Raw genomic sequence first — 57,671 nt, forward strand, 5'->3', positions numbered from 1 at the left:
ACGATAGCGCAATTAGTGACTAACAAAGGGATTGGTCTCAGTCGTTATCGAGCCCGTAATCTAATGAAAAAGCTTGGGTTATTAAGCTGTCAGCAGCCTAAGCATTCTTATAGAAAAGCGAAACAAGAGCATGTTGCAATACCCAATACGCTTAATCGACAGTTTGCAGTAACTCAACCAGATCAAGTGTGGTGTGGCGACGTGACGTATGTTTGGGTCGGTAATCGCTGGGCCTATCTAGCCGTTGTTTTAGACTTATTTTCCCGCAAACCTGTTGGATGGGCTTTGTCATTATCACCAGATAGTGAGCTGACCTGTAAAGCTTTGAAAATGGCATTTGAGTTAAGGGATAAGCCTGAGAATGTGATATATCACAGCGATCAAGGTTCGCATTACACAAGCTTGAAATTCAGACAATTAATATGGTGTCTTCAGATTGAGCAAAGTATGAGTCGCCGCGGGAATTGTTGGGATAACGCACCAATGGAGCGTTTCTTTAGAAGTTTGAAATCTGAGTGGATACCCGCCAGTGGTTATGGGAATTTTACAGAAGCAGATAAAGAGATCACAAATTACATCACTGGATATTACAGTGAGACCAGACCCCATCAATATAATGGAGGGTTAACGCCAAATGAGTCAGAACGTTTATATTGGAATGACTCTAAAACCGTGGCCAATTTTACTTGACCACTACAAAGGGAAGTACCGCTCTATCTAAATAAATCTATAGAAACAGATATAAATGAGTATTGGGATGCATGCTTTTATATGTCAGATCTTTCAGCGCGTACCAGTTCTGGTCGCTTAAGCCCTAAAGAGGCACAAAGTGTCGAGGAGTGTGAAGCCATAGAAAAAAGGTTGAGAAGCTCGATCAAGTGCAAATTTGAGTCCATTATGAAGTCGCCACTATAGAAATTTAATGAAAAGAAAGGACATATATGGCATCTCATGTGTTTATCAAGGCCAATGCCTTACTTTGTTTAAACTACATCTACATCTACATCTACATCTACATCTACATCTACATCTACATATTCGATAATTTACCTTGCAAAACGTGGCAGTCAAAAAAGATTGGGCAGGCAGCATTCTTTGAGATTAACTGTTAACACTATAAATTCAGAAGTTCACCTTCCCCTGCGAAGTTGCCGCGGGGCGTTGGAATAAATTACGTGAGTCTCGCCATGGATGGCGAGCTAGCTTTCGTAGGTACATGGACGTTGCCTTCGGAAGCGATAGCAATTTATCCATAAGACCAAGGCCAGTAATCAATGCATGTAACTTCGCTAGGGGCGTCATGGAGCATCCAAGGAGGATAGGACGAGCAGTCCTCCTTGGTCGGGTGTGGGGTGAAGCCCCACGACTTTGATTTTGATTTAAAAATTCAAACGAAGTTTGGAAATGGAGTATGCGTGAGCCATCAATTATAATCAATGGCTCCTTTGAGAGGTGTACTGGCCTAATCCATCATTTTGGTGTCACATTCCGATACGTTTGTCGCAGGTGTCAGCGTTTTGAGGAGTGCAAAACGTAACAGGTGTGTATATTGTTTCTTCATACTTTTGTTTTGTGACAATTTTATAAAGCGTCAAAATTGCCTGTCTTCCCATTTCATATGGATTTTGACCCACATTGACATGAGCAAGACCATCTTTCAGCATAGTTAACTGCTCTGGAGATGTATCGGTAATAATAATGACGATTTCTTTGTTATTAATTTTTTCTTGGTATGGAGCAATCATTTCACGATAGAGCGCATCATTATTTTGTGCCCAACCACCTACTGCGATAAAAGAGTCTGCCTTCACAGGCTTACCTTTCATCACTGACTCCATTTGTTTAACGGCTTGACTAAGTTGATCAAAATTAAACAAAGGTTCTCTAACTTCTGTCCAGCCTAAATCGCCATTAAGCAATTCACCAGGAGGAGCATCGTATTTTTTTCCTGATAAGGCGGAACGTACACCCATAAGTCTTAAATTCAGATTGGGAGAATCTGGCCGCCCAGAATGCATTATCAGAGTTCCCCCATTTGGCCGTAGTTTTTTTAACTGTTCACCCAATGATTTACCTAGTTCAAAATTGTCTGTGCCTATATAAGCGAAGCGTAAATTCTTAGGTTCTTCTTTGATAGAAGCATCAAAATCAGAGTCATAGGTAACAATTGGAATTCCGGCTTCTTTGGCTCTTTTTAGGCTATTTTCAACCAGATATTTAGACTGCGTAACCGCGACAGCGATACCATCGATACCTTCATCAATCAGTTGATTTATTACCTGATCTTGCAATCTAACATTGCTAATTTCAGGTCCTCGATATATACATTCTACGCCTTCTATTTGAGCCGCTGCATCTATACAGCCATTTTTGCTTTGATCAAAAAAAATACTATAAAATTTAGGCACAACAGCAAATTTCAGCTCTTTTCCATAGGCAGAGGATATTGGTAATTGACTTAATGCAATGAACAACAAAAATAATCTCACCACACTTCCTCCTAAAAATAATGAGACAGCGACTTAAAGCTTTACAACAGAATGTAGCAAAAGAATGGATTTAAAGACATGAGATGCAACGGTGTTATTGAACATTATTGATCTGAATCAGTAATTCACCATATTACGCTTAGAACGTAATAAAAAAATGGGACAGGCATGAGTTTGATGCCTTAATAATTTGCCGATAAGCACAAGGAGCTTTCGACTCTGCAGTGGGGCGGCAAGGGAGATCCTAGAGCGGGATTGCTGTTGATCCCCTCTTGGTCGATTCTCTAATAAAAATCAGGGGTGAAGCCCCACTACATTGATTTTGATTTAAAAATTCAAACGAAGTTTGGAAATGGGGTAAGCGTGAGCCATCAATTATAATCAATGGCTCTTTTGAGAGGTTACTCTTCTGGAACAGTAAATGCGGCTTCGGCTTTCTCTAACTCTTGCTCGGTTTTAAGCTGAAACGCTTGCTGCTTTTTAAGTTTGGCTTCTTCTTCAAGTGCCGCTTCTCTTTGTTTAAATTCGTGTCTCTCTGGTTTAGTCAGAAACTTAAACGCGAGCTTGTTGCCTAGCACGTAGGCGACGACGTCTTCGCCCTTTGTGCGGCGTTCATCGACGCGTTGTGAAAAACGGGCGTTATCGCGGGCTTTACGTTCTTCGGCATTTAACTTACTCATAATCTGTTCTCCTCATTTAGTTAATCACGGTAGTGTTCCACTACGCTCAGTTAAACAAATGAGTTGTGTTGCACATTCATAAAGCTGATTGGGCGGGATTCTACCATAAGCGCTCACGAAAGCTGTGGGATTAAAATCTACCATCCCATCACCTGCGTTAACTTTGCGCACATCAGAAAGATGCGTCAGGAGTCTCTTTTAAGATACACCACGAACACCTAAGCGACAGGAATACATCTATTCCTGCGAACTGGCCGTTAGACATGGACCTTGTCGGCAAGGGAGATCCAAGAGGGGATTACAGTTGAGCCCTCTTGGTCGACTCTTGATTTAACATCAGGGGGTGAAGCCCCACGACTTTGATGTCGATTTTGATTTGATATTCGGTTTAGAAATTCAAACGAAGTTTAAAACTAGACTTTCTTAACGGCGTAACGTAAATGCCGTAGCAGTATTGTTGCAAACAGTATTGTTGCAAACCATATCGTCGCAAACAGTACCGTTGCAAACTGGCCAAGGCTTGCGTAAAAGCCGAAACAACATTGGTATTCACCGCCAACTCTCAGTAAACTTTCGCTCCCATGTTTTGATCCGGTGCTGTGATGACCTTTCCTAAGCTTTCTTCTTCCCCTGAGTCGTTAACTTTTGCTGAGCTTGGCTTAAATTCGGCGTTACTTAAGGCTTTGCCTGCAAGTCTTAAACATCCGACTCGGGTGCAGCAACTCGCGATTCCGGCCATTCTTGCGGGACGGGATTTGTTAGCCTTAGCACAAACCGGTAGCGGGAAAACCTTAGCTTTTGGTTTGCCAGTTCTACAACAACTTTTGTTGCAACAGCAAACACAGTTGCAGGGTGCCAAGTCGGTGCAGGCCCTAAATGCTCTGGCGTTAGTGCTGGTGCCTACGCGGGAATTAGCGCTGCAAGTGACTGAAGCGTTGCAAGCGGTGGCAAGTCAGTTATCGGCTTCGTTGAACATTCAGCTTCTGTGTGGCGGCGTCCCCTTGGAAGACCAATTAGTAGAACTCACTGCCAAGCCGCAGGTGTTAGTGGCAACCCCTGGGCGTTTACTGGATTTATGCAAACAGCCCCACATCAGCCTAGATTCGATAAAACATCTTGTGCTGGATGAAGCTGACCGCCTGCTGGAAATGGGATTTTGGCCTGATGTGCAAAAGCTGATGGCATTTATGCCTAAGCTTAAGCAAACCTCGTTGTTTTCTGCCACCTTGCCCGAGGCGTTGGATACATTAGCGGACAAGCTGCTGGTGAATGAGCCGCTACGGGTCGAAGCCCACAAGGTGAATTCAGTGGCAGGTGAAATCGAAGAACAATTCTATTTAGTCAACAAGGGCAGTAAAGCGCAGGTATTGATTGCGCTGTTAAAACACTATCAATGGCCACAGGTGCTGGTGTTTATCAGCGCCCGTGATGATGCTGATGCCGTCGCTAAACGGCTCGCCAAAGCGGGGATGAAAGTCGCCGCGCTGCACGGTGAAAAAGATCAAGCCGTACGCAGCCAAACCTTGGCCGACTTTAAAGCCAATCGGATCCAAGTATTAGTGGCGACTGACTTGATGGCGCGCGGCATTCATGTTGATGCCTTGCCAGTCGTTATCAATTTGGACTTGCCTATGAGCGCGCCTGTGTATGTGCACCGCATTGGCCGCACCGCCCGCGCTGGCGAAAAAGGGCTGGCGATTTCCCTCGTATGCCACGGTGAAATGGCGACCTTAACGGCGATCCGCAGTTTGACCGCGCGGGAGTTACCGCTGGCATTATTGGCTGACTTTCCGGTCACGGATAAGCCGAGTGAAAATACCAGTGATGGCACCGCAGATAGCAAGGTTGAGCGTAAGCGACCACCACGTGATAAACAGGCGAATCGCCGTAGCATCAATAAGCACAGCGCTAAAGAGTTTAAAGGTAAGCGCTGAGCTTGAGGCTATTCATTATGAAGCTAGAGTAGAGTCATAGTGAAACTGGAGTGATGCAATCCTGAAACAAGAGTGAAGCCATCCTCAAGCAAAGAGTGAAGCTATCCATAGCGTTTAAGCTTGGCGTGCTGCTATCACTAAACCGATAACAGAATAAAGCGCATTGGCTGCTGTTAACGCTTTCGCTCTGGGTGTAACTTAGTGACTTATTGACATTAAGGGAGCTAAGTTATGGCATCGACATTGGCGTTAAGCAAAGCACTTCATAAAGTGGTGAATAACGGTTTAACGACTGAGCACTTTGTACTTAGGCCATTCCAGCGAGCGGATCTTGAGGCTTTTACCGCCTATCGAGCCGACACTAAGGTCGCCCAATATCAAAGCTGGACGGATTACCGCTATAGCGATGCAGTCGCGCTGTTCGACAATATGGATTACGCACAATTTGGTGCGGCGGATACGTGGTTTCAACTTGCGATTGTCACTGCCGCGTCGGGAGCAACACCGACCGCGCTCGTTGGCGATCTGGCGCTGCACTTTATTGATGAGCAGCAGGTGGAAATCGGCTTTACGATTGCGCCTGAGCATCAAGGTAAACATGTCGCTTTTGAGGCCGTCAGCGCATTGCTGGATTACCTCTTCATTGAATTACATAAGCATCGCGTTATTGCGATCACAGACGCACAAAATCTTGCCAGCTGTCGCTTACTCGAAAAACTCCACTTTAGGCGCGAAGCCCATTATGTGAAAAACATCTTCTTTAAGGGCGTGTGGGGCGATGAGTATCTCTACGCTTTGTTAAAAGAAGAGTATTAATAAACTAAGGCAAAAACAAAACCGCATAAAAGAATAACGGCACAAAGGTAGCTAATGCGTTTTTCATTTCGAGTAAATTGACTAAGCCTTGGATCATCTTGTGTAGAGAGAAAGCCATGTTGTAGTGACTCGTGAATGTAGGCACTTCTGGCTGTTCTGAGTCGGATTTTCATCGGATTCGCCGAAGCTTTATGCCATTCTTCTGGATAATACTTTTCAACGTGACGCTGGATTTTAGCAAAATTTTTAAATTGAACGACTAACAGAATAGTTATACATAGGTTCGCGATTACGATGAAATACATGATGGTAAAGAGTTTATTCAATAAAGACAGATAGCTAAATTAATCTAATGCAGGCTTAAAAATCTAGCTGTAACTTTTTAGATCGTTAAAGTCCGACTTTTGTATGAGCCATATATGAGCCATTGACCTGCGGGTTTTGTACTTGGTGTAGAGTATGAAGCCAAGCAGAATGCCCAATCCCATTTGGCTTCATTTACTCTTTGATTAACTCTTTTTCGAGAGCATCTTAAAACTGATAGCTCACGCCGACATTCATTGTCGTCCCTAAGCCTTTAGTGTTGTAGCCTTTAAAGGTAAAAGATTGCGAGCGGGCAGAGTAGTAATCTTCGTTGAACAGGTTTTCCACACCAAGGGATAAAGTCCAATCATTTATTTGGTAGCTACTGCTCAAATTGACAATGTTGTAATGCTCAACGGGGCCTTGGCTGCCAACATATGCACCATTAATTGGCTCGAATCGGTCGCGATCGCCGATATATAAATAGGCAAGGCTAATATTGCTGTTGTCTGTTGGTTGCCAGTCTAAGGTAGCGGTAAATTTAGGTGGTGAGATGATTTGCCCGTCTAAATACTCATCTTTTTCGGTATCTTTACCTTCGACAAAACTATAGCTCATGCCAGTGCTGAGATTGTCTAACCAAGCGTAACTGACTTGTGCTTCGTAACCCCAAATTTCTTGCGGGGCACGAATAGGAACATACGCACCTGATACTGCGTCGTATTTGCTGCTGGTGCCGAGTTCTGATTCGCTAAAAAAGACGGCTAGTTCATAGGAAAAGGCATCAACATAGCCTGAAATGCCTATCTCATAGTTATCAATAATGGCTGCCTGTGATTTGATTAAGGCGATGTCATTGACTGCCGCAGCGCGTAACAACAAACCAAGATCAGAAATATCTGCTCCTTGGGAATAACTGATAAACGGGCTAGCAAAGCTGCTGCCTGTATAACGTAACCCTAAGTTATAGGTGGTGGCGTTAAAGCCGAGGTCTCCACCTTTAACATCAATCGATTCGGTACATTGAGTCGCACTCGCACACAGTTTTAACGTGCTGTAATCTTTAACACTTAAATCCACACTATCCTGACGAACTCCCGCCTTAATAACCCAATCATCAAATATCACCCATTTAGTTTGCAGATAGAAAGCAAGATTGGTCATGTCCATTTCAGGCACCCAAATGCGCCCATCCTCAAGGGGCTGACTGCTGACATCCTGCAAAGCATCGACCCCATAAACAAAATTGGTGACTATGTTGTCCCAATCGACCTCGGTATTAAAGTTGGCGCGTAAGCCAATTTTTTCAGACAGAATAATCGATTGCCCACCGCTGTATCCTTCTGATGGATTAGCGAGTGAGGAAGAGAAGAAAAACATGTTATCAATTTTTTGGCCGTAGGCGTCTAACACCATTTGTGTGCTATCTAATAATGCATCGTCCACATACTTCAAGGTAACGTTATGGTTACCCTTAGGTCCCTGTGGTTCGCCGAGTTTAGGCTTGCCTGAGGTATCTTTAATGGCGTAGGTTTTAACGCCAGAATTGATACTGCCACTGACATCAACTAAGTCTGCATCCTGTTGTGCTTCGTAGTAGTTGTAGGTGAATTGCAATGACTTTGCATCAGTAAACTGGTATTGCAATTTGGTAAATAGGTTTTGTGTTTTCGTTTCGGATAATCCATAAACTAGGCCTGGTACGTCACCTTCAGCATCACGCTGTAGGCCCGTTTCTTCGGTCACAGCATTTAATACATAACTGAACTTTTCAAGTGAGCCATCCACTCCAGCATTAAAGCGATAGCCAGCGCTGTCTTCAAATTTGACTGTGCTGAATTTACTCGAGGCACCAAGATTCACTTGTGCTTTACTGTCGCCAGGTTTCTTGGTGATGTAGTTGATAATACCGCCTGCTGCACCATTACCGTAAATCGAGGTTGCACCTTTAATGACTTCGATACGCTCTATGGCGTTCGCATCTACTGAGCGCATATCAAGCGAGCCATTACGCAATGGTGTCGATTGCGGTACACCATCAATCAGTATGAGTGCCTTACGGCCACGTAACGTTTGCCCTGCATTACTTGAGGTTCCTGAAGATGGCGCTAAGCCAGGGACTCGCATTGCTAGAATATTCTGTAGCTCGGAACTGACCTTGAGATCTTGGTTGAGCGTGGCGTTATCAATTAAGGTGACAGAGGAGGGGACTTCATCAATACGCTCCACGACGCGACTTCCCGAGATAATCAGGCGCTCAATGTTTGCAGGTGGCGTGGTAGAGGTCTGTGGTGTGGTGGCAAAGGCCATACCTGACAATAGCACTGAACCAACTAAGGCATAACGTATTGAAGCAGCACAGGGGGTGAGCGCGAGTCGCATAGTAAATCCTATATAAGTGAGAGCGGAGTAAAACATAGCTTGAGTCCAACTAAAGGCTGACCTACCAAGCATGAGGCGCACGAATGATAATTATTATCGAGTAGTTTTGCAGGTTATTTACATTTGTTAATTTTTATGGGGATCAATCTTTTTCTTTCATGGTGATGGTAAAAATGATGTTGAGTCACTTTAATGGTATTGCATCGACTTACATTTGGCTTATCGGTTCTATCTCAGTAAAATCTTTCCATTAGTTGAGCCCGTTTGGCTCAAGGATCTTCAAGCCCGTCATGGGATTTAAGGAGTGCCACATGAAATCAATGTGTTTAGGCTTAGTGGGTTTGGCGGTCGTGCTCGGATTATCGGCCTGCGCGACCACGCAATCGCCAACGGGGCGAGGGCAGACTTTGCTCTTTTCAGCGGCGCAGATGCAGCAGATGGGTGATGCTTCTTTTGAAGAGATGAAAAAGCAGCAAAAGGTGAGTAGCGATAAAAAGCTGACGCAATACGTGAATTGTGTCGCCAATCGGGTGACGGCAGTGCTGCCGGATCAAACCCAGCGCTGGGATGTCGTCTTGTTTGACTCTGAACAAGTTAACGCCTTTGCACTGCCAGGTGGCCATATTGGTGTGTATAGCGGTTTACTTAAGGTCGCCAATGGTCCTGATCAGCTTGCCACTGTGCTTGGTCACGAAGTGGCGCACGTATTGGCGCAACATGGTAACGAGCAGGTTTCTCGCGGACAGTTAACGGGCGTCGGTATGCAAATAGCCGATGCGGCGTTGGGGGCGAGTGGTGTGTCGAATCGCGACTTATATATGTCGGCGTTAGGACTAGGCGCTCAGGTTGGGGTGATTCTGCCCTTTGGCCGCGCTCAAGAGAGCGAGGCCGATGTGATGGGCTTAGAGCTGATGGCGAGAGCCGGTTTCGATCCGGCGCAAAGTGTGACCTTATGGCAGAACATGTCGAAGGTGGGCGGCAGTCAGGGGCCAGAATTATTATCGACTCATCCATCGAACAGTAATCGCATCGCTCAGTTGCAACAACTGCAAGGGCAGATGCAGCCACTCTATGCCAGTGCGAAAACCCAGGTGAAAAACCAATGTGTGGCGCCGAAATAAGCTGCACGCTGCATAGCGAAGTGCCACTTAGCTGAGTGTTAGCGGTTGTTTTCTGGCCGATATGCGTCCTTAGCCTATTTACGCTTTTGGATAAATACGCAATAAGTGTGTAAAAAAGCCGCCTTAGTTAAATAAGCAGTCAGTTTATCAGCATAGGTCGCGGAACTATGGTAAACTGGCGCGCAAAATTCCACTGATAAATTGAGAGTCGTTAATTATGTCTGATAAATTCAGTACTGTTGAACAGCAAGCAAGCTACGGTGTAGGCCGTCAAATGGGTGAGCAACTGGCCGCCAATTCTTTTGATGGTGTGGATATTCCAGCCGTTCAAGCGGGTTTAGCCGATGCGTTTGCCGGTTTAGAAAGTGCTGTGTCTATGCAAGATCTGCAAGTTGCGTTCACTGAAATTAGCGGTCGTATTCAAGCTGCTCAAGAGCAAGCTGCTGCAGCTGCGTCTTCTGAAGGCGATGCCTTCTTAGCTGAAAATGCTAAGCGTGATGGCGTGACTGTGACTGACTCTGGTCTGCAGTTCGAAGTTTTAGTCCAAGGTGACGGTGCTACTCCAACTTACGAAGATACAGTGCGTACTCACTACCATGGTTCTTTCATCAATGGTGATGTGTTCGATAGCTCTGTAGTTCGTGGCCAACCAGCTGAGTTCCCAGTATCTGGCGTTATCGCTGGCTGGACTGAAGCATTGCAACTGATGCCAGTAGGCACTAAGTTGAAATTATTTGTTCCACATCACCTAGCTTACGGTGAGCGTGGCGCGGGGGCATCGATTCCTCCTTATTCAACTTTGGTATTCGAAGTTGAATTATTAGATATCATCTAATATTGATAAAACGCCTAAGCCTGTCTTAGGCGTTTTCTTATGGAAGACAAAGAAAGATTGAGGAGATTGAAATGAGTGGACAAGTGAGAGTGGCAATCGTCGGTGCCGGTGGTCGTATGGGACGCACTCTTATTGAAGCGGCTTACAATCACGACCATATATTGCTGGGTGCCGCTATTGAGCGCGCTGGCTCTAGTTTAGTGGGCGTGGATGCGGGTGAGCTAGCTGGTGTGGGTAAATTAAAGGTCATGATCATGGATTCGCTGGATTACGCGACCGATGATTTTGATGTCTTGATTGATTTCACTGCGCCAGACGCCAGTATTGTCCATTTAGATTGGTGTGTGCGCCATAAGAAAGCCATGGTGATCGGCACAACCGGTTTCAATCATGCTCAAAAAGAACAGATCAATGCCTTTGCCGAGCAAACGCCGGTAGTGATGGCGCCGAATATGTCTGTGGGTGTCAACCTGATGTGGAAATTGCTCGAGCTGGCTGCCGAAGTCATGGGTGATTACACTGATATCGAAATTATCGAAGGTCACCACAGACACAAAAAAGATGCGCCGTCGGGTACAGCCCTGAAAATGGGTGAAGTGATTGCTAAGACCTTAGGTCGCGATCTTGAGAAATGTGCCGTGTATGGCCGCGAGGGGATCACGGGTGAACGTGATCGTGAAACCATAGGTTTTGCGACTATTCGTGCTGGTGACTTAGTCGGTGAACATACGGCGATGTTTGCCGATATCGGTGAGCGTTTAGAGATCACCCATAAAGCCTCGAGTCGTATGACCTTTGCTAACGGCGCTATGCGCGCCGCCCACTGGCTAGTGGAGCAAAAGCCGGGCTTGTATGATATGCAGCAGGTTTTAGGTTTGCATTAATATTAAAAACGCCGATATGGCGTTTTTTTTTGCACCCAGATACCAATGGGTGGACGGTTTCGCGTTTTTCCTGTAAACTCGCTGGAATTTGTCAAAATTTCGTAAATTAGCGGAAATTGGTATCTTAACATAACATAAAAACATTATATTTCAGTGGCTTGGCTCTTTATGGAGGTCGCGTTGACAAAGTCTGCCTTACTCGTACTCGAAGATGGAACTGTATTCTCTGGCACAGCAATTGGTGCCGATGGTCTCTCTGTTGGTGAAGTTGTTTTTAACACTTCCATGACAGGTTACCAAGAAATTTTAACTGATCCATCCTACTCACGCCAGATTGTAACATTAACCTACCCACACATAGGCAACACTGGTACCAATGATGAAGATGTTGAATCCGATGGGGTTCACGCTTGTGGTCTTATCATTCGTGATCTTCCGCTCATCGCAAGTAGTTTCCGCAATCAACAAAGCTTAAGTGATTATCTCAAAGCGAACAATGTCGTTGGCATAGCAGATATCGATACCCGCAAGTTAACTCGTATTCTCCGTGAAAAAGGTGCACAAGCCGGTTGTATTATGGCAGGTGCAGACTTAGACGAAGCAAAAGCGCTCGCCGCTGCCAAAGCCTTCCCCGGTTTAAAAGGCATGGATCTCGCTAAAGAAGTCACAACTAAAGCTGCCTATCCATGGCGCAAAGGTAGCTGGCGTTTAGTGGGCGGTTTACCTGCAGATACGCCAGCAAATGAGCTTAAATACAAAGTAGTAGCCTACGACTACGGCGTTAAGCAAAACATTCTGCGTATGTTAGTGGACCGCGGTTGCGACGTCACCGTTGTGCCAGCTAAAACCTCTGCCGCCGACGTGCTGGCGATGAATCCCGATGGTGTGTTCCTTTCGAACGGCCCTGGCGATCCAGAGCCATGCGATTACGCAATTGAAGCAATTCAACAGATCCTGAAAACCGACACACCGATTTTCGGTATCTGTTTAGGTCATCAGTTGTTAGCTCTGGCCTCAGGTGCAAAAACCTTAAAGATGAAGTTTGGTCACCACGGTGCAAACCACCCAGTGAGCAACATCGAGAAAGGTAACGTGATGATCACCAGTCAAAACCACGGTTTTGCTGCCGATGAAACCACGCTACCCGCCAACATTAAGGTGACGCATAAGTCGCTGTTTGATGGTTCACTACAAGGTATCCATCTTACGGACAAACCTGCGTTCAGCTTCCAAGGTCACCCTGAAGCGAGCCCGGGCCCGAACGATGCCGCACCTCTGTTCGATCACTTTATCGAGCTTATTGAACACTATCGTCTTGTAACGAAAAGTCAGAACGCCAAGTAGTACGCTAGCTAGGAGAAGAGAGAAGCAATGCCAAAACGTACAGATATAAAGAGTATTCTTATCCTAGGCGCCGGCCCAATCGTGATTGGTCAGGCATGTGAATTTGACTATTCTGGCGCACAGGCGTGTAAAGCGCTGCGTGAAGAAGGCTACCGTGTCATTCTGGTGAACTCTAACCCTGCCACCATTATGACTGACCCAGAAATGGCCGATGCTACTTATATCGAGCCGATTCACTGGGAAGTGGTCCGTAACATTATTGCTAAAGAACGCCCAGACGCGATTCTGCCAACCATGGGCGGCCAAACCGCACTGAACTGCGCATTAGAACTCGAAGCTAAAGGCGTACTGAAAGAATTTAACGTCGAGATGATTGGCGCGACCGCCGATGCCATCGATAAAGCTGAAGACCGTAGCCGCTTTGATAAAGCGATGAAAAGTATCGGTCTTGACTGTCCACGTGCGGGCATTGCCCACAACATGGAAGAAGCTTACGGTGTACTCGATCAAGTGGGTTTCCCTTGTATTATCCGTCCATCCTTTACTATGGGTGGCTCGGGCGGCGGTATCGCCTACAACAAGGAAGAGTTCGAAGAGATCTGTTCACAGGGCTTAGAGTTATCGCCAACGAGTGAACTGCTGATCGACGAATCACTGATCGGTTGGAAAGAATACGAGATGGAAGTGGTCCGTGACCGCAACGATAACTGCATTATCGTCTGCGCCATCGAAAACTTCGATCCTATGGGTGTACACACTGGCGACTCTATCACAGTTGCGCCAGCGCAAACCCTGACAGACAAAGAATACCAAATCATGCGTAATGCCTCTATGGCCGTACTGCGTGAGATTGGTGTTGAGACCGGCGGTTCGAACGTACAGTTTGGTATCAACCCGAAAGATGGCCGTATGGTTATCATCGAGATGAACCCACGTGTATCGCGCTCTTCAGCATTGGCATCAAAGGCAACGGGTTTCCCGATTGCGAAAATCGCCGCTAAGTTAGCGGTTGGTTTCACCCTTGATGAGCTGATGAACGACATCACTGGCGGTCGCACGCCAGCGTCATTCGAGCCTGCTATCGATTACGTTGTGACTAAAGTGCCACGCTTTAACTTTGAAAAGTTTGCTGGCGCCAATGATCGCTTAACCACACAGATGAAATCTGTGGGTGAAGTGATGGCGATTGGCCGTACTTTTCAAGAGTCACTGCAAAAAGCATTACGTGGTTTAGAGGTTAGCCGTAACGGTTTAGACCCTATCACTGACATGTCTAAGCCTGAGGCGATGGCGCGTATTCGCCTTGAGCTGAAAGAGCCTGGTTGCGACCGTATTTGGTACATAGCCGATGCGATGCGTGCGGGGCTGAGCTTAGATGAAATCTTTAAGCTGACCAATATCGACCCTTGGTTCCTCGTACAAATCGAAGAGCTGATCAAGCTTGAAGGTGTGGTTGCTGAAGTTGGGCTGGCTGGTCTGGATCATGACTTACTGCGCAAACTGAAACGTAAAGGTTTTGCTGATGCGCGTCTGGCCGATGTATTAGGCGTGAACGAAGCCGAAGTGCGTAAGCTGCGTGACAAGTTTGACCTGCACCCAGTCTACAAGCGTGTGGATACTTGTGCGGCAGAGTTTGCAACAGACACAGCTTACATGTACTCAACGTACGAAGAAGAATGTGAAGCTAACCCATCGACCCGTGACAAAATCATGGTGTTAGGTGGCGGGCCAAACCGTATCGGTCAAGGTATCGAGTTCGATTATTGCTGTGTGCACGCGGCGTTAGCGCTACGTGAAGACGGTTATGAAACCATCATGGTGAACTGTAACCCTGAAACCGTTTCAACCGACTACGACACTTCAGACCGTCTGTACTTCGAACCTGTAACACTGGAAGACGTATTAGAAATCGTCCGTATCGAGAAGCCAAAAGGCGTTATCGTGCAGTACGGTGGTCAAACGCCATTGAAATTGGCCCGTGCCTTAGAAGCCGCTGGCGTACCTGTCATTGGTACTAGCCCAGATGCAATCGACCGCGCCGAAGACCGTGAGCGTTTCCAGCAAGCGATTCAACGCTTAGAGATGAAACAGCCTGAAAACGATACCGTGACTACGGTTGAAGGTGCTGTGATTGCCGCTGAGCGTATCGGTTATCCGTTAGTTGTGCGTCCATCCTATGTACTGGGCGGCCGCGCGATGGAAATCGTCTACGACAAGCAAGATTTACTGCGTTACTTCAACGAAGCCGTGAGCGTATCGAACGCGTCGCCAGTACTGCTCGATCGTTTCTTAGATGATGCGATTGAAGTGGATATCGACGCAGTATGTGACGGTGAAATCGTGGTGATTGGCGCGATTATGGAGCATATCGAACAAGCGGGTGTTCACTCAGGTGACTCAGGTTGTTCGCTGCCGCCATACACGCTAAGCCAAGAAATCCAAGATCGCATGCGCGTTCAAGTCGGCAAGTTGGCGATGGAACTCGGTGTTGTCGGCCTGATGAACGTACAGTTTGCCGTGAAAGATAACGAAATCTATATGATTGAAGTTAACCCACGTGCTGCCCGTACTGTGCCATTTGTGTCTAAAGCAACAGGTGTGCCTTTAGCTAAGATTGCCGCGCGTGTGATGGCGGGTCAAAGCTTAACGTCGCAAAACTTCACTAAAGAAGTGATCCCACCTTTCTACTCAGTGAAAGAAGTGGTGTTGCCATTTAACAAGTTCCCGGGTGTTGACCCACTGTTAGGCCCAGAAATGCGCTCTACCGGTGAAGTCATGGGCGTGGGCGATACGTTCGCCGAAGCCTATGCCAAGGCGCAGTTAGGGGCCACTTCTGAAGTGCCTAAGTCGGGTCGTGCGTTATTGTCTGTGCGTAACAGCGATAAGAAACGCGTTGCCGATTTAGCGGCTAAGTTAATCGAGCTCGGTTACCAAATCGATGCCACTCACGGTACTGCGATTATCCTTGGCGAAGCGGGTATCAACCCACGTCTAGTGAACAAGGTGCACGAAGGTCGTCCACACATTCTCGATCGCATCAAGAATGGTGAATACACTTATATCGTGAACACTACCGAAGGTCGCCAAGCGATTGAAGATTCTCGTCAATTGCGCCGCGGTGCACTGCGTTACAAAGTTAACTACACGACGACCATGAACGCTGCATTCGCCACTTGTATGGCCCATGCCGCTGATGACCGTACTAACGTGACGTCAGTACAAGAACTGCATTTACGCGTACTGGCTAAATAAGCCACAGCGTTAATGCCGTGAATTAGAGGGCCGCATAACTTAGGTTATGCGGCCTTATTATTTAGGCCTGTGTCTGTTTTGCTCAATTCTTGAATTTGTTTTATTGAGTTACTTAGTCTGTTTTACTGAGTTTTTGAGTTTGTTTTATTGAGTTGTGCAGTTTGTTTTGAGTATGACTTAACTCATTTGATTTCCTACTTAGGTTGCCTGAAAACTATGTCTGCTCCTGCCGCCGATAGCCTTGCCAAAGTTGATACTTTTATTGCGCCGCCTTGCCTCGGGCAAATACGCGTGCTTTATCAAGATAGCGACATTCTGCTGATTGATAAGCCGAGCGGATTATTGAGTCTGTCGGGGAAGAATCCGCTCAATCTCGATTCAGTGCATTATCGCTTAGTGCAGGATTTTCCGACGGCCACTTTGCTACACAGACTCGATTTTGGCACTTCGGGCATCATGCTGGTGGCACTGAATAAAAGCGTGAATGGCTTGCTGACCAAGCAGTTTCAGGCACGCACGGTCGAGAAGCGTTATACCGCCTTGCTGCACGGACATATCGCCGCTGACAGCGGGGTGATTAATCTGCCGATCGCTAAAGATGTCGATCATTTCCCACTACAAAAGATTTGCCACAGTACAGGTAAACCTGCGATCAGCGAATATCGGGTGCTCGAGCGGTTAACCGAGCCTTTCGCCACGCGGGTCGAGTTTACCCCGGTTTCTGGCCGAACCCATCAACTGCGGATCCACAGTCAGCAATTTGGTCACTCGATTCTGGGGTGCGATCTCTATGGTGGCGTGGGTGAGAGTGTGGCAGATAAGGCCTATAACGCTGATGCACCTGAACCAGACATCACTAAGATGACGAGTAACAGTAGATTAATGCTACATGCGACCCGCTTAGCGTTTGATCATCCTATCACGGGTGAGCGTATCGACTGGATTTGCGAGTGTCTTTTCTAAGAGCTTGCTAAAGAGTTATAGAGTTTTGTGCTTAGCACTTAGAAATCAAAACATAGCACTTAGCACTTAAAACGTAGAGCAATAGGTTTAGTTGCCAAGTCCGATACGTTCGGTCTGCATTGGCGGCGCATCGTTGGGGAGCCAAGTATGGTAAATCGTTGCGAAGGTGCCATCCGCTTTTATTGCTTCTAGGGCGCTTTTCCACTGCTCGATCACCTCATTGGGCGTGCCTTGTGAGAAGGCAATGTAAAGATGGTTAGCGCTAATCGTGAAGAGGGACTCTACATCATCAATACTCGCGCCAGCATCCGACAAAATACTTGGCGCAGTGAGGTTGGCATTACACCAAAGATCGATGCGGTGCTTCATCAATTGTTTCGCACTCAACAAGGGCGTTGATGAGGCGGCGACATTGGTAAAGCCGTGTTCGGTAAGCAAGCGCTCCTCCACTGAGGCACGATAGACGCCAATTGCCTTCGCCGTTTTAGCATCTTCTATCGAGGTAATTTTTATGCCGCTATTTTTTAAGGCATAAAAATTGGTCGTGCCGACGGCAACGGGTCCTATCATAGTAAACATCTGCTCCCTTTCTGCGGTGCGCGTCATAGTGAACAACACAGTGTTGGGCTGCTCGGTCAGCATTTTCCAGCCGCGAGCCCAAGGTACGACTTTAATTGGATCTGGGTTCTTGATGCGTTTTTGAATTTCTTCTACGACTTGCACCGCTAAACCAGCAGGTTTGCCATCGATAGAGAAACTGATCGGTGACCATTCTTCTGTATAGATGTTTAGCGGCTGTGCGCGCAGGGGAAAAGCGCCGCAGAAGATAAGTGATAGCAAAAAGCTTGTGACTAGTTTCATTAATAACCCTAAAAATTAGAATGTTATAATTGAGTCTCACTGCTTGCTCTTGAAACGATTAAAGATGAACGCTGTGTTCAAATCAAGTATAGCTAGGGGTTCATTTTCTAAGAGTAAATTTAATATACCGTTTTGAACGATAAAAAAAGAGCGCGAGTATGGCGCTCTTAGGTGGGTATTTTTATCAATGCTGACTTAAGCCTGTTCGATAAACATCAGGCTCGATAAACGTCACGCATCAGATTATCAATGCAGTGGACAACACGCATACTGGCGTCTTCCATCGAATGCAGTTGTTTAACCATTTCAGGCAGATTACCTTTTTGCCTGGCATTGAGCGCAGCTTTACCCGCTTCGTGCACCGCTTTATGTGGTGCATCTAAGGCTTTGAAGTTACTCAAATGCTGATAATTCTCAGCACCAAAACCTTTGAAATACCATTGTCCGAGACGGCACTCAGTGTGTGAGTTCACACTATGGTTATGCTGTGGTTTTTCAATTAATTGATATACGCTGCTTTTCCAGACCGCGTGGTCAAGTTTCGTGGTATTTAAGAATGACGCGGTAGCAGCGTTATGGATTACCTGCTGCATTTGCTTTGAGCGATGCAGTACATCTTCAACCACTTGGCCGATTTGGGTAGAAGAGCTGGCAACATCGATAGCGCTGCTTTGATTGTTATGGACAATTTCTTTAATTTCAGCCGCTTGAATGACGATTTGTTTCACGAGTTTTTCAATGTGGCTACTGGCTTCGTGGGCTTTACTGGCAAGTTGGCGCACTTCATCGGCAACTACTGCAAAACCGCGTCCTGCTTCACCTGCGCGGGCGGCTTCAATAGCGGCATTCAATGCCAGCAAGTTCGTCTGTTCTGAGATACCTTGAATCGCGGCAACAAACTGGTTGATTGAAGAGGTCGTCGCATCTAGCTCAGTAACGGCTTTCATGCTGCTCGACGCTTGCTCATTAATATAAGTCGCTCTAGTGCCTAAACTTGCCACGGCGATGCGGGTTTGATCAAAAATCTTATCAAGTTCTGACAGTGAATCCTGTTCGGAGGTAAGTAATTCAGCACTGTTGGCTAAACCTTCGCGCACCGCATTGAGCATTTCTCCACCTTGGTTTTGGCAGGCTATCACCTCAGTGTAGTGATCCGCATTTTGCCGCGATTGCTGCTGCATAGTCTCATTTTCACGGATCATGCCACGCAGTTCATCGATTTCATTTTGGCGTTGTTGTTCTAGTTGGATAAGCCGCTCTTTAAGCGCCTTATTTTCAGCTTTGAGCTGGGAATTAAACCACATAAAAAGACCTCTAGCGTCGCAAGGACTATGGCTATTGCTTATCGACTTACAGTGACAGGGCTCAGCGGTAAATATTGCAATGTTAATAAAAAGTAAAACCATTTAGGTGTTGAAATATTAACTGATCCTTGCGCTTTATTCTTAATTTTTTTAGGGTTATTGCTGCTTTTGTGAGTTGCCATAAGTAGTTTAGTACTATCGAATGATAAGCGAACCACGCTAAGGTTAACTTAGCTTGGTTCGCTTTGAGGTTTTATGCTCTATGGCATAGGTAAGTCGAGTACCACAGTGGCAATGCTGAAATATATAAGCACGCCTATGATGTCGGCGATGGAGGTGATCAGTGGCGCACTTGCCGCCGCAGGATCCATCTTTAACTTGCTCAGTAAGAAGGGCAGTGACATACCTATCAAGCTACCAATAATCACAACAATTTGCATAGTGAGCGCAACAACCAGCGCGATTTCAGGGTCGCCGCGCCAGAAGCCTAGCAGTGATACGGCGGCTGCCATGCTGGCACCTAATAATCCGGCGACAAATAACTCACGCCCTAACATAGATAGCCAGTCCTTGAGTACCACTTCTCCCGTGGCTAACCCGCGTACCATTAAGGTCGCCGATTGTGATCCCGCATTACCGCCGCTATCGATCAGTAGCGGCAGGAAGAAGACCAAGGAAACATAACTGGCAATCGTGTCTTCGAAGAAGGCGATACCTGCCCCTGAGAAGATATTACCAAAGACCAAAATCACCAGCCAAACCACGCGCTTGCGGTAGAGTAAGCCTATGCTGGCGGTCTTGAGGTTATGGTCAATATTGCCGATGGCCGCGGTTTTCGTGAACTCAAGATCCGCCTGTGAGCTGGCAATATCCATAGCATCATCATAGGTGACGATACCGACAAGCTGGCCTTTACCATTGACTACAGGCAGCGCCATCAAGTCGTAATGGGCGATCATCTGCACCGCTTCTTCGCGAAACGCATTGGCATCGAGCGCGACGGGGTCGGGCTTCATAAAATCGACCACTCGCTCGTGCGGCTGCGCCAGCAATAGCTGTCTTAAAGACACAGTACCAATCAAGCGACCTAACATGTCCACCACATAGGTTTGATAAATGGTTTCCTTATCGGCGGCCTCAGTGCGTAGGGTGTCAATGGCTTCTGCCGCAGTATGGCGGCTATTGAGCAAGGTGTAATCCGAAGTCATGACCGCGCCGACCTTCGCTTTGTCATAGGCGGCGAGGGTGCGCATATCTTCCCGTTTGGCCAATGCGAGCACAGGTAAAATGGCCGCTTGCTGGGTTTCATCGAGCAGATTGTAAAGGTCGGCACGTTCATCGGCCGCCATGTGCACGAGCAGCGCAGAAAGCGTGGTTTTTTCTAGCTGCTGAACTAAGCTCGCCTGCAATTCGTCGGTCAGATAGCGAAACAAATTGGCGCAAACCTTAGGTGAGGCCAGTTGCAACAATAGGACTTGTTGCTCTTGATTAAAGACGTCAAATACCGCTGCAATATCGGCAGGGTGGCGCTTTTCGGCTAATTCAGCCATGGCGCTGGCACTGCGTTGCTCGATAATCATTTGCAGGTTATGGATGATTTTTTTAGTGTTGTTTGTGCTGTTATTCATGTTCATAGTTCATTCTCTCAACGATCTAGTGACCAAAGTAAAAGGTGATGTCTGCGCCAAGTTGCAGCGCGTTGCCACGAAGGGCATTGCCTAAGCTCAATTCCAGCTGTAGCTGTCGTTGCGGCGTGTGTTGATAGGCGAACTGATAGGCAGCCTCACTCAACTCTTTTTGATAAAGCTCGGCTATCACGCGATGGTGACTACTGAGTTCATAGGCCGCCGCGATGCCCGCAAGTAATTGGGTCGATTCATTAAACTCATGGGTAAAACCTAAGTTGGCATACAAGCTGACATCGGAGTCGCCTAAGGTTTTGCCAACAATGCCGAAGGCTTCGGTGGCAAATCCGTTGCCGTTATCGAGGTTTTTCTGCAAGTTGATCACCACTGCGCTGTGCCAATCATCCTGTTGCCGATCTGAATCGGAGTGGGAATTTACGTTGAGCGGTAGCTTGATACCGAATTCAGCCTGCTCCTCACGATTATCGTCATTGGCATTGGATGCTAATCCTAAATGCCATTCCCATTGATTGCGGCTGCAAGTCGTGGTTGCGTTAAATTGTGGGCGAGCATGATCCGACCTAGGTTGTTGCCAGCCGAGTTCTAATTCGCAGTGTTCTGCGAGGGCGGGATCATCCACTTCGAGATGGGATGCTGCCGCACTCATGCTGTAGTACAAGCTGAAACTTGCACAGGATAAAGACCGCAAAATTGCTGCGTTGTTTATGTAAGCCATGTTAAGGCTCCTCAGGTGTAAACCCTTAGGTGTTAATCCATCGGGTAAACGGAGGGTACTGAGGCAAAAACTTGCTTTGAGATGCAAAAAATACACATAACTGAACCCCAGCGAATATGCTGGAATTGCGAAAAGCGCAGCCATAGGCTCAGGCTTTATGGTTTGTGATTGATATTTTGGGGGAGGCGGAGTGAAGAATGGTTCACACTACTACCCTGCTTAGCAGGTAGCAGCAAAATATTGCGGGCTAGTGCTAGGCGTTAAATCCTGTCTTTTGGACAGGGCATCTACTGTCGCTTATGTGTGTGCCCACAGTGGGTCTCCGCAATGATTAAAAGTCGCCATCATTCTAATGGGCCAAAAGTTAAAGTCAACCGCACAAGTCGTTACCTATGTTTTTGTTTAAATTTAGATTTTAATTAAATGTTAACATTATGATGCTGCTTAGGTCTGTGTATGGTTATTGGGCTGCTTGATGAATTTATGTACAGTGGTTTGTTGTTGATTTGTTTGTTTTATGGGCGTTGGCTGTAATGCTGTCTCTATGAGGTGTCTAATCTTTATTATCGGATATCGGGCATTGGGTATTGGGTATTGATGTCTCGGGATCGGATATTGATGCGTCGATTAAGTTTGGCTAACACCTTATCTCAAATGGATTATTTGGCATTGATGCGCATCGGGTATACCCTTGTTGTGTCTGTACCTGTGAGTCAAAGTGATCATTCAGACAGGTTCAGACAGGTCAAGACTGGTCGCCGTATTCAGATTTGGAGGTATTAAGCTGTGGCACACAATATCGATGTTGATGAGTTGGACTCCATAGCTGTGGCTGTTGAGCATAATGATATCGCCCAGATGAGAGTCGCCAATATCAAGATAGCCAGTATCAATCTGTTTAACTTTATTGAGCCGCCTTTGGCTTACTACGACTTTGAAAATATCTATAGCCATGGCCAGTGGCAGAAAAAGTGCCAATGGCTGAGTGAGTTTCTCGCCCATCGTCAGCCCGATATTGTCGGATTTCAAGAAGTGTTTAGTCCTGAACCGCTCAAACGAATCGCCAGCGAGCAAGGGCTAGTGCATTTTGCTGTCATTGATGCGCCTACCCTTATCAGTGATTACATTTATCGCAGCCCTGTGGTCGCGCTTGCCTCCCGTTATCCCATAGTGGAAATCAGCAGTGTCGAACCTGATGCGCGCTTAGTGGCGGCGATGGGATTATCGAGTGAATTTGCTTTTAGCCGTAAGGTGCTGCGCGCAACCGTTGAGGTGCCGCACATTGGTAAGTGTGATTTTTATGTGGTGCACTTTAAGTCTAAACGCGCCGGATTAGCGCTCGAACCTAAGCTATTTGAACATCAGCCACTTGAACCTAAGCGATTTGAAAATCAGCCCCTAGGATTCGATAACTCGGCGCCCGCAGCGAGCATGAAACTGCATTCAGAAACTCAATTACTCACAGAGCAAGCCTTAGGCCGCTGGGCATCAACCATGCAGCGCGGCGCGGAAGCTGCGTTATTATTCAATGGCATATTAGTACGCAGGCAAGCATCTAAACATCCCGTCATAGTGATGGGAGACTTTAATGACAGCCTGACGATGGGCGCTTTAGATGCGCTAACGATACAGGGCGAGAGCCTTCACAGTAATGATATTAAAGCCGCTGGCCTTGGGCATTTATCGGATGCGGCGTTAGCGGCGGTGTTTGCTCAATATCAGCTTAAGGATGCCTATGAGTTATGTCTTGAGGCCAATCAGCAGGACAGTTTGACGGGCAATATCGCTTTCCATAGGGAGCACAGAGCGGCGACCCATTACTACGGCCCCAAAGGTTCTGTGCTGGATTATATTTTGCTTTCGAGCGAGTTCGATGCGAGCCATGGCCGCAGTTTGGCGCAAGTGGTGGATTATCAAACCTGCGACAGGCACTTAGTCAGACCCGAATATGAGCGCGATGCCTACAGTACTGACCATGCGCCAGTGATTGTTGAGTTGGCGCTGCGGAGTTAATTAGTCATTCAGTTGAGCTCGCTAAATCAAGCCAAATAAAATAACTTAAACTCACTCAAGTTAATTCACTTTAAATCAGGCTAGCACTCAATCTCCAAACCGATTAGAGCATCAGGCGATATCGCGGATAAGCCCCATTTGAAACCAAGCTTGCAGTGCCTGCAGCACTTGCATCGGCGCCTGCACGTCGCTAAAAAATGCCAACATCATTTCGCATTGTTCGGCAAAGGTGGCACCACCAATAAATCCCAGCAGCAGGGCGAGTTTATATTCGGATAGGGAAATAAACTCAGTTAATCGGCTTTCGCCGCGCCAAAGTAACCAAGCTCGTTTGCCTTGATAATCGGGACTTGGCGGTGATGCTTGCTGTTTTAATGCTTGCCAAGTCTCAACCGCATTACTGTTGCATTGGAATAGCTGAACGCTGGGGTGAAAGCGCAGTTGGCAACCTGGCCATTGCTCGGCAGGCAGTGCTTGCAGGCGCGCAAAAGTGGCGCGTTCGGTATCAAAAGCATCGAAGGCATTCAATAAACGCCGCTCGAAGCGAGCAATATCGGCAATGATCGGATACTGACTGAAAAACGCATCTTGGGTTAAATAGTCGGGCAGGGCATCGGCAAAACTGCGCAGTGAGGTAAACGCCGATGGCTGACTGGCAATATAACCTTTGACCATACGCTCGAAGAGTTCATCACCCAGATAGATGCCCAGCATTTCGTGGTCGGTTTCGAGGGTTTCGGTTAAACGAATGCGATAGGCATTGGCATAGATCTGCATCCGAATATCAGCATTAATGCCGCCTTGCTCGGCAATCTTATCTTTGAAGGTTTGCGTGGTTTGCTCAAGGGTTGACGGCGTATCAACTGCAGCACTCGCCAGCAGATAATCCATAAATGCGTGTTGCAGCTGCTGAAGTTGGCTCATGCGATAACCTTTCCTTCATGCATGTTCTTTCTACCTTTGGCGGCGTTGAGTGGATGTACCTCACCTAAGGTATCGCGGGCGATATTTCTGGCAATCGTGAGTTCGGCTTCGAGGGCGTAAAACTCGGGGATATTGGCGTCGCGCTCTATCATAGTGCTGATGCTGCCAAAACGCTTCAGTGCCGCGCGGTAGAGATCCCACACGCTGCTCGGTACATCATGGTCGTGCGTGTCTATCACATAGTCGCCATAGTCGCTGTGTCCGGCGAGGTGGAATTGTTGCACTCGCTTGGGATTGATTTTATTCAAGTAGTCCAACGGATTGAAATTATGATTGCGGGCACTGACGTAAATATTATTGATATCTAACAAGATTAAACAGTCTGCCGCCTCGGCAACGGCATTAACGAACTCCCATTCGTCCATGCTGGAATCTTGATACGACAAATAGCTAGAAACGTTCTCCATCAGAATGCGGCGGCCTAAAAAGTCTTGGACGGTTTTAATCCGCTGCGCCACATGCTTAACGGTTTCTTCGGTATAGGGCAGTGGCAGGAGATCATGGCTGTTCACCCCGTGAATTGAGGTCCAGCAGATATGATCGGAAATCCATTGGGGCTGCACATCGTTAGCGAGCTGCTTTAAGGCTTTAAGGTAATCCATATTGAGCGGGTCGGTACTGCCAATCGACAGAGAAACACCGTGCATCACCAGGGGATAGCGCTCGCCAATTTCCTTGAGGTAATAGCGGGGTTTGCCGCCGGCGACCATGTAGTTTTCCGAGAGCACTTCAAACCAATCGATATCGGGCTCAGTATTGAGCACGGCATCAAAATGCTGTGTCCTCAGACCTAAGCCAAAACCTAATGGTGCTTGGGTGATGACATCTTGCGCCACATTGACTCCTTATCCTTAAGTTTTCTGCTGAATGTGTGGTAAACAGGGGGATAAACGTGACCAGCACTAAGCTGGTCACGATTTTTAATCAGCATACTGGCGTTTAAGCGCCTGCTTTGCCGCCGATATCACCGCAGGATTTTGCCGGTGCTGCGACAAAACCACTGCCTTTACAGCTGGCGTGGCCCGCACAGGCATTGTCGGCAGTTTTACAATCGTTATGGCCTTTACAGGTGTTAATGCCATAGCAGTGAACGAGTTCGGCGTTAGCAATTTTACCCACCCAGTCATCTGCGACTTTACCGCCGACATCACCACAGCTTTTTGATGGCATAGCTACAAAACCACTGCCTTTGCAGCTGGCGTGTCCAGCACAGGCGTTATCAGCGGTTTTGCAATCGTTATGGCCTTTACAGGCATTCACGCCATAACAATGTACGAGATCGGTACTGTCGGCGCCAGCCATAGGTTCGGCGGCATTGGCATAACCCGCCATGCTTGCCATTGCCATCGCTAATGCGGCGCCAGTCAGTGCAGTTTGTGTTTTCTTATTCATGGTTCTAATCCTTTTGAGTGTGACTGCTAATGAGTAATCTTGATTTGGTTGCTTTGATAACGACTGCTGTAAATCGACGACTTATAAAGCAATGACTAATAAATACAGGAGTAAGCCTAGTTGTTATCGAGCGATTCGTTTGAATATCTTGTGCGCGGGCTAAACGAGCCTTTCGAATGCGCAGTGCTTTTTCCTGTTGCGTTAATGAGACCCGCACTCAGACCAATATCTTTCAACTTAAGTTAAAATGATGTTGTGAAAATCGAGACCAGCGCGATCGAGAGAGCAGAGACATTGCCCAATTTGTGGGAAAAATGGTGTTTCTTACGCAGGTTTCGTGGTGTAAATAAGGTATGATCGGCAACCCGTGGATGATGGCAAATAAGCGCTGCGGCGCGTTCGGTACTCGCACTTAGGTGACATTGGGTATATCATCCGTTTCCCATTTTTAGACTGCAGCCCTTTTTAGTGGCGGCACTATTTTACAGGCAGCACTATGGCTATCAGAATCAAACTTAAACCCGGCCGCGAGAAGTCGCTCGAGCGTCGCCATCCTTGGGTATTTTCCAATGCTATTCATAACATTAAGGGAAAACCAGAAGCCGGTGAAACAGTCGATGTGGTCGCGCATGATGGTCATTGGTTAGGTCGTGGTGCTTGGTCGCCTGAGTCGCAAATCCAAGTGCGGATTTGGACTTTCGATCGCGAAGAAGAAATTGATCGCGAGTTTTTTGCCAGACGTTTACAGCGGGCGCAAATTGGTCGTAATGATTTAATCCGCGAGCAAGGCTTAACGGGTTATCGATTAGTGGCTGCTGAGTCCGATGGTTTACCTGGGATCACCATCGACAGATATGCCAATGTGTTGGTTTGCCAGTTACTGAGCACGGGTGCTGATTTATGGCGCGATACCTTAGTTGAGTTATTGGCTGAGCAATATCCTGATTGCGCTATCTATGAGCGCTCCGATGTGGATTCCCGTAAGAAAGAAGGCCTGCTGCCAGTTACCGGTTTACTGCACGGCACGCTGCCTGAAATGCCGGTGATTATCGAAGAAAACGGCATCAAGATCGCCGTCGATGTGATTAAAGGTCATAAGACAGGTTTCTATCTCGATCAACGTGATAACCGCGCCATTGCCGCCCGTTTTGTGAAAGATAAATCGGTATTGAACTGTTTCTGCTACACAGGCACCTTTGGTTTGTACGCCGCGAAAGCAGGCGCTGCCAGCATAGAAAACGTCGATGTGTCTTCTTTAGCATTAGCGACGGCGCGCCAGAACATGCAAGTGAACGGTTTGAGTGATGACAATGTGCATTACAACGAAGCCGATGTGTTTAAGTTGCTGCGTCTATACCGTGATGAAGGTAAAACCTTCGATGTTATCGTGCTCGACCCGCCTAAGTTTGCCGATAACAAGGCACAGTTGAACGGGGCATGCCGTGGTTATAAAGACATCAACATGATTGCATTGCAGTTGTTGAATCCAGGTGGGGTGTTATTGACTTTCTCTTGCTCGGGATTAATGCCTGCGGATCTGTTCCAAAAAATCGTGGCCGATGCGGCGTTGGACGCAAAACGCGAAATCCAGTTTATCGAACGCTTAAGCCAAGCGAGCGATCACCCTATCGGTAGCGCCTTCCCAGAAGGATTCTACTTAAAAGGCTTAGTTGCCAGAGCTTGGTAAGAGCGGCAAGAGCCGCCAGAGCTTAAGCCAAGCGCTTGATATAAGCTGCCTGCGATGTGGGTTTAGTTAGAGAATAGGCCGTTTAGTCAGAGAATAGATGTCTTAGTCAGATAACATTTAACCCTAAAAAGAACCATAAAAAATGCCAGCCCTTGAATAAAGTGGCTGGCATTTTTGTAACGAATTTTTACATCTGCAGCCGTGTGACTGGGATGTAAGTGTTAACGCTTAACTTATTCGGCGGTAAAGGTTTTTACGCCATCAGGGGTGCCGACTAACAACACATCTGCGCCGCGTTTGGCGAACAGACCGTTAGTGACGACACCGACTATCTCATTGATCTGACTTTCCAACTCTTTTGGATTAAGGATCTTAAGATTGTACACATCGAGGATCACGTTGCCGTTATCGGTCACAACGCCTTCACGGTACACTGGATCGCCGCCTAGCTTAACTAACTGACGTGCCACATAAGAGCGCGCCATAGGAATGACTTCAACTGGCAGTGGGAATTCACCTAGGATGTCGACTTGCTTAGTGTTATCCACGATACAGATAAACTTTTCAGCCACAGCCGCGACAATTTTCTCACGAGTTAACGCCGCGCCGCCGCCTTTGATCATATCCATACAGTCGTTGATTTCATCGGCACCGTCCACATAGACAGACAAACGATCAACGCTGTTTAAGTCATAAACGGGAATACCCAGCGCTTTCATTTTCTGAGTTGATGCCTCAGAACTAGAGACTGCGCCTTCGATATCAGCTTTCATGGTCGCCAGTGCATCAATAAAGTGATTCACAGTCGAACCAGTACCAACACCAACAATACTGTCTCTTTCAACGTACTTGAGTGCGGCCCAACCGGCAGCTTTTTTCATTTCATCTTGAGTCATGTTGACATCCTGTAACGGCAAATGAGTAAAAAATTCTGCGCTTAGTATACTCTTTTCCGATAAATAATGTGGCGCAATTCAGCCTTAGGTGTGATCTAGATTGCAGGCTTGTCGACATGAGTCAGTGATCCCAATAACCTAAGTAACAGAAGCAGTTAAGTTAGAAAGCATTTCGCTATACGCCACTAATCTAACTAAGCTACTATGGCAAAAGCAGAATGGTTTATAGATGATTGGTAGAGGGATTTAGCATGGCTGGCGCAAGTTTATTAACCTTACTTGACGATATCGCATCGATTTTGGATGACGTAGCGGTAATGAGTAAAGTGGCGGCAAAGAAAACCGCGGGTGTGCTTGGGGATGATTTAGCCCTCAATGCCCAGCAAGTCACAGGCGTGAGTGCCGAGCGTGAATTACCTGTCGTTTGGGCGGTAGCTAAGGGATCGTTTCGTAATAAATGCATTTTAGTGCCCGCAGCCCTGCTGATCAGCGCCTTTATTCCTTGGGCGGTAACACCGTTATTGATGTTTGGTGGACTGTTTTTGTGTTACGAAGGATTCGAAAAACTGCACCACAGCTATAGCCACAGAAAAGGCCAGCCACACAGCGAAACGCAGGAGGAAAGCGAACTCCCAGACATCAAAGATTTAGCCGCTTACGAGGCTGAAAAAGTCAAAGGCGCGATTCGTACCGACTTTGTGTTATCGGCGGAGATTATTGCGATTACCTTAGGCATAGTGGCGGACAAATCCCTATCGACGCAGTTTTTCACCTTATCCGTTATCGGGATCATCATGACCATAGGCGTGTATGGTTTAGTGGCCGCGATTGTGAAAATGGACGATGCGGGTTTGTACTTGAGTCAACGTGAAGGCGAGTCGGTATTAACGCAAATGAACCGTAAACTGGGTTTTGGCTTATTGAGCGCCGCACCTGTGCTGATGAAAAGTTTAACCATTATCGGCACTGCGGCCATGTTTATGGTGGGCGGCGGGATTTTAACCCATGGCTTACACATGATTGGCGAGCAAATCCAGCATGCTGAGCAAGCCGTCGCGGCGATGAGTTTTGTCGGACCTGTGCTTGCCGTGCTGACGCCAAGTGTGCTCAATGGCCTATTTGGCGTCGTTGCTGGCGCAGTCGCACTCGCTGTGATGACAGGGATACAGAAACTGCGTGGCGAGTGAGGTGCGCGCATCGACAATCGAGGATTAACTCAACAAGGAAGGGCGAAGATGAAGTTAATGAAATACTGTATCTCCCCGAGTAAGTTGGCTTGGTTACGCAAAGAATTGGGTAAAGATGCCAACGGCTTGATTGCGGCAATGGATGCTGCGGGCACTGCTTATCTCGATAAGCTCAATGCATCGACCGAGGCGTTAGAGGGAGAGCCGCTAGAAGGTGAGGTGAGGGCCGAGACTGACACGCCCACCAATGCGAAGACTCAGACTCAGACTAAGCGGCAAGCGCAGCGTCAGTTGGCGTATTTGTGGTTGCAGCAGCGGATTGCCTTAGCGACTCGTATCGATGATGCTGATATGGCGGCACTAGCTGCCTTTGAATTTCAACAGATCCACATTGAAGTGGTTCAACCATCGGAGTTTGATGCGGTTGTCGCGCGATTACAGGCTGAGCCAGTCCTAGGTTTTGATACTGAAACCCGTGCGAGTTTTGAGCGCGGCGTACAACATCCATTGAGCCTTATCCAAATCGCGACAGCGGACGCTTGTTATCTATTTCAACATGCCATTTTAGGTGAGCAATTCACCCAGTTAAAAACCGTATTAGAAGATGAAAATATACTCAAAGTCGGCGTCGGTTTACGCAGCGATGCGAAGGCCCTCAAGCGGCAATGGGGCATCAATGTTACTTCAAAGTTAGATTTAAACTGGGCACTGGCGCAACTTGGGGCGGAGAAAGAAATGGGGACGCGCCAATTGGTGGCGACTCTGCTGGGCACCCGTATCGATAAACCGAAAAAAATCACCCTATCGAATTGGCAGCATGTGCCATTATCTGGCGCGCAAATCAATTATGCCGCCGCCGATGCCTTGGCGGCGCTCATGTGTTTCAATGCGTTAATCACTCAGCTGACGCCTTTTTATCATGTATCGAGTGCCACAAAAGCTGCGCCGTTAATCCCTTTGAGTCTAGCGGCGCCATTGGCGAAATATTTTAAGGATGTTGCATGAAGCGCAAAACCCAAGATGCCGCAAAGGAAAACATCAGGCCATCACACTCGGATATGAGCTCGCAGGGCACCAGTACCTTAGGTTTGATTTACCGCGTGCTGGGCATGTTGATCCTGTTAGCGATGATCACCCTTGGGGTAAATGCCTGGGCTTAGTGATTTTGTGATCATCAGTGCCAACAGGTAAAAATAAAGGAGAACGCTATGTTAGATGCCATTTGTGAACTCGAAACAGAGGATCATTTAACAGCGAGAACCACTTACAGTGTTTTTAAGTTTCAAGAATTATCCGATGACGATATCGAACGTTTGCGGCAATGGTTAATTTGCCCCGCGTGCGGCGGTAAAGCGTATTTTCGTAAAGCTTCAAAGGATGGCAAAGCCGCCTGTTTCGGCTCGCGTTATCACCAAGTCGATTGCATTGAATTTAAACCCTCGGCGCAAAAGTCCCGCGAGGAGCAAGATGCCATCGAAGTGCATCAGCAGCTGGTGGACGCCGATGCGTTAATGATCGATTTTAGTCGCAAGCCCCGCCGCCATTCTCCCGCAAACAAAGCGCCAACCGTGCCATCCGAAAGTAAAACAGCGCCAACGGCTAAGTCGTCTTCTATATCTGAGTCATCTGCTATATCTGAGTCGTCACCAGTACCTGTTACATCGTCAGCGGACGGTCAAGTGCAAGAGTCGAAAACAGACTATCAAGTTAACACTGCAGCGCGCACAACCGAGAAACGGGTGCCAAGCCAAGGGCTCGAAAAGTTACTGCACAGTTTATTGCGTGGCACAGATTTGGCGAAATCTGATCTCTGGGTATACACAGACACTGAGCGTAAATACCGTTGGCGGGCGAAGAACCTGTTCGTCAACTTTGCCGATGCCGACCCGCTTGATAACAAACCCCACATGTATTGGGGCACTATCTCCCACACTGATCCGACCATGAGCTGGCTTAATCCCGCCGACAGTAAAGATATCGGCATTCCTATCGATGGGATAAAACTGCCATTATTAGCGCAATTTGAAATAGAAGATAAACGCGATCTAGAAGGTGCGGGATTGATTTTATTTGGCAAATGTTTTTGGAATAAAGAAAAGACCCGCAAAATTATTCAGCTGTGGAATAACGATTTGCAGCGGATTTTTATCTCGAAGCTGGAGGATTAGCTTTGGGCAGAAACTAAAATTGGGGAGAGAAAAGGGGCTATTCCTGACGTACAAAAACGTCACGGCAAAAGCCCCTATCTATTTTATTACTCATAACGCTGATTAAAGCGTTTACTTGCCGCAGCACTTCTTGAATTTTTGACCGCTACCACAAGCGCAAGGCTCGTTACGATTCGGTTTTTTCTCGAACGTCGTGGTCTTAGGCTTATTCAATAAACCTTCTAACTCAAGGATATCTTCAGCCACATCGGCATTGACTTCGATATTAGCAAACAGTTGGTGTTCGGCAACAATCGCAGCAACTTCGAGTTTACGCGTTTCATCGGCAACGATTAATTGCAGAGGTAAGGCTTCTGTACCCGGTTTAGCGGCACGCTTAGTGTTGTAGCCAAAGCTCTCATGCTTTGGCTTAGGTGTTTTACGACCTTTGAAGAAAAATTTGTCTGACATCTTGGTTCCGTCGAGCAGTGTATGAAATTGACGATGCTTATACTATAAAACGCCGATTTTATAAATCGAACTCAGATCTTTTTTCGATAAATGCGTGGCTTTTACTCTTAAGCGGCCCAAAAATTGCCGAAACAGCCATATCCGTCGAATTTATTGCAGCGATTTGCCTTGGAACATTGGGGCGCTAACTCTCTTGATAATGTATCCATTAAAACATTAAGCCCAATATGCGGCGGCTTTTTAATCTCAGTGGCACTTAATTCAACAGTAACTGGCTAACTTGTTTGAAAAACCTTCAGTTAATGAGTTTTGTCATAAAAAGTACTTTACCTTTGGAAGTGCTTTTAGCATAATGCCCCACGTCAACAGGGGTGTAGTTCCAATTGGTAGAACAGCGGTCTCCAAAACCGATGGTTGCGGGTTCGAGTCCTGCCACCCCTGCCAAATAAAACAACGGCTTGCATAGAAATATGCGAGCCGTTTTATTTTTTCTGCCATTTAGCCTCAATATATTCAGCGCCCTCTCTATTCATTCGCGGTTATCGCCTTTTCTCACAAATACTGTTTCTCATAAAACTGTCGTATACCTCTTGTAACATTTAAGCCCTGCGGCTTAGGTAAATCGGTTTGCAACTTTAGTTGTGCTTAACATACAATCGCCTGCCAAATTATTTGAGGAAGTATGGTTTGAATAGTGTGATGCAAACAAGACGCACCCTAGCGATATGGCTTGCCGCCATGTTGGTGCTATTGTCTGTGACCATTGCTGTTCACAGTATTTCCCATGCCAATGAAGACCCTAAGTCCCATTGTTCGCTGTGCTTACATCAGCACCAGTTGCAACATGCGATAACCAGTACGCCCTTTCATTTTCAATTGGCTCAGCAGAGTTATATTTCGGTTGAGTTCCAAGCCATTTCCTTTAAGCGACCTTTTAGTCGTTTCTTCAATAGTCGTGCTCCGCCCTTAACAGCATAAGTTACTGTTTATTCAGTTTATCTTAATTAACTTTGAGCGCCTTGGCTTAGCTAAGGCGCCGATGCTGTTTATTTTCGGAGTGAAAATGACCTCTTTTTATATTCCCAAGCGCGCTGCGCTTTTGCTGGGCGCCTTGTTTGTGCTCAATCCTATTTCAATGCTGTTGGCTGCGGAGGATGCTCAATCTGGTAATGCTATTTTAGAGACTGACATTGAACGTTTAAGTATCCACTATCGCCAAGCCTATCGTGGCAATGTGTCTGCAACTGAACTTCCGCAAGCGATAAGTGTGTTAGACGAGCAATTGATAAAAGATGCGGGACTGACGCGGTTTCAAGATGTACTGGATTATTCCGCCAGTGTGGCGCGGCAAAACAATGGCGGCGGTTTGTGGGATAGCTTTTCCCTGCGCGGCTTTCCGGGCAACGAAAACATGCCATCGGGCTATTTAATCAATGGCTTTAATGGTGGTCGAGGTTTTAGTGGTCATCGAGATTTATCGAATGTGGCCTATGTTGAGATTTTAAAAGGCCCAGGTTCGGCGCTTTATGGTCGCTCAGAGCCCGGCGGTACAGTCAATATTGTGACTAAGAAACCTCAGTATCAAACCAGTGGTTATTTAAAGGCATCGGCAGGGAGTTTCGATCAATATCGATTAGAGGGAGATGTGACTTCCGGCTTGACCGACAATGTGGCATTTCGAATTAACGGCGCGTGGCAGGAACACGATAGTTTTCGCGATCATGTGTTCAGCGATAAAAAAATCGTCACGCCGTCAGTGCGTTGGCAGATTTCTGATAAAGCTTCGCTACTCTATGAAATGGAATACCTCAAGCAAGAACAGTTATTCGATCGCGGCATTATTGTGCTCAACAACGATATCAATACTGTGCCACGCTCGCGTTATTTAGGTGAGCCTAATGATGGCGCAACTGTGGTCAATGCCACTGGGCACCAGCTGACCTATGACTATGAATTAAATGATGATTGGTCATTAACCGCGGGCTATAACTATCGTGATTCGAGTTTGAAGGGCTATTCGTCCGATGCCGAGTTGGCAAAGGGTCGACAATCGCTATTTGATGATGGTCGCACGCTTACCAGACAGCACAGATACCGCGATTATGCCTCCGAGGATAATTCACTGCGTCTAGAGTTAAGCGGGCATGTGGATACGGGTTTTATTCGCCACAATTTGCTGCTCGGCGCCGATGCCTATCACTACAGTTTAGAGACGGGGTTGTATCGCTATCGCGGCAAAAAGGGCGAATATGCCATTGATATTTATGAGCCGCAATATGGTGGGCCTCAGCCAGAGGTGAGTTTGTTGTATGAGAATAACGAAACCCAAAAGGCGTGGGGCACATACCTGCAAGATCAAATGGATCTCACTGAAAAGTGGAAGCTGCATCTTGGGTTAAGGTTCGATAGTTATCAGCAAGATATCAGTGAAGTCGCGAAAAATACCCTATCAGAGCAAACCGATAGTAGGGTTAGCCCTAAAGTCGGTCTGGTGTATTTATGGTCCGATGCCTTAAGTTTCTATAGTTCTTATTCTGAAGGCTTTTTACCGCTTTCTGGAACCGACTTTGCAGGTCAGCCCTTCGAAGCCGAAGAGAGCAAGTCAGTTGAGCTAGGGATGAAGTTTAATGGCAATTGGTTTACAGGCTTAGGATTTGAAGGAACAGCAGTCAGTGGCAGTTTGGCGGTGTTTGATGCGCAAAAAAGCAATATTCTGACCTCAGATCCAGTCAATGTCGGATTTTCTGCCACTTTAGGTAAAGCAAAAAGCAGTGGTGTTGAACTCGATTTAGTTGCCGAGCTGACGGAGGATTTGCAGGCAAAATTATCCTACGCCTATTTGAATACCCGCACTGCCAACGACAGCTTGAATCCCGACTGGGGCGTGCTTATTCCTGCGGGAAGTCCTCTGGTGAATGTGCCAAAACATACCGCAAGTGTGGTGCTGAAGCGGGATTTGAATGCATTTTCTATCGATGGACATTTAGGCATGAGTTGGCGATATGTGGATTCTCGTCTGGGTGATTCTGCCGATCCGAGTTTCCAATTACCGTCGTATCAGTTGCTTGGAGTGTTTATGAATACTCACCTGAGCGACAACTTCGTCCTTGGCGTCACTCTGGATAACTTGCTAGATGAGCACTATATCGCCAGCAGTTATTCAGCGCTCTGGGCGGTACCCGGTGAGCCACGTAGCATTAAAGTGAGTGTCAGCTATGAGTTCTAACATTAGTAGTTCTAATAACAGCTCTAACATCAGTTCGAACATAAACACAAGTCCTGAGTTACCGTCAGGTTTTGCCGAGCAAGAACTGAGTCGTTCTATTGGCCGTAGCCGTATCAATAGTATCGATATGATGCGCGGCCTGGTGATGCTTATCATGCTGCTCGACCATGTGCGGGAACGGTTTTTCCTGCATATGCAGGTGAGCGACCCCATGGATTTGAGTTCGACCTCTTGGGGGCTTTTTCTAAGCCGCTTTGCAGCGCATTTTTGTGCGCCAGTGTTTGTGTTTTTAACAGGGGTTTCTGCATGGCTTTATGCCAATCGCAGTCATGGACAGCCGCGTTCAGCGCGGGCGTTTTTGATTAAACGTGGCTTATTTTTAATCGCGCTCGAAATCTTAGTGATCAACATCTCTTGGATGGGCAACTACCATACGCTTTGGTTGCAGGTCATTTGGGTGATCGGCCTGAGTATGTTAACGCTGGCGGCGCTGATAAACCTACCTAGAACTTGGATGGCCCTTTTAGGTTTCGTGATTGTCTTTGGTCATAATCTGTTGACGCCAATTCATTTTCAGCCGAGTGAATGGGCTTACGGTTTGTGGACCATATTGCACGATCGTGGATATCTGATTAGCGAAGGTGCGCTTAAGATCAAAGTGAGTTATCCCGCGCTGCCTTGGATGGGCGTGATTTTACTGGGTTATGTCGCTGGGCCTATTTTCATTCAGAAATCGAATGCTAACTCGCTTGAAGCTTCACAGCGCCAGCAAACACTGCTGAAGTTAGGGATAAGCTGTTGGGTACTTTTTGCATTGCTACGCGGGTTTAACATCTATGGCGAAACCTTGCCTTGGCAGGCGGGGGCACATTTGGGTGAAACCTTAATGTCGGTACTCAACTTAACTAAATACCCACCATCATTAAGCTTTTTACTGGTGACATTAGGCGGCATGTTTTTCTGCTTGGTAGTGTTTGAGCGACACTTTTCATCAGCAGGAAAAGCGGGCGAGAGTGGTAGTGAGAGATTAGCGCGAGTCGGCCATGGGTTGTCTGTGTTTGGCTCAGTCCCTATGTTCTTCTATATCTTACATTTGTACGTGCTGTTACTGCTCTATACTTTGGCGAAATTCATCTTTGGCGCAAACCATGGTGAGTACTTTGGCGTGAGCAACATGGGATGGGTTTGGTTTATCGCGGGCGTGTTAGTCATCGCGCTGTATTATCCCGTTAAGCGCTTTAGCGAGTATAAAAAACACAGCACTCAGGCTTGGATTAAGTACCTCTAAATTTAAGTGCTTCTAAATCTAAGCGCCTCTAAATCTAAGCACTTCTAAACTTGAGTCATGTCGCTTTAAAGAAAAAGTCGCCAAGCGTAACCGCTTGGCGACTTTTTTGTTTTGGTTAGCGCAATAATACGGCTAGCGAATTATTCCGTTAATAAGCTGCGTAGCATCCAGGCATTTTTCTCATGCAGCTGGATACGTTGGGTAAGCAGATCCGCAGTCGCTTCGTCATTGGCTTGATTCACCAGTGGATATAGGGCTCTGGCGTTACGGATCACTAACTCTTGATCGTTTAACAGTTCGCGGATCATGGTTTCGGCTTTGGTGACGCCCTGATCTTCTTTAATCTCGGTCAGCGCGGCATAGGCCGAATAGGACCCTAGCGCTCTGGCACCTAATGCACGTACCCGCTCTGCGATAAGGTCAACCGCAAGGGCAAGTTCGGTATACTGCTGTTCAAATAGCAAATGCAGGCTAGTGAACATGGGGCCGGTAACATTCCAGTGAAAGCTGTGGGTTTTCAGATACAGGCTGTAGCTGTCGGCCAAGAGTTGGTTGAGGCCAGCGGCGATTTCTTCTCTGTTGGCTTGATTGATACCTATGTTTATCATGGCGTTCTCCTGCTATTGTCTTACTGAGTGTGTTCAGTCTAATCTTCTGATATTAAATGTAAAATGAGTAAATTAGATTTTATACATCTATAAATCCGATTGAACATTCCTGCGTTAAACGCCGTAATGGTGCTGCCATTAATCGGCTTGATATCAGCTCCATTAGCCGCGTGGCAGTAACAATGCCTAGGCAGAACTGCTATCCTAGCGGCATATTGTGAGTCGATACTTGAATTGAATAAAACTGACCCTAATGAATAAATCAGCCTATTTAACCGCCATGAATGTGACAACTTGGCGAGTGCGCGACACTAAGGTGAAACCTTATTTAGTGATTTGGGATGAAAATGGTGAGTTACCCGAGGCTGAACCACTTATCGATGCAGTGCTCAAGCTTATCGACGTAAAACGCGAAGAGTGTGATTTTGACTGTGAGCCCCATACTGGGAAGCAGATTGTCTGGGATTTGCGCCGCCATAAAGTGAGGCCACGCACCGCATGGTTAGTGTCTGAACCCTTAGCCGATTTATTAGTGGGTTGGCAGGCTAAAAGCGCGCTCTGGCAGCAGATTTATCAATGGCGCGAGCAAGTTAGCGGCCAAGCTGTGGTTAAGTCATAGCTCATACCTTATAAAGCATATTGAAGTCAGTCTTAAATAAGTCTCCCGAACACTGAACAGTTTAATAACGAATATTTTGGAATACATGCTTTGAACACCCCTTCAGTCGATAGCCCATTCGCAGCGCTGCTTGCCACACAACTCAACTTAGGTTTGCCTGTGGAACTGGTCGCGCTGACACCAACCTATGTTCCTCAAATGGCGAAGCTTGAATCTATGGCCCATAGCCACCCCATGAGTGAGGGGAACCTTGCCGATTGTTTCGGGCATTTGTACCGGGTTTTAGGTTTAAAGCTGAGTGCAGGATCAGATGCTAATACTGACGCTGCTTCAGATCCGGATTCGGTTGATGGCCTTTTAGGCTTTGCAATAGTGCAGCAAATTGTTGATGAAGTGACTTTATTGGATATTTGTCTATTACCAAGCCAGCAGGGTAAAGGCTACGGCAAGTTATTACTGAATGCTGTGGTGGCTTCGGCCAAGGCATCAGCCGCCGTGGTGCTTATGCTAGAAGTGCGAGAATCCAATCTTGCCGCCCGCGCTTTATATCAAAAGGCTGGCTTTATTGAATCGGGACGTCGCAAAGGTTACTACCCAATAGCAGGCGGTAAAGAAGACGCTATCTTGATGGATTTAGCGATAACCCAAGAATAAGCTGAGCATTCGCATTCATGTCGTAAAACGATAGCAATGCTAACAGTTTTCATAAAAGGCAGTCATAAAAAATTCCATAAAAAAACAGCGCTTAAGCGCTGTTTTTTATTTGGATAACCCTGAACTCTATCTCACTTAAACTCAGCATCACCTGAAGTTTGCATCAAGGTTATCCTCATCTAAGTCAGAAGGTTATTTCACTTCTTTACCTTGGGCCTGCAAGTCTGCATGGTAGCTTGAGCGCACTAATGGGCCACAGGCTGCATGGGTAAAACCTAGCTCATCGGCTAAGGCTTTAAGCTCGTCAAACTCTGCTGGTGGCACATAACGTTCAACCGGCAAGTGAAACTTAGACGGCTGTAGGTATTGGCCTAAGGTCAGCATTTCAACGTTGTGGGCGCGCAAGTCACGTAATACTTGAGCTATTTCTTCGTTGGTCTCACCCAGTCCCATCATCAGGCCTGACTTAGTTGGCACATTGGGATGACGCTCTTTAAAGCGTTTGAGCAGATCGAGCGACCATTGGTAATTCGCACCTGGGCGCGCTTTACGATAATGCATTGGCGCCGTTTCTAAGTTGTGGTTGAACACATCAGGCGGCTCAGTCGACAAAATATCTAAGGCGGCATCGATACGACCACGGAAATCAGGTACTAAGGTTTCAATCTTGATATCTGGATTCAGTTTGCGAATTTCGCGGATACAATCGGCAAAATGCTGCGCGCCACCATCACGTAAATCGTCACGATCTACCGAAGTGATAACTACGTATTTCAGCTTCATATCGCGGATTGTTTGCGCCAATTTAACCGGCTCTTCGGCGTCAGGCTTAAGCGGACGACCATGGGCTACGTCGCAGAATGGGCAACGACGCGTACAAATCGCACCCAAAATCATAAAGGTCGCTGTGCCGTGGTTAAAGCATTCTGCGAGGTTAGGGCAAGATGCCTCTTCACAGACCGAGTGCAGGCCATTTTTACGCAGCGCTTGCTTGATCTCTAAAATGCGTTGATTCGATGCCGGCAGTTTAACCCGTAACCAATCGGGTTTACGCAACATAGTGTCGCGCTCTGAGGGGACGATTTTGACCGGAATACGAGACACTTTATCGGCATCTCTTAATTTTACTCCGGGTTGTAAACGTTCAGGCCTATTCATGACGCTGCTAATCCTTGATGATGAACTAGGTGTTGATAGCCCAGTAATTGGCTAAAAGTAATGGTGAGTTGCTCGCCCGCTTCAATCACGGTTTGTGGTCCGCCAAGCGCTTTGCATTGCACCATTTCAAGACCGGCATAACCACAAGGGTTGATGCGGCGAAATGGCGCCAGATCCATGTCGACATTGAGGGCTAATCCATGGAATGAACAGCCTTTACGAATGCGTAATCCTAGGGATGCGATTTTGCGTTCATCCACATATACGCCAGGCGCATCGGCCTTGGCATAAGCGTTAATGTCGTATTTGGCGAGCATATCGACAATGCTTTGCTCTATATGGGTGACGAGTTGACGTACGCCGACTTTACTACGTTTTATATCGAGAAGAGGATATACCACTAGTTGGCCTGGGCCGTGGTAAGTGACTTGACCGCCACGGTCCACTTGGATAACCGGAATATCGCCAGCATTCAAAATATGCTCGCTTTTGCCGGCTTGGCCTTGGGTAAACACGGGCGGATGCTCGACAATCCACAGTTCATCATGGCTTTCGCTGTCGCGCGTATCAGTGTAATGCTGCATCGCATGCCACACTGATTCGTAATCTTGTTTTCCAAGATGTCGAATGTGCAAAGTCGTGTCTTGCAAGGGCAACCTCTCCCCTTAGAAATGAGTGGGCTATTATACGCTTATTGGCCATAAATGTAAGACAGATCACATTTCATGGCCTTGAGGAATATTTATAGTACGCGGCGTACACCTTCGATGGCGGCAAGTTCAGTGTACAAAATCTCGATATGATCTTTGCTGGTGACTGTCACGCGAATCGTGATGGAGTGATAGCTGCCTTTGCTCGACGTTTTGGTCGACGGTGAGTAATCACCTGGTGCATGTTTCTGTACCACAGCCACAACTTTGTCAGTTAACGTTTCATGGGCTTCACCGACGACCTTAAAAGGAAATGCGCAGGGGAAATCCATCAGTTCATCAAATTTAGTGTCTAACATACTCAGTACTCTTAGCGGCTATATTGGGATATATATGGTGACGATTATACCCGATTCAAGGGCGATGCACTCCCCAAAAAAATAAAGCCACCCGAAGGTGGCTTTATTTATGTGACTTAGCTTAGCTAAACCATCCAGAAAACATCTGCTTAAAGTAATCTACTAATTTACTAAACCAGCTGCCTTCGTTGACTTCTTGCAACGTCACCAGTGGGAACTGGGCGATGTCTTTACCATCAAGTTGGAAGAATAGACGGCCAACAGTTTCACCTTTCTTTAAAGGTGCATCTAATGGCTTAGTCAGCTCGAAGTTAGCTTTCAAGTCTTTACCACGGCCACGGCTGATGGTGATAGGTGTGTCAGTTGCCACGCCTAAATCAACCGTGCTCTTGTCGCCGTACCAAATTTGCTGAGTGATAAAGCTATCGCCCGCCTTGTATGGTGTTACGGTTTCGAAGAAACGGAAGCCATAGGTCAGTAATTTCTTACTTTCAGCTTTACGGGCAGATTCACTTTGAGTACCCATCACCACTGAAATTAAACGCATGCCGTCTTTGGTTGCCGATGCCACTAAGTTGTAGCCCGCACCTGAGGTGTGACCGGTTTTTATACCGTCCACGTTCATGCTGTTATCCCACAATAAACCATTACGGTTGTATTGTTTGATACCATTGAATGTATAGAATTTTTCGCTATAGATGTGGTATTCATCTGGCACGTCGCGGATTAACGCAGCTCCCAGTAATGCCATATCATAGGCGGTTGATTTGTGGTTTTCTGCATCTAAACCGTGGGCGTTTTCGAAGTAGCTATCACGCATCCCCAGTTGCTTCGCCCATGAGTTCATCATGTCAACGAAGGCGCCTTCAGTACCGGCAATGTGTTCAGCCATCGCCACACACGCATCGTTACCCGATTGAATGATGATACCGCGGTTTAGATCGCCCACTTTAACCGTAGTGCCCACTTCAATGAACATCTTAGAAGAGTCAGAGAAGTTTTTAGACCAAGCATTTTTACTGATAGTCACATCATCATCAACGGAGACATTGCCCGCTTTGATTTCTTGACCGATCACGTAACTGGTCATCATCTTAGTTAAACTGGCTGGGTTAAGGCTTTCATAAGCGTTACTTTCAGCGATAATCTGACCCGAATTATAATCCATCAATACGAACGCCTTGGCGGCTACTGAAGGTGCATCAGGTGTAATAATAGGCTGCGCAGCATAAACGGGGAGAGAGGCACTGGAAATTAGCAGCAATGTTTTAATGGGACTTTTTACAAAATTCATCATTAACTTGGCACGTCTTTTAGTTGTATGAAATGGAAAGGATTCGAGAAGATCTTCAACAGTGTACCACTTTCCGACAGTGGGTTTTAGTGAAGGTTCCTTCATCTCTATTTTTAAATCAATTCTGATCAGAGCAAACGGCCATTATTCATGGACGATATAGCCCTCAGGAAAACCGTTTTGCTTGACGTTATTGAGTAGCTTGTCGGCTAACTCTGGCTGACCTATGGGGCCGAGCTGTAGTCTAAACATATTGTTTGCCGCTTGTACACGGGTCTTGACCTGATATTTCTGTTCAAGCTCTTTCGCCATGGCATTGAGTTTGGCCCTATCTTTGGAGGCCACTAACTGAATGTAATGATTGCCCGTATCTTGCGCGCTGACTACGGCCGAATTAGTAGCTGCAACACTGCCAACATAAACCACATCCAATTTGATCCGCGCTGTGCCTTTGCCGAGCATGCCGAGTTTATAGGCGGCGGCATAGGAGACATCGAGAATACGATCTGAGTGGAATGGTCCACGGTCGTTGATGCGAATGATCACTTGCTTATTGTTATCTAAGTTAGTGATCCGAGCGTAACTTGGCAGTGGCAGTGTCTTATGGGCACCCGACATGGAATACATGTCATAGGGCTCGCCATTAGAAGTCTCGTAGCCATGGAATTTCTCTCCATACCAAGAGGCGCGGCCAGTTTCACTAAAGCCTTGGCCCGTGTTCATCACAGTATAAGACTCGCCATAAACCGTATAGGGCTTGTTGCCACGGCGGCTATAAGGCTCGTACTTAGGCGTCGCGTTCGGCACATTATCCACATTCGGTGGATTCAGCGGCAGCTTGTCATTCTTCAGCGAATAACGGCCCTTGTTCGGGTCCATGTTTTTCTTGCTGGCGTTGTTTGGGCTTGAAGAACACGCCGCAAGGGCGAAGCACATAACCAAGGCGGCAAGCTGTAAAAGATTATTTTTTAGAGGCATGCTGTTCTTTTAATTGTTGGCTAAATTGATAAACGGCCATTGAATACAAAGGGCTACGATTATAACGAGTGATCACATAAAAGTTATTTAAGCCAAGCCAGTAATCACTGTGATCCGCTTGTTCAAGCTCAATCAGTAAGGCTTTTTGCGAAACATCTAAGTCCCGCGCATCGGCTAAGGCTAAGGTCGGCGTTAAAATATCTGCAACTTTATAGTTCAGCTTTTCACCTGCCCACACTTTCGCTTTAGGTGCAGTTTTGCTGTTATTCACTAACGGTAAAGCGACCGGCGCATTGGCTTGCCAACCGTGTTCGTGGAAATAATTGGCCACACTGCCGATGGCATCCTCAGGACTTTGTAATAAATCGCGGTTGCCGCTGCCATCGAAATCAACCGCGTAATGGCGGTAACTTGAGGGATAAACTGGCCATAACCCATAGCGCCTGCGTAGGAGCCCTTGAGGGTATCTATATCTAAATGTTCTTCTTTCACTAACTTCATCAACTCGCCAAATTCCTTACGGAAAAAGGTGGCGCGCGGCGGATAGTGAAACCCTAAGGTATAGAGGGCATCAATTACGGGATAATTGCCCGTGTATTGGCCGTAGAAGGTTTCAATGCCGATAATGGCGACAATAATCTGTGGGTCAACTTTGTACTTAGCCGCGGCTTTCGCGATGGGTTTCTCGTGTTTTTTCCAAAAGGCGAGACCAGCGTCGAGGCGTTTCTCGGTTAAGAAGATGGGATAATACACATGCCAAGGTTTTGCTTCCCATGGACGGGTCATCGCATCGATAACCCCTTGGTTGTATTTTGCCTTGTCGAGAAAAGCGAGCACTTCTGCACGAGTAAAACCTTGTTTTACTTGAGCTTGGATAAACTCTTCTTTGAGTTCAGCGGGAATTGTGGGCGCGACTTCAGCGGCCGGAGCCACTGGCGTGCTTGGAACGGGTGCCTGCGCGGGTGTCGGTTCGTTCGCCGTGGTACAGGCGACTAACAATGAACTAAAACACAGTAAACCGAGTGGAGCTAAAAAAGCTCGGAGAGTAGGCATGAAAAGTCCCTAAAAATTATCTATCTACGAAACGTCTATGGGTATGAATGCTCATAAGAATGCCAAACCCTGTCATCAATGTCAGCATGGAGGTTCCACCATAACTGACAAGGGGCAGTGGTACACCTACCACGGGCAGGATACCTGAAACCATGCCAATATTCACAAAAACATAAACGAAAAAAGTTAGCGTGATACTACCGGCCAGTAGTCGAGCGAAGCTGGTTTGGGCGCGCGAAGCAATGACTAAGCCGCGGCCAATAATATAGAGGTACATAATTAACAGTAAGATACTGCCAATTAAGCCAAATTCTTCACCGATCACCGCAAAGATAAAATCGGTATGACGTTCAGGGATAAATTCAAGCTGTGACTGAGTGCCGTCGAGCCAACCTTTGCCCCAGAGTCCGCCGGAGCCGATAGCGATTTTCGACTGAATAATGTGATAACCCGCGCCGAGGGGATCTTGCTCAGGATCGAGCAGTGTCAATACCCGTGTTCTTTGGTAATCGTGCATCAAGAAATACCAAAGGATAGGCAGGAAGGCGAGCACTGCGGCGATAAAGCCACCAACAATGAGCCAGCTCATGCCGGATAAAAACAGCACGAAAATGCCTGATGCAGCCACCAAAATCGATGTGCCGAGGTCGGGTTGTTTAGCGATAAGTAGAGTCGGCACCAGCAAGATCACCGCCGCACCCGCAAGATAGCGCTTCTTCGGCGGCAGAGGGAACTTACTGATATACCAAGCCATAGTGATAGGGAAGGCGAGTTTAATCAGCTCTGAGGGTTGAAACTCCATAAAGCCTAAGTTCAACCAGCGCTGCGCGCCTTTGTTGATTTCACCGAAAAAGTGCACCCCAAGCAGTAAGACAATCCCCGCCAGATAAATGGGTAAGGCCCAGCGTTTAAGCGCCTCAGGATTGATTTGCGCCATAGTGAACATGATGCCGAGCGACAACACCATACGGAACAGCTGCCGCTCCATCATCTCTAAATCTTCGCCGCTGGCAGAATAGATGACGAACAGGCCAAAGCCCATCACAGCCAATAGGCCGAGCAATAATGGTAAGTCTATGTGCAAGCGTTGCCAGATGTTTTGATATTGGCTATGGGTACTCATGGTTGCGGTTTCCAAGTATCTCTAAGCATATATTCATCGAGCATGGCGCGAGCGACAGGGCCAGCATTTGCGCCACCCCAACCAGCGTTTTCCATCACGACGGCGAGGACGATTTTAGGATCTTCGAAGGGCGCATAGGCCACAACTAAGGCATTATCGCGGAAATGTTCGGCAATTTTACTCGCATCGTATTTGGTATTTTCTGCTACGCCAATAACCTGCGCCGTACCGGTTTTCATCGCGGCGGTGTAAGTGGCATCGGTAAAGCGTGATTTATTCGCCGTCTGGCGCATCGCTTCGTTGATGATATTCCAGTTACGGGGACTATTAAGCTCAATGGGTGGCAACTCATTAATCGGTGAGTCAATCTTGGCCGTATTGTCTTTAATGGACTTCAGCAGATGCGGCGGAAAACGACGGCCTTTGTTAGCCATGATCCCAACGGCATTCGCCAGTTGTAATGGGGTTGCAGTCCAATAACCTTGGCCAATACCGACGGAAATGGTATCGCCTATGTACCAAGCTTGATTGTACTTTAAGCGTTTCCATTCTTTGGATGGCATGTTGCCAGAAGATTCTTCAAAGATATCGATTCCGGTATTTTGACCAAAGCCAAATTGCTCCATAAAACGGGCAATATGGTCTACCCCAACTTTGTAGGCGAGTTCGTAGAAGAAGGTATCGCAGGATTCGGTAATGGCACTGTAAACGTTAACCCAGCCGTGTCCCCAGCGTCTCCAGTCACGGTACTTACGTTCGACACCGGGAATTTGCCAAAAACCAGGGTCCCACACACGGGTGCTCTCGGTAATGACTTTTTCATCTAAACCTAAGAGTGCGAGATGGGGCTTGATGGTTGATGCGGGCGCATATTGGCCTTGGGTCGCACGGTTGATTAACGGGCGTGATTTATCGTTGAGTAAGGCGCTGTAATCTTTGTTATTAATTCCTTGCACAAATTGGTTTGGATCGTAGCTTGGGCTCGACACCATAGCTAAAACGCCACCGTCACGGGGATCAATTGCAACAATAGAACCGCGCAGACCTGTGAGTAGCTCAACTGCTTTTTGCTGCAGCTTGAGATCTAATGTCAGGTAAATATCTTGCCCCGGCTCTGGCGGCACAATTTTTAAGGTGCGAATCGCGCGGCCGCGGTTGTTCACTTCTTCTTCTAAGTGACCCGGTTTGCCATGCAGTAGGGATTCATAAAATTTTTCAATGCCTTGCTTACCAATGTCCTTGGTAGCAGCATAGTTTTTCCACAGATCGCTGCGCTCTAACTGGGCGCGATCTCGGGTGTTAATCTTGCCGACATAACCCAGTACATGGGTGATTTGCGCGCCGTAGGGGTAGTTACGCTTCAGACCCGCTTCGACTGAAATGCCTGGAAATTTATGTTGGTTAACACTGAAAATCGCCACTTGCTCTTCGGTCAGTTGGTTTTTCAGCGTCAGTGGTTTGAAGCGGCGATGAAATTTCAGCGCTTCGGTAAAGGTTTCACGCTCATCCTCACTGATCTCAATTAACTTGCCGAGCTCATCTAAGGTCTCTGACATGTTGCTGATTTTTTCGGGAACTAGATCGAGTGAATAGAAGGGTAAGTTTTCAGCTAATAGTACGCCGTTACGATCGTAAATGAGACCACGGCTAGGAGCAATTGGGACAACGCGGATACGGTTATCATTCGAGCGAGTTTCATAATCCTTATAGGATTCAACCTGTAAATGATAAAGGTTGGTGACTAACACGCTTAATAGGGCGAAAACGCAAAAAAAGGTGAATAGCGCTCGGCGCTTAAAAAGAGACGCCTCGGCGGCGTGATCATGCATTGTTATCCGCTTTTTTGGCGACACTTATGCTATCTCCGGCTGATCCCATGACGGGTGGTTGACACTCGTTAACATCAAGATCCCGCTATTCTCTATGGTAGGGGTGATTCGTGTTCACGCTCCACGCGCGGTACAAACTTTCGGCGACCACAACCCGTACTAGGGGATGAGGTAAGGTTAATGCCGACAGGCACCAACTTTGGTTTGCCGCTTCTTTGCAAGCTGGCGCTAATCCTTCCGGTCCGCCAATCAGTAAACTGACATCGCGACCATCCAGTTGCCATTTAGTCAACGCGGTTGCTAGCTCGGGGGTCGTCCAGTTTTTGCCAGGGAGATCTAAGCTAACAATATGATTGCCTTTGGGAATAGCCGCCAACATTTGTTCGCCTTCCTTTTGAAGGATCCGGACAATGTCGGCATTTTTCCCCCGCTTTCCAGCGGGTATTTCGATGAGCTCCAGCGCCATATCACGGGGAAAACGGCGCTGGTATTCTTCGAAACCACGGGTAACCCAATCGGGCATCCGTGTTCCTACTGCGATGAGCTGTAACTTCATCAGTCTTGCTTTTCTGACCAGAGCTTTTCAAGCTGGTAGAAATCACGGGTTTGATCTTGCATAACGTGCAGGATCACATCGCCCATGTCCACAAGAACCCACTCGCTGCTTTCGCGGCCTTCAACACCTAAAGGTGGAATACCGGCTTTTTTCGCTTCAACCACAAGGTTTTCGGCGATAGCTTTAACGTGAGTCTTTGATGTACCTGAACATATGGCCATGTAGTCAGTGATGTTAGATTGCTTGCTGACATCCAGAACAACAACGTCTCTGGCTTTCAAGTCGTCGATCTTGTCGACAACAAACTGTTTTAATTCCGCGCTCTGCACGCTGGCGTACCTCATTAATTTTAAATAGCGCGGTAGTATACCAGTGTTGCTGCTGGGAATACATTGCCATTGGCAGTTGAGTTGGCGATATCTGCTTACGGTTCGAGCTAAGGTAAGTAAAGTTGTTGATTTTGGATGTAATCTAGCGTGACGGGCATGAGTAAATCGACGGGAATTTCGCCTTTTGCCAGTTGTTCGCGGATTTGAGTCGAGGAAATATCCTGTGGCGTAATTGTCACAGGGAAAATCTGCCCACTGTTTTTATGGGTATTTTTAGCATGCCCTTCGTGTGTTTCTTGGTGCGCGTGACTGCGGGCCGTCAATATCTGCTGCATAGGATGCGCAGCATCGAGCTGCCAACCGGGGCGCTGGCAGACAACGAGGTGGGCAAAGTCGAATAGGCGTTGCCACTCATACCAGCTTTTTAATTGGATGAAAGAGTCCATCCCCATGATAAAAAACAGCTCATCTTCAGGATGTAAGCTTTTCAGTTGCTCAAGGGTGACCACTGTGTAGGAAGGCGTGTCGCGCTTTGCTTCGATATCGCACAGCTCAAAGCCATCAAGCTGCGAGCAGACATCGGCAACCATCTTGAGCCGCTGCGCTGTGGTTAAGTTAGGCTGCTGTTTATGGGGTGGAATATGGTTCGGCATCAGTAGGATTTTATCCAAGGCTAATGCGTGTTTTACTTCAATCGCCGGACGGATATGACCATAGTGTATCGGGTCGAAGGTGCCGCCTAAAATACCAATGCGCATATCAACTCTTTGGTTAACCTATGATTAGTCTATGGCTATATGTGCCAGATGCCGATGGGCTCTAGGATCAAATAACAGACACAGGTGGGTAAGACCAGTCCAATCCTCTTTACCCTGCTGCTTTAAGTTGAGCTCAAGTTTCGAGGCAAGGGCGAGCATGTGTTCTAACTGTTCGAGGCTAAGTCGTTGCAGCGCCGCTTGATACAGAGGTTTACGTTTATCCCAAATTCGATGTTTACTCCAGAGCGCACTCAGCGCGACGCCTTGGGCTTGCTCGCATTTCAAATTGAATAACAAGCCGAGCTCTTTAAACAAGGCCCACAGCAGGATAGGTAAGGCTGTGCCTTCGCCATTGAGCTGGGCCAGCATGTGCTGCGCGCTATCTTGTTTATTATTCAGTAATGCATCCGTGAGTTGGAATACGGTGAAGCGTGACTGATCCTCAAAATAGTGGCTCAGTTCATCGGCACTGACGGGATTTGTTGGACTCAGGAGTTGCAGCAACTGCATGGCTTGATCGGCAGCCAGTAAATTGCCTTCATATAGCGAATGCAACATAGCGCGGGCATCCGGCTGCAGATTGAGCTTAAAGTGCTTGATGCGGCCATCGAGCCAGCGCATAAACTGATCGCCCTCTGGCGTAGCGCAGGGCAGATACATGCCATGGGCATCTAAGGTCTTAAACCATTTGCTGTTGGTTTGCTCGTTGGCGAGCTTTGGCCCTTCGATAATCAACAGCATATCGGGATTGGGCGTCTGCAATAGGGCTTGCAGTGTGCTTGAGCCTTCGGCACCGGGCTTAGATTGTGGAAGGGTTAACTCAATCAGACGCTTACTGGAAAACAGGCTCATGGCCTGCCATTCCTGAGTCAAGTCGTTCCAATTAAAGCCCGTCTCTTGAATGAGTTGGACTTTTTCATCGAAACCCTGACGCTTGGCGAATTGGCGGATCTGATCTTTGGTGGTTTCAATCAACCAAGGATCATCCCCAAAAATCAGATAACAAGGAAATAACTGGTTGAGGTGGCGGGAGAGTTGATCGGGATAGACTCTCATTTAGTTGATTATCCGCATTTAGTAGATTATCCGCATTTAATTGATGACCCGCATTAATTCACCTCAGTACTGGCCATCGCTTGCAGAATACGATCCGCAGCTTGGATACGCATTTCCTTCGTCAGCAATTCCATTTCACGACTCTTTGCCAATGCGGTACGTGGATCGTCTAAGTAGTCGCGGCGAATTTCAACCTTGAAAGGCTGCGCTTCTTTGCCCGGCAGTGCCACAGCAAATTCGACTAAATAAATCAGCTCATACTCGGCGACGTTACCTGTGGGGTACAAAGATAAGGTCGAGCGTTCTAGAGAGTCGGTGATTAACCTTAATACTGGAACGTCATCGGCGGCGTCGACAACTTGGATATTGTTCAAGCGCAGGCGTTCACGCACCAAACGGGTGAGTTCGCTGTATTCATCCGCGCTGCTCAAACTCAAATGATTGAGAACATCGGGGATCTGATAACTGCGTTGAAGCTTAAAACCGCAACCGGCGCTGGTCATCATCACTAGCGCCATGATTGCGAAGCATATGCGTTTGATTAGCATAGATTTCGCGGTTTCCTATTCGTTGTATACCTGCTGGCTTGAAGCGGCAGCTTTGTTGGCGGCTTTCAAGTAACCCAATCACTTAGAAAACTTAAGCTCATGGGCTGTTGTTAATTGCCGCCTTGCTGCCACTTCAATAACTTAGGGTATAGCTAGTTATTAGCAGCGGTTAATTGGCCACTATGCTAAGCAGTTTGCCCGGCACATAGATCACTTTACGCACAGTCAGGCCGTCTAGGTATTTGATCACGTGCTCATCACTCATGCCTAAGGCTTCTACTGATTCTTTATCAGCATCGGCAGCCACTGTGATTTTTGCGCGAACTTTACCGTTAACTTGCACAACGATGAGCTTGCTGTCTTCAACTAGCGCAGCTTCATCAACGACTGGCCATTGGCTGTCTTCGATGTTGCTTGCATTGCCTAACTCGTTCCACAGGTTAAAGCTCACATGCGGAATGATAGGGTACAGCAAACGCACTATGGCGGATAAGGCTTCACCGATAATGGCGTTGTCTTGACCTGTGGTTTGTGGCGCTTTTTGCAGATGGTTCATCAGTTCCATCACGGCGGCAACCGCAGTGTTGAACATCTGACGGCGGCCGATATCGTCGGTCACTTTAGCAATCGTCTTGTGGACTTCACGGCGCAGCGCTTTTTGGTCGCTTGTTAACGTGCTGACATCTAAGGCTTCGCTGTTAGCTTGGTTCACATGCTCGTTTGCCAGTTTCCACAGACGTTTAATGAAGCGGTGTGCGCCTTCAACGCCAGACTCTTGCCATTCCAGAGTTAATTCTGGTGGTGAGGCGAACATCATAAATAGGCGAACGGTATCGGCGCCGTATTTTTCGACCATGACTTGAGGATCGATACCGTTGTTTTTCGACTTAGACATCTTGCTCATGCCAGTATAAACCAGCTCGTTGCCGTCTTTGTCGATAGCCTTAGTAATGCGGCCCTTGTCGTCTTTTTCTGTGGTCGCTACATCTAAAGGAGAAACCCACACACGGGCGCCTTTTTCATTGATGTAGTAGAAAGCATCGGCCAACACCATGCCTTGGGTCAGCAGTTGTTTGGCTGGCTCGTTAGAGTTAACCAGACCTGCATCACGTAGCAACTTGTGGAAGAAGCGGAAATATAACAAATGCATACAAGCGTGTTCGATACCGCCAATGTATTGATCCACAGGTAGCCAGTAGTTGGCTTTAGCAGGATCTAACATTTCGTCCGCATGCGGGCTGCAGTAACGGGCGTAATACCAAGACGATTCCATAAAGGTATCGAAGGTATCGGTTTCGCGCAGCGCATCTTGGCCGTTGACTTGGGTTTTCGCCCATTCTTTATCGGCCTTGATTGGGCTTTGAATACCGTCCATCACGACATCTTCTGGCAGTAATACTGGCAGTTGATCTGCTGGCGTTGGGATCACAGTGCCGTCGGCTAAGGTCACCATAGGGATGGGTGCACCCCAGTAACGCTGACGTGAAACACCCCAATCGCGTAGGCGATAGTTGACTTGGCGCTTGCCTTTACCTTCGGCGACTAACTTGTTAGCGATGGCATTAAAGCCCGCTTCAAAGTCTAAACCGTCAAACTCTCCCGAATTAAACAGTACGCCTTTTTCGGTATAAGCGGCTTCGCTGATATCAACGTCGCCATCAACTGGCTTGATCACAGCTTCAATCGCCAGGCCGTATTTTTTCGCAAATTCGAAGTCACGTTGATCGTGGCCTGGAACTGACATTACAGCGCCGGTGCCATAGTTCATCAACACAAAGTTAGCTGCCCAAATCGGGACTTGCTTACCAGTGATAGGATGAATGGCGAAAAGCCCTGTGGCGACACCGCGTTTTTCCATGGTCGCGAGTTCGGCTTCAGATGTTGTGCTGTTTTTGCACTCATCGATAAAGGCGGCAAGCTCAGGATTATTGTGCGCGGCGATTTCAGCCAATGGATGACCTGCAGCAATCGCCACATAAGTCACGCCCATTAAGGTATCAGGACGCGTGGTATAGATATCGAAGCTTTTATCGTGGCCTGCGACGCCGAAGGTCATTTCTACACCTTCGCTGCGACCAATCCAGTTACGTTGCATGGTTTTGACCTGATCAGGCCAACCATCTAAGGTATCGATATCGTTTAATAATTCTTCTGCATAGGCAGTGATCTTAATGAACCACTGTGGAATTTCTTTTTGTTCCACAGGGGTATCACAGCGCCAGCAGCAACCGTCTTGAACTTGCTCGTTCGCCAGTACGGTTTCATCGTTTGGACACCAGTTGACTGAAGCTGTCTTTTTATAGACTAGGCCTTTCTCGTACAACTTAGTGAAGAACCATTGTTCCCAGCGATAATATTCTGGGGTACAAGTGGCGATTTCACGGCTCCAATCGTAACCAAAACCCAGCAGTTTCAGCTGGTTCTTCATGTACTCTATGTTTTCATAGGTCCATGGCGCAGGCGCAGTCTTGTTGTTAATCGCGGCATTTTCGGCGGGCAGACCAAATGAGTCCCAACCGATAGGCTGGAGCACGTTTTTGCCTTGAAGACGTTGAAAGCGTGCAACTACGTCACCTATGGTATAGTTGCGTACGTGTCCCATGTGGAGTCTGCCAGAAGGGTACGGAAACATCGAAAGGCAATAAAACTTTTCTTTGTTTGCGTCTTCAGTGACTTCGAAGGTTTTGTTGTCATGCCAGTGCTTTTGCACTAAGGCTTCAATTTCTGAGGGATTATATTGCTCTTGCATCACTCTATTTCCGGCAGTGCCGCCTATTATTTGATCTAACGCCATATCAGCGCGAGTAAGATCTGCATAGAATAAACTAGAAGCGATGCATTAAAAAGGTTCGTATGAAGGAGTATTGGTTATGAATGATAGAAGTAACGTGTTACTAGGACTGTATCAAGCCTTAATTACCGAAGTGAAAGCTCAATTTGCAGAAGATAACACGCTGACTGTAAAGAACTTATTTAACTCTGTCACTCAAGGTAAGGAGTTTTTACGTCTTAAACAACAGGCTGGAGAAGATGAGCTCGCTTTAGTAGAACAATTCTTAAAACGTGATATTACCAGTTTTCTTCGCGAGCAGAACGCCGATAGTCTGAGCCACAGCCAAACTGTGATTACTTTGGAGAATACGCTTTGGCATTGGTTGGGTGAAATAACCGATCGCAGCCAAGTGGAATGGCATGAATTAACGCAAGATTTTAAGCAAAATGGTTATTACAAAAGTGGCGACATAGTAAGTCAGGGCATCATGGTATGCACTAACTGTGGCAATGAAATGAGTATTGAATTTCCGAGTCCCATCCCTGATTGCCCAGAGTGTGATCACGAAGAATTTACCCGTGAGCCGCTAACGCCTTAGTCGCGTTAACGATCTTATTTCGTTAAAACGACGCATCTGCGTCGTTTTTTTTGATCAATTAAACCGAAATCACCGCTATCTTGGTTAATCAGACAATATCAGCTGTTCGTACGACAGTAACTGAGGATTTGGCCACCGAAAGGCGCCAATAAGAATTCAGTGTGAATGGGTTTATGTTGTGTGTGTTCGTAACCTAAGGTGACCATACGTTTACTGAATTTGGCATGATTACCACGACCGGGATCGACCAAGACCACATCGCAAACCGGTTTAGCATGCTGCTCAATAAATTGTGACAACAGATCGGCATGTTCTTGTTCGTACAAGAGATCGCTACCAATGATCAGATCAAATAAGCCTAAATTCGTTTCTGCATCTGCCCAGCCAGTACGCACAAACGGGATCGCCCGACCATGATTTAAATCGACATTCTGCTTAAGGAAATTTCCTGATTCTGGGTGATAGTCGGTTGCTGTGATATCGGCGTGCCTATGGTTGAGCACTAGACTCGCGAGCCCAATACCACAGCCCACTTCAAGAATACGTTTATTGCCAATTTTGTAGTCTGCCATGTGGTGCGAGAGCACTTGGCTCGATGGCCAGACTATGCCAAATAACGGCCAAGTTGCGGAGGAAATACCGAGCTTTTCAGCTTCGCCATCGATGTCGTCAAATTCCTGATTATCTCTTAGGGTTCTGACATGAATATCGAGATCGCCAAACTCGTGAGTTTGGTAGCGCACGCGAAGCAGTGCAATAGAGTTGCCTTGATGTGTACCTTAGTTAAGGAACGAGGTAATGGTACCAATCTATTGGCTATGCAGACACAGTAACAGCAACAGTAACTATGATTGGTATAAGGCCACGTCTAATCGTTCACCTTAACGTGGAACGCGCAATCAGCCTAATCTATTCGCAGACAATTGCGGGATAACACAGGTTAACTGAGTGTCAGCCTAACAACCTTGGGTGTTGACATCATATAGCGGCGGGGTGTTGGCATCGCTGGCTTGGGTGTAGCGGAAATAACATTGATCGTCATCCACTAAGGTATTGTTGTTAAGATCGTAACCTATGTAAGTGATATCAACGCCTTGATATTGAATGATGAGCTTATCATCTGAGGTTATCCAGTTTTCCACATCGGTATTATCAAGGTAACCCCATTTCAATCTGGTATCGGGCGTGCCATCACCATTGAGGTCGATATCAATAATATCGTCGCGGCCTGCAACGGCTTGGCTTCGCAGGCTGGGCATTTGGGTTTTTGAGTAGGCGAGTGTGTTGGCGGTTTTTACGCTGGCCTGTAATTGGCTCAAGGTTTGTACCCGAGCCTCTTTACTCAAACCGATAAATTTAGGCGCGGCAATCACTGCCAAGATCCCAAGTACAATAATCACCACGACCAGTTCTATCAAGGTAAAGCCAGCCGCATCTTGTTTATTGATTGGGTAATGCATGGTCTCGATCCTATTGCGCTTTTACACGTCGGCCAAAGCCGAGTAATACCAGTAAGCCACAGAGTAGCAGCAGGGGTGTTTGACCTAATTTTGCGAACCAAGTTTGGCCTGTCACCAAGGGAATGGTTGCGCTTAGCACGCCTGTTTCAAACTGGGGTAAGGATGCTGTGATATTGCCATGCTCATCGACTACCGCTGTCACACCATTGTTGGTTGCCCGCAATAAAGGGCGCCCCAATTCAACTGCGCGCATTTGGGCAATTTCCATATGCTGCAATGGGCCGTTTGAACTGCCAAACCAAGCGTCATTTGAGACAGTTAACAGTATATCTGTCCCTTGATTAACACTGTCGCGTAACTGCTCTGGGAAGGCAATTTCATAACAAATCGCGGGCGCAATTTTATGGCCTAGGGCACTTAGATTTGGCTGTTGATATTCGCCTCTGGCAAAGGAGGACATAGGCAAATTAAAGAAAGGCGCAATCGGGCGAAGTAGCGCTTCAAACGGCACAAACTCGCCAATCGGCAACAGATGATGTTTCTTAAATTGATTGCTGCCATCGCCCTCATAGTCAGGGCCAGCTTGTTGTTTCTGATTATGATTACCGAGCACAATCAATGAATTATAAAACTCATTATTTTGATGGCTAATAATGCCAGTGATGATTGACGTATGGTTTAGATTGGCGACTTTATTGGCGTTATCTAAAAATTCTTGCACCATAGATTCTGGCGCGGGAACTGCCGCTTCTGGCCAAATAATGATATCGGCATCAAAATGTTCGCGGGATAAATCCATGTATTTTAATAGGGTCGGCCACAGGGCGTCGGGTTCCCACTTCATGCTTTGGGGAATATTGCCTTGCACCAGTGCCACTTTAACATTTTCACCCGTAGGATGAATGTCGGAAACCTTAGGTGCAGCCCAAACGGCCAGAATACTGAGTGGCAATAAAAGCAGTAAACTCTTATAACGCTTAGTAAAAAAAAGGGCTAATGCACCAGCGAGCATGGCCAGCACAAAGCTTAACCCGAGTGCGCCTATGATACTGGCAAGGGGTTTAAGCGGCCCTTGGGTTTGCGAGTAACCGGCCCATAACCAGGGGAAACCTGTCATCACCCAGCCACGAGCCCATTCGGTCAAGGTCCACAGGGCGGGAAAGAGGGCGAGATTACGCCAAAGGCTAAACGTGGTTTCGCCATTTTTACAGAGCGTTTTAGTTAACCAAGCCAGCGCTAAACCTGTTAGTGCCGGATATAAGGCTAAGTACAAAGCCAACAAGGCCATCAAGCCTACGGAGGCGATGAGCGGCATACCACCAAAGGTATCCATACTCACATGTACCCAGCTGATCCCTACGGCAAAACAGCCAAATCCAAAGCTTAACCAATAGTAAAAGCTCGCCTTAGCGCCAAGTGCTCGGCTGTGCCAGAGGGCAATCGCCATGGCAAACGGATAGATTATCCAAATGGAATAGGGCGCAAATGAAAGCGCCGTACTGGCGCCAAGGGCAAATGCCAGTACGAGTCTCAAAGCACTAGGTCGGGACTTTTGTTGGGCAAAAGCCCGGATTTGTTTTAGCACGAGTGATTATTCTACGTCTTCGCCAGTATTAGGATCGGGGAGTTTAACTCTGAGTTGGATTAAACGCCTTGTGTCAGCATTAATAACTTTAAATTCAATGCCTTCAATGATGATGCTCTCGTTGCGTTCTGGCAGATGGCCAAATGCGTGTGAGACTAAGCCACCGACGGTATCAAACTCTTCATCGCTGAATTCAGTATTGAATTCTTCGTTGAAATCTTCGATTGGCGTCAAGGCCTTAACCATATAAACCGTGTTGCCGACTTTGCGGATCTCGGTTTCTTCCGTGCTATCGTGGTCGAATTCGTCTTCAATCTCACCGACAATTTCTTCCAAAATATCTTCGATAGTCACCAGACCTGACACACCGCCGTATTCATCGACCACAATCGCCATATGGTAGCGCTGTGAGCGGAATTCTTTTAGCAATACATCGACGCGTTTGCTTTCGGGTACAACCACAGCAGGACGGATCACCCGATCCAGTGAGAAGGGCTCATCACTGTTGGAGAAACCGTAAGGGATCAAATCTTTAGCAAGCAAAATGCCTTCGATATGGTCTTTATCTTCGTTAACGACGGGGAAGCGCGAGTGACCTGAACCAATCACAGTGGCGAGTAATTCTTCGACCGAGTTGTCTATCTGGAGGGCGACAATTTGAGCTCTTGGGATCATGATATCCCGAACACGCATATCAGAAACGTCTAATACACCTTTTATCATCTCGCGGGTGTCTTGAGTGATCAGATCGCGCTGTTCTGCACCATCAATCACATCGACTAAATCTTCGCGATTTTGAGGTTCGCCCTGAAATAGCTGACTTACTCTATCAAACCAACCTTTCTTGTGGGCGTTCGTACTCG

Annotated in this window: 50 protein-coding genes, 1 tRNA gene and 2 pseudogenes (1 of these 53 running past the window's edge); 22 read left to right on the forward strand and 31 right to left on the reverse strand. The window is 47.1% G+C overall.

Going from position 1 to position 57,671, the window contains the following annotated elements:
- A pseudogene (locus KV201_RS15910) lies at positions 1–690 on the forward strand (IS3-like element ISSba5 family transposase); the annotation flags it as partial.
- Between the two features lie 791 nt (positions 691–1,481).
- Here the strand turns inward: KV201_RS15910 and KV201_RS15915 are convergent.
- Complete coding sequence (locus KV201_RS15915) at positions 1,482–2,492, reverse strand: sugar-binding protein (RefSeq protein WP_226059894.1); 1,011 nt, start codon at positions 2,490–2,492, stop codon at positions 1,482–1,484.
- A 398-nt stretch (positions 2,493–2,890) separates the two neighbouring features.
- Entirely contained in the window at positions 2,891–3,169 is a 279-nt protein-coding gene (locus tag KV201_RS15920) for a hypothetical protein (RefSeq protein WP_006082790.1), read from the reverse strand.
- Positions 3,170–3,771: 602 nt separating this feature from the next.
- Between KV201_RS15920 and KV201_RS15925 the strand changes: the two genes are divergently transcribed.
- Both KV201_RS15925 and KV201_RS15930 read left to right on the forward strand, forming a co-directional pair.
- On the forward strand, positions 3,772–5,103 hold the full coding sequence (locus KV201_RS15925) for a DEAD/DEAH box helicase (protein ID WP_226059895.1): 1,332 nt from the start codon (positions 3,772–3,774) through the stop codon (positions 5,101–5,103).
- 231 nt (positions 5,104–5,334) lie between these two features.
- Complete coding sequence (locus KV201_RS15930) at positions 5,335–5,919, forward strand: GNAT family N-acetyltransferase (RefSeq protein ID WP_226059896.1); 585 nt, start codon at positions 5,335–5,337, stop codon at positions 5,917–5,919.
- Positions 5,920–6,450: 531 nt separating this feature from the next.
- On the opposite strand, the gene KV201_RS15935 is transcribed toward KV201_RS15930, so the two are convergent.
- A complete protein-coding gene (locus tag KV201_RS15935; RefSeq protein WP_226059897.1) occupies positions 6,451–8,604 on the reverse strand; it encodes a TonB-dependent receptor in 2,154 nt (717 codons plus the stop codon).
- A gap of 311 nt (positions 8,605–8,915) precedes the next feature.
- On the opposite strand from KV201_RS15935, the gene KV201_RS15940 reads away from it, so the two are divergent.
- The 6 genes from KV201_RS15940 (at position 8,916) to KV201_RS15965 (ending at position 17,003) form a co-directional block, all read left to right on the forward strand.
- Positions 8,916–9,725: a M48 family metallopeptidase gene (locus KV201_RS15940; protein WP_226059898.1), complete on the forward strand. Its 810-nt coding sequence runs from the start codon at positions 8,916–8,918 to the stop codon at positions 9,723–9,725.
- Positions 9,726–9,942: 217 nt separating this feature from the next.
- Complete coding sequence (locus KV201_RS15945; protein WP_006082786.1) at positions 9,943–10,560, forward strand: FKBP-type peptidyl-prolyl cis-trans isomerase; 618 nt, start codon at positions 9,943–9,945, stop codon at positions 10,558–10,560.
- Between the two features lie 71 nt (positions 10,561–10,631).
- Entirely contained in the window at positions 10,632–11,444 is an 813-nt protein-coding gene (dapB, locus tag KV201_RS15950) for a 4-hydroxy-tetrahydrodipicolinate reductase (RefSeq protein ID WP_006082785.1), read from the forward strand.
- 168 nt (positions 11,445–11,612) lie between these two features.
- Positions 11,613–12,788, forward strand: a complete 1,176-nt coding sequence (gene carA / locus KV201_RS15955) for a glutamine-hydrolyzing carbamoyl-phosphate synthase small subunit (RefSeq protein WP_115334026.1) — start codon at positions 11,613–11,615, stop codon at positions 12,786–12,788.
- A 27-nt stretch (positions 12,789–12,815) separates the two neighbouring features.
- Complete coding sequence (gene carB / locus KV201_RS15960) at positions 12,816–16,040, forward strand: carbamoyl-phosphate synthase large subunit (protein ID WP_226059899.1); 3,225 nt, start codon at positions 12,816–12,818, stop codon at positions 16,038–16,040.
- A gap of 216 nt (positions 16,041–16,256) precedes the next feature.
- Positions 16,257–17,003 (forward strand): RluA family pseudouridine synthase, encoded by a 747-nt coding sequence (locus KV201_RS15965; RefSeq protein WP_226059900.1) that lies wholly within the window; start codon positions 16,257–16,259, stop codon positions 17,001–17,003.
- Positions 17,004–17,090: 87 nt separating this feature from the next.
- Here KV201_RS15965 and KV201_RS15970 read toward each other — a convergent pair whose 3' ends face one another.
- The 4 genes from KV201_RS15970 to KV201_RS15985 all read right to left on the reverse strand — a co-directional run bounded on the left by KV201_RS15970 (position 17,091) and on the right by KV201_RS15985 (position 21,529).
- Entirely contained in the window at positions 17,091–17,864 is a 774-nt protein-coding gene (locus KV201_RS15970; protein WP_011847556.1) for an ABC transporter substrate-binding protein, read from the reverse strand.
- A 215-nt stretch (positions 17,865–18,079) separates the two neighbouring features.
- A complete protein-coding gene (locus tag KV201_RS15975; protein WP_011847555.1) occupies positions 18,080–19,168 on the reverse strand; it encodes a methyl-accepting chemotaxis protein in 1,089 nt (362 codons plus the stop codon).
- Between the two features lie 260 nt (positions 19,169–19,428).
- Complete coding sequence (gene mgtE / locus KV201_RS15980; RefSeq protein WP_226059901.1) at positions 19,429–20,802, reverse strand: magnesium transporter; 1,374 nt, start codon at positions 20,800–20,802, stop codon at positions 19,429–19,431.
- A gap of 19 nt (positions 20,803–20,821) precedes the next feature.
- Positions 20,822–21,529, reverse strand: a complete 708-nt coding sequence (locus KV201_RS15985) for a hypothetical protein (RefSeq protein WP_226059902.1) — start codon at positions 21,527–21,529, stop codon at positions 20,822–20,824.
- 786 nt (positions 21,530–22,315) lie between these two features.
- Here KV201_RS15985 and KV201_RS15990 point away from each other — a divergent pair.
- A complete protein-coding gene (locus KV201_RS15990) occupies positions 22,316–23,542 on the forward strand; it encodes an endonuclease/exonuclease/phosphatase family protein (RefSeq protein WP_226059903.1) in 1,227 nt (408 codons plus the stop codon).
- 111 nt (positions 23,543–23,653) lie between these two features.
- On the opposite strand, the gene KV201_RS15995 is transcribed toward KV201_RS15990, so the two are convergent.
- From KV201_RS15995 to KV201_RS16005, 3 genes are all read right to left on the reverse strand, one after another.
- A complete protein-coding gene (locus tag KV201_RS15995; protein WP_226059904.1) occupies positions 23,654–24,466 on the reverse strand; it encodes a DNA-binding domain-containing protein in 813 nt (270 codons plus the stop codon).
- Positions 24,463–25,362, reverse strand: a complete 900-nt coding sequence (locus KV201_RS16000) for a DUF692 domain-containing protein (protein WP_226059905.1) — start codon at positions 25,360–25,362, stop codon at positions 24,463–24,465. Before KV201_RS16000 ends, KV201_RS15995 begins: the two co-directional genes overlap by 4 nt.
- Before the next feature lie 103 nt (positions 25,363–25,465).
- Positions 25,466–25,918 (reverse strand): hypothetical protein, encoded by a 453-nt coding sequence (locus KV201_RS16005; protein WP_006082774.1) that lies wholly within the window; start codon positions 25,916–25,918, stop codon positions 25,466–25,468.
- 496 nt (positions 25,919–26,414) lie between these two features.
- Here KV201_RS16005 and KV201_RS16010 point away from each other — a divergent pair, with 496 nt between their 5' ends.
- Complete coding sequence (locus KV201_RS16010) at positions 26,415–27,605, forward strand: class I SAM-dependent rRNA methyltransferase (RefSeq protein WP_006082773.1); 1,191 nt, start codon at positions 26,415–26,417, stop codon at positions 27,603–27,605.
- Positions 27,606–27,838: 233 nt separating this feature from the next.
- Here KV201_RS16010 and rpiA read toward each other — a convergent pair whose 3' ends face one another.
- A complete protein-coding gene (gene rpiA, locus KV201_RS16015) occupies positions 27,839–28,501 on the reverse strand; it encodes a ribose-5-phosphate isomerase RpiA (protein ID WP_226059906.1) in 663 nt (220 codons plus the stop codon).
- 251 nt (positions 28,502–28,752) lie between these two features.
- Between rpiA and KV201_RS16020 the strand changes: the two genes are divergently transcribed.
- Genes KV201_RS16020 through KV201_RS16035 form a run of 4 tightly spaced genes read left to right on the forward strand, consistent with a single transcriptional unit; the run spans position 28,753 to position 31,856 of the window.
- Entirely contained in the window at positions 28,753–29,688 is a 936-nt protein-coding gene (locus KV201_RS16020) for a DUF808 domain-containing protein (RefSeq protein WP_226059907.1), read from the forward strand.
- 48 nt (positions 29,689–29,736) lie between these two features.
- The gene (locus KV201_RS16025; RefSeq protein WP_226059908.1) at positions 29,737–30,693 is read left to right on the forward strand and encodes a 3'-5' exonuclease; all 957 of its coding nucleotides are present in this window, start codon (positions 29,737–29,739) and stop codon (positions 30,691–30,693) included.
- A complete protein-coding gene (locus tag KV201_RS16030; protein WP_226059909.1) occupies positions 30,690–30,848 on the forward strand; it encodes a hypothetical protein in 159 nt (52 codons plus the stop codon). Before KV201_RS16025 ends, KV201_RS16030 begins: the two co-directional genes overlap by 4 nt.
- Before the next feature lie 48 nt (positions 30,849–30,896).
- Positions 30,897–31,856, forward strand: coding sequence for a hypothetical protein (locus tag KV201_RS16035; protein WP_226059910.1), 960 nt, complete (start codon positions 30,897–30,899; stop codon positions 31,854–31,856).
- 111 nt (positions 31,857–31,967) lie between these two features.
- Here the strand turns inward: KV201_RS16035 and KV201_RS16040 are convergent, their stop codons facing one another.
- Positions 31,968–32,306 (reverse strand): PBPRA1643 family SWIM/SEC-C metal-binding motif protein, encoded by a 339-nt coding sequence (locus KV201_RS16040; RefSeq protein WP_006083889.1) that lies wholly within the window; start codon positions 32,304–32,306, stop codon positions 31,968–31,970.
- 367 nt (positions 32,307–32,673) lie between these two features.
- Here KV201_RS16040 and KV201_RS16045 point away from each other — a divergent pair.
- From KV201_RS16045 to KV201_RS16060, 4 genes are all read left to right on the forward strand, one after another.
- Positions 32,674–32,750, forward strand: a tRNA-Trp gene (locus KV201_RS16045).
- Positions 32,751–32,993: 243 nt separating this feature from the next.
- The gene (locus tag KV201_RS16050; protein WP_006086971.1) at positions 32,994–33,284 is read left to right on the forward strand and encodes a hypothetical protein; all 291 of its coding nucleotides are present in this window, start codon (positions 32,994–32,996) and stop codon (positions 33,282–33,284) included.
- Between the two features lie 85 nt (positions 33,285–33,369).
- Positions 33,370–35,532, forward strand: a complete 2,163-nt coding sequence (locus KV201_RS16055) for a TonB-dependent siderophore receptor (protein WP_226059911.1) — start codon at positions 33,370–33,372, stop codon at positions 35,530–35,532.
- Positions 35,522–36,820: a DUF1624 domain-containing protein gene (locus KV201_RS16060; protein WP_226059912.1), complete on the forward strand. Its 1,299-nt coding sequence runs from the start codon at positions 35,522–35,524 to the stop codon at positions 36,818–36,820. The genes KV201_RS16055 and KV201_RS16060 overlap by 11 nt, the downstream gene beginning before the upstream one ends.
- A gap of 140 nt (positions 36,821–36,960) precedes the next feature.
- Here KV201_RS16060 and dpsA read toward each other — a convergent pair whose 3' ends face one another.
- Positions 36,961–37,428 (reverse strand): DNA starvation/stationary phase protection protein DpsA, encoded by a 468-nt coding sequence (gene dpsA, locus KV201_RS16065; protein ID WP_006086968.1) that lies wholly within the window; start codon positions 37,426–37,428, stop codon positions 36,961–36,963.
- Positions 37,429–37,681: 253 nt separating this feature from the next.
- On the opposite strand from dpsA, the gene KV201_RS16070 reads away from it, so the two are divergent.
- Both KV201_RS16070 and KV201_RS16075 read left to right on the forward strand, forming a co-directional pair.
- On the forward strand, positions 37,682–38,047 hold the full coding sequence (locus tag KV201_RS16070) for a hypothetical protein (RefSeq protein WP_006082762.1): 366 nt from the start codon (positions 37,682–37,684) through the stop codon (positions 38,045–38,047).
- 90 nt (positions 38,048–38,137) lie between these two features.
- The gene (locus tag KV201_RS16075) at positions 38,138–38,701 is read left to right on the forward strand and encodes a GNAT family N-acetyltransferase (protein ID WP_226059913.1); all 564 of its coding nucleotides are present in this window, start codon (positions 38,138–38,140) and stop codon (positions 38,699–38,701) included.
- A gap of 192 nt (positions 38,702–38,893) precedes the next feature.
- On the opposite strand, the gene lipA is transcribed toward KV201_RS16075, so the two are convergent.
- The 14 genes and pseudogenes from lipA to leuS form a co-directional block, all read right to left on the reverse strand.
- Positions 38,894–39,859, reverse strand: a complete 966-nt coding sequence (gene lipA / locus KV201_RS16080; protein WP_006082760.1) for a lipoyl synthase — start codon at positions 39,857–39,859, stop codon at positions 38,894–38,896.
- The gene (lipB, locus tag KV201_RS16085; protein WP_006082759.1) at positions 39,856–40,509 is read right to left on the reverse strand and encodes a lipoyl(octanoyl) transferase LipB; all 654 of its coding nucleotides are present in this window, start codon (positions 40,507–40,509) and stop codon (positions 39,856–39,858) included. Before lipB ends, lipA begins: the two co-directional genes overlap by 4 nt.
- Before the next feature lie 92 nt (positions 40,510–40,601).
- Positions 40,602–40,868, reverse strand: a complete 267-nt coding sequence (gene ybeD / locus KV201_RS16090) for a DUF493 family protein YbeD (RefSeq protein ID WP_006082758.1) — start codon at positions 40,866–40,868, stop codon at positions 40,602–40,604.
- Positions 40,869–40,989: 121 nt separating this feature from the next.
- Positions 40,990–42,165 (reverse strand): serine hydrolase, encoded by a 1,176-nt coding sequence (locus tag KV201_RS16095; RefSeq protein ID WP_012089944.1) that lies wholly within the window; start codon positions 42,163–42,165, stop codon positions 40,990–40,992.
- A gap of 141 nt (positions 42,166–42,306) precedes the next feature.
- On the reverse strand, positions 42,307–43,140 hold the full coding sequence (locus KV201_RS16100) for a septal ring lytic transglycosylase RlpA family protein (protein ID WP_226059914.1): 834 nt from the start codon (positions 43,138–43,140) through the stop codon (positions 42,307–42,309).
- Positions 43,124–44,193 (reverse strand): annotated as a pseudogene (mltB, locus tag KV201_RS16105) (lytic murein transglycosylase B). Before mltB ends, KV201_RS16100 begins: the two are co-directional and overlap by 17 nt.
- A 16-nt stretch (positions 44,194–44,209) precedes the next feature.
- Positions 44,210–45,316, reverse strand: a complete 1,107-nt coding sequence (gene rodA / locus KV201_RS16110; RefSeq protein WP_006082754.1) for a rod shape-determining protein RodA — start codon at positions 45,314–45,316, stop codon at positions 44,210–44,212.
- Positions 45,313–47,169, reverse strand: a complete 1,857-nt coding sequence (gene mrdA, locus KV201_RS16115) for a penicillin-binding protein 2 (protein ID WP_006082753.1) — start codon at positions 47,167–47,169, stop codon at positions 45,313–45,315. The genes rodA and mrdA overlap by 4 nt, the downstream gene beginning before the upstream one ends.
- A gap of 61 nt (positions 47,170–47,230) precedes the next feature.
- Positions 47,231–47,701, reverse strand: coding sequence for a 23S rRNA (pseudouridine(1915)-N(3))-methyltransferase RlmH (rlmH, locus tag KV201_RS16120; protein ID WP_006082752.1), 471 nt, complete (start codon positions 47,699–47,701; stop codon positions 47,231–47,233).
- Complete coding sequence (rsfS, locus tag KV201_RS16125; RefSeq protein WP_226059915.1) at positions 47,701–48,030, reverse strand: ribosome silencing factor; 330 nt, start codon at positions 48,028–48,030, stop codon at positions 47,701–47,703. The genes rlmH and rsfS overlap by 1 nt, the downstream gene beginning before the upstream one ends.
- Before the next feature lie 107 nt (positions 48,031–48,137).
- Complete coding sequence (gene nadD / locus KV201_RS16130) at positions 48,138–48,788, reverse strand: nicotinate-nucleotide adenylyltransferase (protein WP_011847537.1); 651 nt, start codon at positions 48,786–48,788, stop codon at positions 48,138–48,140.
- Between the two features lie 24 nt (positions 48,789–48,812).
- Complete coding sequence (holA, locus tag KV201_RS16135; RefSeq protein WP_011847536.1) at positions 48,813–49,844, reverse strand: DNA polymerase III subunit delta; 1,032 nt, start codon at positions 49,842–49,844, stop codon at positions 48,813–48,815.
- Between the two features lie 53 nt (positions 49,845–49,897).
- Positions 49,898–50,392: an LPS assembly lipoprotein LptE gene (lptE, locus tag KV201_RS16140; protein WP_006082748.1), complete on the reverse strand. Its 495-nt coding sequence runs from the start codon at positions 50,390–50,392 to the stop codon at positions 49,898–49,900.
- Between the two features lie 169 nt (positions 50,393–50,561).
- The gene (gene leuS, locus KV201_RS16145) at positions 50,562–53,141 is read right to left on the reverse strand and encodes a leucine--tRNA ligase (protein ID WP_226059916.1); all 2,580 of its coding nucleotides are present in this window, start codon (positions 53,139–53,141) and stop codon (positions 50,562–50,564) included.
- Between the two features lie 121 nt (positions 53,142–53,262).
- On the opposite strand from leuS, the gene KV201_RS16150 reads away from it, so the two are divergent.
- Positions 53,263–53,763 carry a zinc ribbon-containing protein gene (locus KV201_RS16150; RefSeq protein ID WP_006082746.1) on the forward strand — a complete coding sequence of 167 codons (501 nt, stop codon included), beginning with the start codon at positions 53,263–53,265 and terminating at the stop codon, positions 53,761–53,763.
- 98 nt (positions 53,764–53,861) lie between these two features.
- On the opposite strand, the gene KV201_RS16155 is transcribed toward KV201_RS16150, so the two are convergent.
- From KV201_RS16155 to corC, 4 genes are all read right to left on the reverse strand, one after another.
- The gene (locus tag KV201_RS16155; RefSeq protein WP_006082745.1) at positions 53,862–54,521 is read right to left on the reverse strand and encodes a methyltransferase; all 660 of its coding nucleotides are present in this window, start codon (positions 54,519–54,521) and stop codon (positions 53,862–53,864) included.
- A 198-nt stretch (positions 54,522–54,719) separates the two neighbouring features.
- Positions 54,720–55,223, reverse strand: a complete 504-nt coding sequence (locus KV201_RS16160; protein WP_226059917.1) for a Tfp pilus assembly protein FimT/FimU — start codon at positions 55,221–55,223, stop codon at positions 54,720–54,722.
- A gap of 10 nt (positions 55,224–55,233) precedes the next feature.
- A complete protein-coding gene (gene lnt / locus KV201_RS16165) occupies positions 55,234–56,808 on the reverse strand; it encodes an apolipoprotein N-acyltransferase (RefSeq protein WP_226059918.1) in 1,575 nt (524 codons plus the stop codon).
- A 6-nt stretch (positions 56,809–56,814) separates the two neighbouring features.
- On the reverse strand, positions 56,815–57,671 hold the 3' portion of the coding sequence (gene corC, locus KV201_RS16170) for a CNNM family magnesium/cobalt transport protein CorC (protein ID WP_006082742.1). 19 nt of this gene lie beyond the right edge of the window; only the last 857 of its 876 coding nucleotides appear in the window; the start codon falls outside the window, past its right edge; the stop codon is at positions 56,815–56,817.

This window comes from Shewanella sp. SR1 (genome assembly GCF_020447145.1).
Taxonomy (GTDB): domain Bacteria; phylum Pseudomonadota; class Gammaproteobacteria; order Enterobacterales; family Shewanellaceae; genus Shewanella; species Shewanella baltica.

What these genes read in the sequence shown, in the direction of transcription:
- KV201_RS15920 (WP_006082790.1), bottom strand. Translation starts at nt 3,169, where the DNA reads ATGAGTAAGTTAAATGCCGAAGAACGTAAAGCCCGCGATAACGCCCGT.
- KV201_RS15925 (WP_226059895.1), top strand. Translation starts at nt 3,772, where the DNA reads ATGACCTTTCCTAAGCTTTCTTCTTCCCCTGAGTCGTTAACTTTTGCT.
- KV201_RS15930 (WP_226059896.1), top strand. Translation starts at nt 5,335, where the DNA reads ATGGCATCGACATTGGCGTTAAGCAAAGCACTTCATAAAGTGGTGAAT.
- KV201_RS15935 (WP_226059897.1), bottom strand. Translation starts at nt 8,604, where the DNA reads ATGCGACTCGCGCTCACCCCCTGTGCTGCTTCAATACGTTATGCCTTA.
- KV201_RS15940 (WP_226059898.1), top strand. Translation starts at nt 8,916, where the DNA reads ATGAAATCAATGTGTTTAGGCTTAGTGGGTTTGGCGGTCGTGCTCGGA.
- KV201_RS15945 (WP_006082786.1), top strand. Translation starts at nt 9,943, where the DNA reads ATGTCTGATAAATTCAGTACTGTTGAACAGCAAGCAAGCTACGGTGTA.
- dapB (WP_006082785.1), top strand. Translation starts at nt 10,632, where the DNA reads ATGAGTGGACAAGTGAGAGTGGCAATCGTCGGTGCCGGTGGTCGTATG.
- carA (WP_115334026.1), top strand. Translation starts at nt 11,613, where the DNA reads ATGGAGGTCGCGTTGACAAAGTCTGCCTTACTCGTACTCGAAGATGGA.
- carB (WP_226059899.1), top strand. Translation starts at nt 12,816, where the DNA reads ATGCCAAAACGTACAGATATAAAGAGTATTCTTATCCTAGGCGCCGGC.
- KV201_RS15965 (WP_226059900.1), top strand. Translation starts at nt 16,257, where the DNA reads ATGTCTGCTCCTGCCGCCGATAGCCTTGCCAAAGTTGATACTTTTATT.
- KV201_RS15970 (WP_011847556.1), bottom strand. Translation starts at nt 17,864, where the DNA reads ATGAAACTAGTCACAAGCTTTTTGCTATCACTTATCTTCTGCGGCGCT.
- KV201_RS15975 (WP_011847555.1), bottom strand. Translation starts at nt 19,168, where the DNA reads ATGTGGTTTAATTCCCAGCTCAAAGCTGAAAATAAGGCGCTTAAAGAG.
- mgtE (WP_226059901.1), bottom strand. Translation starts at nt 20,802, where the DNA reads ATGAACATGAATAACAGCACAAACAACACTAAAAAAATCATCCATAAC.
- KV201_RS15985 (WP_226059902.1), bottom strand. Translation starts at nt 21,529, where the DNA reads ATGGCTTACATAAACAACGCAGCAATTTTGCGGTCTTTATCCTGTGCA.
- KV201_RS15995 (WP_226059904.1), bottom strand. Translation starts at nt 24,466, where the DNA reads ATGAGCCAACTTCAGCAGCTGCAACACGCATTTATGGATTATCTGCTG.
- KV201_RS16005 (WP_006082774.1), bottom strand. Translation starts at nt 25,918, where the DNA reads ATGAATAAGAAAACACAAACTGCACTGACTGGCGCCGCATTAGCGATG.
- KV201_RS16010 (WP_006082773.1), top strand. Translation starts at nt 26,415, where the DNA reads ATGGCTATCAGAATCAAACTTAAACCCGGCCGCGAGAAGTCGCTCGAG.
- rpiA (WP_226059906.1), bottom strand. Translation starts at nt 28,501, where the DNA reads ATGACTCAAGATGAAATGAAAAAAGCTGCCGGTTGGGCCGCACTCAAG.
- KV201_RS16020 (WP_226059907.1), top strand. Translation starts at nt 28,753, where the DNA reads ATGGCTGGCGCAAGTTTATTAACCTTACTTGACGATATCGCATCGATT.
- KV201_RS16025 (WP_226059908.1), top strand. Translation starts at nt 29,737, where the DNA reads ATGAAGTTAATGAAATACTGTATCTCCCCGAGTAAGTTGGCTTGGTTA.
- KV201_RS16030 (WP_226059909.1), top strand. Translation starts at nt 30,690, where the DNA reads ATGAAGCGCAAAACCCAAGATGCCGCAAAGGAAAACATCAGGCCATCA.
- KV201_RS16035 (WP_226059910.1), top strand. Translation starts at nt 30,897, where the DNA reads ATGTTAGATGCCATTTGTGAACTCGAAACAGAGGATCATTTAACAGCG.
- KV201_RS16040 (WP_006083889.1), bottom strand. Translation starts at nt 32,306, where the DNA reads ATGTCAGACAAATTTTTCTTCAAAGGTCGTAAAACACCTAAGCCAAAG.
- KV201_RS16055 (WP_226059911.1), top strand. Translation starts at nt 33,370, where the DNA reads ATGACCTCTTTTTATATTCCCAAGCGCGCTGCGCTTTTGCTGGGCGCC.
- KV201_RS16060 (WP_226059912.1), top strand. Translation starts at nt 35,522, where the DNA reads ATGAGTTCTAACATTAGTAGTTCTAATAACAGCTCTAACATCAGTTCG.
- dpsA (WP_006086968.1), bottom strand. Translation starts at nt 37,428, where the DNA reads ATGATAAACATAGGTATCAATCAAGCCAACAGAGAAGAAATCGCCGCT.
- KV201_RS16070 (WP_006082762.1), top strand. Translation starts at nt 37,682, where the DNA reads ATGAATAAATCAGCCTATTTAACCGCCATGAATGTGACAACTTGGCGA.
- lipA (WP_006082760.1), bottom strand. Translation starts at nt 39,859, where the DNA reads ATGAATAGGCCTGAACGTTTACAACCCGGAGTAAAATTAAGAGATGCC.
- ybeD (WP_006082758.1), bottom strand. Translation starts at nt 40,868, where the DNA reads ATGTTAGACACTAAATTTGATGAACTGATGGATTTCCCCTGCGCATTT.
- KV201_RS16095 (WP_012089944.1), bottom strand. Translation starts at nt 42,165, where the DNA reads ATGATGAATTTTGTAAAAAGTCCCATTAAAACATTGCTGCTAATTTCC.
- KV201_RS16100 (WP_226059914.1), bottom strand. Translation starts at nt 43,140, where the DNA reads ATGCCTCTAAAAAATAATCTTTTACAGCTTGCCGCCTTGGTTATGTGC.
- rodA (WP_006082754.1), bottom strand. Translation starts at nt 45,316, where the DNA reads ATGAGTACCCATAGCCAATATCAAAACATCTGGCAACGCTTGCACATA.
- rlmH (WP_006082752.1), bottom strand. Translation starts at nt 47,701, where the DNA reads ATGAAGTTACAGCTCATCGCAGTAGGAACACGGATGCCCGATTGGGTT.
- nadD (WP_011847537.1), bottom strand. Translation starts at nt 48,788, where the DNA reads ATGCGCATTGGTATTTTAGGCGGCACCTTCGACCCGATACACTATGGT.
- holA (WP_011847536.1), bottom strand. Translation starts at nt 49,844, where the DNA reads ATGAGAGTCTATCCCGATCAACTCTCCCGCCACCTCAACCAGTTATTT.
- lptE (WP_006082748.1), bottom strand. Translation starts at nt 50,392, where the DNA reads ATGCTAATCAAACGCATATGCTTCGCAATCATGGCGCTAGTGATGATG.
- leuS (WP_226059916.1), bottom strand. Translation starts at nt 53,141, where the DNA reads ATGCAAGAGCAATATAATCCCTCAGAAATTGAAGCCTTAGTGCAAAAG.
- KV201_RS16150 (WP_006082746.1), top strand. Translation starts at nt 53,263, where the DNA reads ATGAATGATAGAAGTAACGTGTTACTAGGACTGTATCAAGCCTTAATT.
- KV201_RS16160 (WP_226059917.1), bottom strand. Translation starts at nt 55,223, where the DNA reads ATGCATTACCCAATCAATAAACAAGATGCGGCTGGCTTTACCTTGATA.